Source organism: Duganella fentianensis, from assembly GCF_964031615.1.
GTDB classification, from domain to species: Bacteria; Pseudomonadota; Gammaproteobacteria; order Burkholderiales; family Burkholderiaceae_D; genus Rugamonas; species Rugamonas fentianensis_A.
Genome location: NZ_CAXIQN010000006.1, coordinates 57672 through 114155, shown reverse-complemented (window position 1 = coordinate 114155; position 56484 = coordinate 57672). Strand labels below are relative to the sequence as shown.

Below are 56484 nucleotides of genomic sequence, written 5' to 3'. Positions count from 1 at the left end.
CGCTACAATCCGCGTCTGGGCGGCGATGTGGATGTGGGCGATTTCACCGGCTATATGGACAACCTGCACCTGCCTCATCCCAAGCAGATGGCGGTGGCGGTGCCGGCCAATCTGCGCTGCGGCCAGCCGGAAGGCGCGGCGCCACCCATGGATAATCCGGACTGGGCGCCGCTGACACTGCGCTTTAGCGGGGTGTGGGAAATCGAGCCTATGGCCTTGCTGGAACTGGGTGATCGCGTACAGATCGTCGATGTGCGCGAGCAGGCCGAGTTCATCGATCAGCTAGGCCATTTGCAGGGCGCCAAGCTGGTGCCGCTGTCGCAACTGACGGAGCGGGTGGATGAATTCGAGCGCGAGCGTCCGCTGGTGGTGGTGTGCCGCTCCGGCGTGCGCTCGGCGCAGGCCAGCGTGCTGCTGACCAAGGCCGGCTTCACGCAGGTGGCCAATCTGGCGGGCGGCATGCTGCGCTGGCGCGGCGAAGCGCTGCCGGTGGAGAGCGCCTCAGAATAGTCCCGTCAGGCGACGACGACGCGTGCTGCACCGGCCTGCATCTGGCCGATCACGCTGGCGTGTACGAAGCCTTCGCGCTGGAACAGGGCCAGCACATCGTCTACTCTGGCCGGATCGCACGATACCAGCAGGCCGCCCGAAGTCTGCGGATCCGTCAGCAGCATATGCTGCGCCTGCGTGATGCTGGCCGCCAGCTGCACATCCTTGCCATAGCCTTCCCAGTTGCGCCCCGATGCGCCCGTGAAGTAGCCGTCGTGCGCCAGCTGTTCCACGCCCGGCAGCAGCGGGATATCGGCCATCTTCAGCTGTGCTTCCAGCCCTGCGCCGCGCGCCAGTTCCAGCAGGTGGCCCAGCAGGCCGAAGCCCGTCACGTCCGTCATGGCGTGTACGCCGGCCAGTTCCGACAGCGCCTTGCCCGGCTTATTCAGCTTGGTGGTATTGGCGATCATGGCCTGATAGCCGGCCGCATCGAGCTGGCCTTTCTTCAGTGCGGCCGATAGCACGCCCACGCCCAGCGGTTTGCCCAGAATGAGTACGTCGCCCGCCTTGGCATCGGCATTGCGCTTCACTCGCTTGGGGTGCACCAGACCCATCACCACCAGTCCGTAGATAGGTTCGACCGAATCGATGGTGTGGCCGCCAGCGATAGGGATGCCCGCTTCGGCGCAGATCGATTCGCCGCCTTTGATGATCTGGCCGATGGTCTCGATCGGCAGTTTGTTGATCGGCATGCCTACCAGTGCCAGCGCCATGATGGGCGTGCCGCCCATGGCGTACACGTCGGAGATGGCGTTGGTGGCTGCGATGCGGCCGAAATCATACGGGTCGTCGACGATGGGCATGAAGAAATCGGTGGTGGCGATCAGCGCCTGTTCTTCATTGAGCTGGTAGACCGCTGCATCGTCCGAAGTTTCTATCCCCACCAGCAGTTCTTTCGGGACGGGGAAGCCGGCGGAATTCTTGAGTATCTGGGACAGTACGCCGGGCGCGATCTTGCAGCCGCAGCCGCCGCCGTGCGAGAACGAAGTCAGGCGGATAGGTTCATTGCTCATGGTGGGTTTCCTGATGTCGGATCGATGATGGCAGATTATCGCCCAAGTGTGACATCTGCGCACCTCTGGCATGCAGTACAAAATCGCCCAACAGCGCTACAATCAGGCCATGACGATACTCGCCCCTTCGTTTCGCACCGCCACGCCGCAGCAGCTGGCGCAAGCCCTGCGTCAGGCGCGCAGCAACACGCTGGCGCTGTTCGAGTGCTTTGTGGCGGCCGGTCTGGATCAGGCCAGACAGGTGCCGCAGCTGCGTTACCTGAATCCGCCCGTGTGGGAGGTGGGGCATATCGCCTGGGTGGCCGAGTGGTATGTGCTGCGCAGGGCCAGTTCCAGCGAAGCGCAGGATGCCCACGGCAACTGCCTATTGCGTTGCGGCGATAGCTGGTTCGATGCCAACCGTGTGCCGCATGCGCAGCGCTGGCAGCTTGATTTGCCTGCAGCCGGTGCGCTGAAAACCTACTGCCACGAAGTGCTGGACCGCGTGCTCGATAAGCTGATGCGCGAGCCCGACGACGCGGCCGCGCTATTCCCTTACCAGCTGGTGCTGGCGCATGAAGATCTGCATGGCGAGGCCATGCTAGCTGCCTTGCAGGTACTGGGGCTGGCAGCGCCGAAACCAGCCACGCAGGTGCGCCAGCTGGCCTATGCACCCAGCGAAATCGGCTTCCCTGGCGGCAGCATCGAGATCGGCAGCGCGCGCGGTAGCGGCTACGCGTTCGATAACGAGCAGCCGGCACATAGCTGCCGCGTGGCGCCGTTCAGCATCGACAGCGCGCTGGTCAGCAACGCCCAGTTTGCCGACTTTGTCGACGATGGCGGGTACGATCAGCGCCAGTTCTGGAGCACTGCCGGTGCCGACTGGATGATGCGGCAGGAGCGTTCGGCGCCGCGCTACTGGCAGCGCGATGGGGCGCAGTGGCGCTGCATGCGTTTCGGCCGGCTAGCCACGCTGGCCGGTGCCGAACCGGTACGTCACCTCAATCTGTATGAAGCACAGGCTTACTGTGCGTGGGCGGGGCGCCGCCTGCCGACGGAAATCGAATGGGAATATGCCGCCCGTTCCGGCCATCCGGCGTTCCGCTGGGGCCAGTTGTGCGAGTGGACCGCGTCGCCGTTCGAACCCTATCCGGATTTTCAGCCGGGCCCCGAGCGGCAGTATTCGGCAGACTGCTTTACCAGCCATCAGGTGCTGCGCGGTGCTTCGTTCGCTACGCCACAACGCATGCTGTCGACCCGCATGCGCCATTTCGAACTGCCGGAACGCGATGATCTGTTCACCGGCCTGCGCACCTGTGCCTGGCCGCGCTGATATTGCCGTGGTTTTTTAAACCAGACGTACGCCAATCGGGAAGGGCTCTGCTATGCTTTTCTTTTCCAGTGAAAGGGCGTTCTCCATGAATTTCAAGCATCTCCTGATTTCCGCCGCCATGATCGGCGCCGCCAGCACTGCCGTGCCCACTATTGCTGCAGCCGACCATGGCAAAGTGGTAGTCATCCGCGCCGGCAAACTGGTGGACGTGGTGGCTGGCACGGTACTCAAAGACCAGACCATCGTGGTCGAGGGCGAGCGTATCAGCGCAGTCGGCCCTACGGCCAGCACCAAGGTGCCGAGCGGCGCACAGGTAATCGACCTGTCCGGCCAGACTGTGATGCCGGGCTTTATCGACATGCACACCCATCTGACCAACGACGCCAAACTGGGTGGCTACAATGCGCTGGGTGTCTCCGATACCCGCGCTGCGCTGTATGGCGTGCGCGCAGCGCGCCTGACGCTGGAAGCCGGTTTTACCTCGGTGCGTAATGTGGGCGCAGGCGGTTTTGGCGATGTGGCGCTGCGCGATGCGATCAATGACGGCGATTTCATCGGCCCGCGCATGCGCACTGCCGCCTATGCGATCGGCATACAGGGCGGCCACTGCGATGAAAACATGCTGCCGCCGGATATGAAAGTGACGGGACGCGGTGTGGCCGACGGCCCGTGGGAAGCCCGTGCCCGCGTGCGCGAAATGGTCAAATACGGCGCCGATGTGATCAAGATCTGTGCTTCCGGCGGCGTGCTGTCGAAAGGCGACGAGCCGGGTGCGCAGCAGTACACGCTGGAAGAAATGCAGGCCATCGTGGCGGAAGCCCATAAACTGGGTCGCAAAGTGGCAGCGCACGCACACGGCACCAGCAGCATCCGCGATGCCATCATCGCCGGGGTGGATTCGATCGAACACGCCAGCCTGATTGACGAAGAAGGCATCCGTCTGGCGCGCGAAAAAGGTGTGTATCTGGTGATGGACATCTATAACGACGACTACATCCTGCAGGAGGGCGAGAAGGCCGGCATGCTGCCCGAGTCCATCGCCAAGGAAAAAGTCATCGGCCAGACCCAGCGCGACAACTTCCGTAAAGCCTTCCAAGGCGGCGCCAAAATGGCCTTCGGTTCCGATTCCGGCGTCTACCCGCACGGCGACAACGGCAAGCAGTTCGCCTACATGGTCAAGTACGGCATGACGCCTATGCAGGCAATCCAGTCGGCCACCGTGAATGCGGCTGATCTGATGGGCTGGAAAGACAGCGTGGGTTCGCTTAGCGTCGGCAAGTTTGCCGATATCGTTGCAGTAAAAGGTGATCCGCTTGCCAATGTTGACGAACTGACCAAAATGAGTTTCGTCATGAAGGGCGGCGCGGTGATCCGTCGCTAACACCCGCACGGGTGGCTGTGCGCGCCGCTACTGCGGCCTGCGCGGTCATCCTGCTGGCTCGCAAGGTCATGCTGTTGTGGCGCAGATGGTATAGGGCAGTGTTAGCTTTTCTATATACTTTTTGCTTTCAGTTTGTGCCCTGCGAGCCCGTATGCGTTTTCAAGCTTTTCCCCGCCAGCTAGCCTGCCTGCTGCTGGCGACCTCACTGGGCGCCTGCGGTGGCGGTGCGTCGTCTTCCTCTTCTTCCTCTTCCAGTGCGCAGAATGGTGCCGTCAGCGGCAGTAGCACCGCTACGCCGGATTCGACCGCCAGCATTACGGTGGATAGCCCGAAACTGGTAACGCTGGCCGGCAATGTGGCGCTCAAGGGGCTGGGCGAAGCGCTGGTAGTGGGCGAGCGCATTGTTGTACTCTCTGCTTCGGATGCGGAAATCACGCTGAACAAAAAACAGGTGCACCCGCGCACCCGCCTGAGCGTGCTGGATAAGGATGGTACGCTGCTCTCCAGCACCGATTATGCGTTCACGCTGGCCGATGGCTATGTGGGCGAATGGCTGCTGCTACCGGCGCCCGACGGTTTTGTCATGCTGCAGGCTGGACCCGGCACGCGCATGCTGAAGTTCGATACGCAGGCCAGATTGCAGGGCAGTGCCATCGACCTGTATCCGGCCGTGGCAGCAACCTCGACGACCGAACTGGCGGCCGCTGAAAATGCCGCTGCGGTGGATGGCAACGGCTTCTGGCTGGCCACCACCTTCTCGCTGCTGCCCGTTAATGACAAGACCCAGTATCTGCTCAAGCTATGCAAATACGATTTTGCGGGGCGTCAGCTAACGCCACCGTTCGAGATCGCACTGTCGGCCGTGAAGCCGCACGTGGCCACCTCGAATGGCACGGTGCTGACCACGTGGCTAGATGGCTCGACCGCCATGCTGGCCATGTGGCCGAAAGGTCTCGGGGCTCCGGTGATTCATTCGCTGGGCACGGGCGGTGCGGAACCGCTGCCGCTGGCGCTCGATGGCAACGGCAGAATGGGCGCGATCTGGAATGGCAAAGCCACCTTCACTAGTCCGGGCGGGGTGATGGGTGTGGCACTCGATAAGAATGGCGTGGCAGTACTGCCGACGGGGCGCACGGAGCTGGGGCAGGAAGTGCTGTCCAGCCAGTGGGCCGCAGCAGGACGGGCGCCTTATATCGATACGCGTCTGTACAAGAATAATCTGCTGCTGGCCGATGTGGGCATAGGCAATTATGCCAGCGGCGATGCGCAGGGTGACGTGCTGGTGCTGGCCGATTACGGCATCGGCACGGCCGCACTATCGGAACAGAAGGCCACCATCAAGCGTCTGCGCCTGTATGGCGGCGCGCTGGTGATGGGGAATTATGCGGTGCTGCGCCAGCTGATGTTCAGCGATCATAGCCTGCTGCTGGTGGGTGATGAGTACCATCTGGAAGTGTTCCGCATCACCCGTCCGTAAGCTGGCGCTGGCGCTGGCGCTGGTGCCGTCCGGCGCAGCGGCAGGCGTTACAGCAGATTCTCGGCCAGATCCTTGAGGTCTTCTGCATACACCAGCTCATCGAGCTGCTTGCGTGCCACGCCGCTGCGGAATGCAGCAGCGGCGATTTTCGGCGTAACGCCGGACAGCAGGCGCGGATCGAGCAGACCCGGTACCACGTAGTCCTTGCCGAAACGGCTGTCGCTGCGGGCCATCTCGGCCAGCGCCATCACGCAAGCGCGCTTCATTTCCTGATTGATGGTGGAAGCGCCGCTATCGAGCGCTGCACGGAACAGGTAAGGGAAGCACAGCGCGTTATTGATCTGGTTAGGGTAGTCGGAACGGCCGGTGGCGATGATGGCATCCGGTGCCGCTTCGCGTACCAGTTCCGGCCGCAGTTCAGGTTCCGGATTGGCCAGCGTGAACACGATAGGCTGTTTGCTCATCTGCTCGATATCGCGCGGCGACAGCACACCCGGTCCGGATACGCCGAGGAATACATCGGCACCCACCATCACCTGTGACAGCGTCGTGGCATCGGTGTCCTGTGCCCATGCGGCTTTCTCGCCATCGAGCTGACGGCGCGTGGTCAGCACGCCTTTGCTGTCGCAGACGAAAATGTTCTCGCGCTTGGCGCCCAGATCGAGCAGCAGATCGAGACAGGCCATGGCGGCAGCGCCGGCGCCGGAGCAGACGATTTTCACGTTGCCGATCTCGCGCCCGCTCAGCTGCAGTGCATTGATCATGCCGGCGCCCACCACGATGGCAGTGCCGTGCTGGTCGTCATGGAACACGGGAATGGCCAGCCGCTCGCGCAGCTTGCGTTCGATGTAGAAGCATTCTGGCGCCTTGATATCTTCCAGATTGATGCCGCCGAAAGTAGGGTGCAGGGCCGCGATGATATCCACCAGTTTGTCCGGATCGGTTTCATCGATTTCGATATCGAAGGCATCGATACCGGCGAACTTCTTGAACAGTACGACTTTGCCTTCCATCACAGGCTTGCCGGCCAGTGCGCCGATATTGCCCAGACCTAGCACGGCGCTGCCGTTGGTAATCACGCCGACCAGATTGCCTTTGGCCGTGTATTCGTAGGCGCGTGCCGGCTCGCGCTGGATTTCCACGCAGGGGGCGGCCACGCCGGGCGAATAGGCCAGTGCCAGATCTTCCTGCGTGCCGACGCTCTTGGTCACTTCAATGGCGATTTTGCCGGCGCTGCCCTGACGGTGATAGGCCAGCGCTTTCTGTTCGATGGTGCTCATGTGGTCCCTTGAATTGGTTCTGCAAGCGATGTAAAAAACGCCTGCACGGGCCGAAGCCGGTGCAGGCGCGAACTGCTGGGGATCAGTACATTATGGATACAGACCGCGGACTTCGCGCGCCTGCAGCACGCGGGTGCAGGCGAGGATGAAGGTGGCGGTACGCAGCGTGACTTTCTTCTCCTGTGCGACAGTCCACACCGAGTTGAATGCGTCCTGCATGATGCGGGTCAGGCGTGCGTTGATTTCGTCTTCGGTCCAGAAGAAGCTGGAGAAGTCCTGTACCCACTCGAAGTAGGAAACCGTGACGCCGCCGGCATTGGCCAGCACGTCCGGCACGATCAGCACATCCTTGTCGGTCAGGATGTCGTCGGCTTCCGGCGTGGTCGGGCCGTTGGCGCCTTCCAGAATGATTTTGGTGCGGATCTTCGGCGCATTCGCAGCCGTGATCTGCTGTTCCAGCGCGGCCGGAATCAGGATGTCGGACTCGATGCCCCAGAAGGCGTCGCGGTCGAGGAAGGCTTCGGCGCCGGGGAAGCCGGAGACGCTGCCGCATTCGGCCACGTGCTTGTGCAGACGCGGAATATCCAGACCGCCCTGATGCACCACGGTGCCGGTGTGATCCTGTACCGCGATGATTTTCGAGCCAGCTTCTGCGAACATGGTGGCAGCAACACCGCCCACGTTACCGAAGCCCTGCACTGCAACGCGGGCGCCTTCGATCGCTACGCCGCGCTTGGCAGCAGCTTCGCGGCCCACCACGAACACGCCACGGCCGGTCGCTTCGCGGCGACCCAGCGAGCCACCCAGCGAGATCGGTTTGCCGGTCACTACGCCGGTCGACAGATTACCTTCGATCATGGCATAGGAGTCCATCATCCATGCCATCACCTGTTCGTTGGTGTTGACGTCCGGTGCAGGAATGTCTTTGTTAGGGCCGATGATCAGCGAGATTTCGCTGGTGTAGCGGCGGGTCAGGCGCTGCAGTTCGCCGCGCGAGAGAGTCTTAGGATCGACACGGATACCGCCTTTAGCGCCGCCGTATGGCACGTTCACAGCGGCGTTCTTGACCGTCATCCATGCCGACAACGCCATGACTTCGGAGAGAGTTACGTCCTGGTGGAAGCGCACGCCGCCTTTGCCCGGGCCACGCGACATGTTGTGCTGTACGCGGTAGCCTTCGTAGTGGGCGATGCTGCCGTCATCGCGTTCGATCGGAACGTCAACGGTCAGAATACGCTTCGGGCGTTTCAGGGTTTCGACCCAGCGCGACAGGCTGCCGAGGTGCGGCGTGACGCGATCGATCTGTTGCAGGTAGACGCCCCATGGGCCCAAATCTTCTGGATTCAGGTAGGAAGGCAATGCGTGTGCTGGTGCGGTAGTCATGCTCAGGTCTCCGATAGATTCGAGGCTGAAGCGCACTTGTGGCGCGCTTCAAGTGGGGCGAATCATAGAACCGGAGGCTGCGGGGCGGCCAATGCTGTATGCGCATTCGATTATGCAAAATTTGCATAGTTATGAAATCTGCGCGTTTGATCTGGCGCAGCTATGGTGGCAATTACAGCGTTCCGCACTAGCGTTCGGAAACGGCTACGCGGCGTTTGCGGCTGCTGCTTTTCTGCTGCTGTTCGAGGTAGTCCCACAGCCGTTCGACGATGGCTTTGCCGCGCCGGCTAGCCGACGGGCGTTCGCGATACAGGCGGATTTCCATTTCGATTTCCCACTGCGCGCTGCCATCGTCGGCGCGCGCGAGCTGCTTGGTCTTGAGCTCGCGGGTGACGGCCGATTCGGGCAGGAAGGCCACACCGCGACCTTCCAGTGCCATCATCTTGAGGCCTTCGGCCATATCGGTTTCGTACTGGCGATCCAGATGCAGCGGCGTGCGCGCATCGGTCAGTATCAGTTCCACCATCCGTCCCAGATAGGCATTGTTGGTGTAGGACAGGAAGGGCAGCGGCTCTTTTTTGGTGCCCGGCAGGCTGAATTCCGGCACGCGGTTTTTATCGCAGCGGGCATAGGCGCGTAGCGATTCGCGCCCCAGTACCAGCATGTCGTAGCGGCCCGGATCAAGCTGCACGGGCTGGCGCGGATGGTGGTAGCACAGCAGCAGATCGCAACCGCCTTCCACCAGTTGCATCACGGCGTCGTGCACGTTGAGCGCCATCAGGCGGCTGCTGATGGGCGCGAAATCCTGCTCCAGTGCCGTCAGCCATTTGGGGATGAAAGTGAGCGACAGCGTGTGCGGCACGGCCAGATCGATGCTGGTCTGCGCGGCCGCGCGTTTGGAGCGCAGCATGTCACGTGCGCCGTTAATCTGCGCCAGCATTTCCAGCGCCTGCTCGTAGAACACCACCCCGGCTGGGGTCAGGCTGGTGGGGTAGGAAGTGCGGTCGATCAGGTCGGTGCCCAGCCAGTTTTCCAGCGACTGGATGCGGCGCGAAAAAGCCGGCTGGGTGACGTGGCGCAGTGCGGCCGAACGACTGAAGTTATTAGTCTCGACCAGCGAGATGAAGTCTTCCAGCCATTTGGTTTCCATGCGATGTCCTTTACTGCGCCGGCGCTGCGTCGGGCGTGTTAGCGGTGATGCTGCCGATCGGCGTGAACAGGTAGGCCAGTGCAGCAAACGTGACCAGTATGATGCCACCGCCGACGAACAATTGCGACAGCGAGATTAGTTTCAGCAGCCAGCCGGTAGCGGCAGCAGAGATCGGCGCCAGCCCCATGAAGATGAACATGAAGATGCTCATGGCGCGGCCCATCATCTGCGGCGGCACGCGGCGCTGTATCCACGTGAAGACGTTGATCTGCACATAGCCGCCCAAGGTGCCCAGCAACAGCAGCAGGGCGCCGGCCTGCCAGCCGCTGCGCGCCACGCCCAGACCCGCGACCAGCACGCCGGCCAGTGCATCCATCAGCAATATCATGGCGCCGAAGCTGATGAAGCGCAGGCGTGCGCCGATGGTGGCCGCCGCGCCCATGCCCAGCAGGGTGCCGGCGCCATTCGCGGCCAGCAGCAGGCCCAGTGCAGAGGCACCGTGCAGCAGATCGCTGGCCAGCACGGGTAGCGCCACCTGCATGGAGCCGCCGATGAACAGTGCGACCGTGCCCCAGTAGATGAAGCACAGGCGCAGCGGCACATCGCGCCACACCATCAGCAAACCTGCGCCGATGGAACCCCAGACGGAGAGGGAAAGCTTGCCCGTGCTGGCGCCGTGGCCTGCACCGGTTTGCGTGGTGACGCGGCTCAGCGTCCACGCCGAGACGATGAAGCTCAGGCAGTCCAGTGCGAAGGCGGCCGCCAGTCCGTGCGCATCGTGCATGGCGGCGCTGCTCATGCCCGCTGCAGCGAGGCCAGTGCTGCTGCTCGCGATAGCACTGGCGCTGGTGCTATCCGGGGCGCTGCTGCCTGCGCCGCCGAAGATGGCCAGCAGGCCTGCGGCCAGCACGGGGCCGAGCAGCATGGAGAGCTGGCGCAGCCCCATCAGCACGCCATTGGCGGCCTGCAGATATTCGGCCGGTATCGATTGCGGCATGATGCTGGTGCCGGACGGTACGCCGAACGCCTGTGCGAGCCCGATACCCAGTGCCAGTGCGTAGATCAGCATCAGGGTGATGTGCGGCGTCAGATCCAGACTCAGTTGCAGGCTGCCCAGTGCCAGTGTGACGACGCTCTGCTGGTGCAGCACCAGCAGCGATAGCAGGCCGAGCAGGACGGCATTGGCGTATTTGCTCAGCATGAGCACGCGCTTGGGCGAATACTGATCCACCACGGCGCCGCCGATCAGCATGAAGGCGGCACGCGGGATGCTCATCAGCGCGATGGCCAGTCCCAGCGCCATGGTGTCACCCGTCAGCTTGAGCACCAGCCATGGCAAGGCCACCATGGTGAGCTGATCGCCCAGCATGGAAATCACGCCGCCGCGCAACAGCCATTTGAAGTTAGTGTTGCGCATCAGTTGTGCGCGCGGGGTGGTCGTGGTCTCGGACATGGTAGTCAGGCTCCGCTTCAGCTTGCGCTGCCCAGGCTGATGCTGGGCAGTCCGCTGATGATGGTCATGGCTTCCGTCAGGCTGGCGTATTGCTCGCTGGGGCAGTTGCGCAGCAAGTCCTGACTGCATAGTTCCGCTGCCGGCGTGGCATGCTGTAGCAGTTCGCGTCCGCTGGCAGTAATCGCTGCATAGGCGACGCGCGCATCGCGCGGGTCCTGCTGGCGTTCGATCAGGCCGATTTTTTCCAGCGGTAGCAGGGTGCGGGTGACGCCCGACGCCGTCAGACCCTGACGTTCGGCCAGATCGACGCGGCGCATGCGTCCGCCCGGTGCACGCGCCAGCGAGTTCAGCAGCATAAAGTCGCCAAAGCTGATACCGTGGTAGGCGCCCAGTACCTGATCGAGCCGGCGTACCATGGTGGCCTGTGCGCGCGCAAGGCTAAGCGCCAGTGCCAGCGCAGGGCCCGTGTCGGGCAGGGAAGTGCGGAGTTCGCTCATGGCGTCAGTTCCTATATCGATTTGAATAATGCTGGATGAGTATTAAATAAGTATTCAATTAATACTTGAGTATGCAAGTATATAGGGATTTCCAGCCAGCGCAAGCATTGTTTTGTTTTGGACAAGGTGTGACGTAAAACTACACTCTGGCTAAACACACAGAATATTTACTGATTTACGTCATTTTCTGAGCCAAAGCGCTAGAATTGGCGCGGCCGGCACTTGCAGGCTTTACTTAAACTACAAACTATTTCGGAGACTTTTTCACATGGCGACCACAGAAATTTTCCTGATCGCGATGCTGATCATATTCAGCCTGCCTTATCTGATCTGGCGTGTCGGCCAGACCGACTACTACGCACCGCTGGTGGTGGTGCAGATTATTACCGGCATTCTGCTGGGCCCCGGCATACTGGGACGGGCCTATCCCGAGTACTACCAGTTCGTCTTCAACCCGCAGGTCGTGCAGTCGCTGAACGGCATTGCATGGTGGGCCGTGATGATCTTTGTGATGATTGCCGGTATCGAACTGGATCTGAAAAAAGCCTGGGAACACCGGCGCGAAAGCAGCATTACGGCCGGTCTGGCACTGGGCGTGCCGCTGCTGTTCGGTAGCATTGCCGCGCTGGGCCTGCTGGGCTACGCGGGCTGGATGGGCCCCAAAGCCCAGCACTGGCAGTTCGTGCTGGGCGTCGGCATGGCCTGCGCGGTGACGGCGCTGCCCATCCTGATTCTGCTGATGGAAAAGCTGGAAATTCTGCGCCAGCCTATCGGCCAGCGCATCTTGCGCTACGCCAGTCTGGATGACATCGCCATCTGGGGCGTGCTGGCCGTGATTCTGCTGGACTGGGAGCGCATGGGGCGCCAGTTGGGCTTCCTCGTGCTGTTTGCCGTCGCTACCGTGCTGTTCCGCCGCCTGATGCAGTGGCTGCAGGAGCGTGACCGCTGGTACGTGGCGTTTATCTGGCTGGCCGTATGCGCGTTTGCGGCCGACTGGGCGGGTCTGCACTACATGGTGGGCGCCTTCCTGGCCGGCGCTGTGATGGATGCGGAATGGTTCAATCAGGAACGCATGGACTTTCTGCGTGCCAATGTACTGATGGCCATCATGCCGGTGTTCTTCCTCAGTACGGGCTTGCGGACTAACTGGGCCATGGGCGGCTCGGCGGTATTTCTGGTGGCGGCCATCATGCTGTTCGCTTCTGTGTCGGGCAAGCTGACCGGCATCCATATTGCCGGCAAGATCCTCAAATGGGGCCCCGGCGAAGCGTCGATTATCGGCTGGCTGTTGCAGACCAAGGCGCTGATCATGATCATCTTCGTCAACATCCTGCTGGACAAGCAGATCATCACCAGCGAAACCTTTACCGCGCTGCTGCTGATGGCGATCGGCAGCACCATGCTGACGGTGCCGGTGGTGTATCCGAAACTGCAGCGGGTGGCCCAGCTGATCTTCAAAACCAGCTGACGGGGCTGCAGGCGGGCAGGGAGCTGATGCTATAATCTCGCCATGAACGATACTACTCAACTCCCTCCGCTGCCAGATCGCCTGTCGATCGACCCGCGCAGCAAATTCCATGTTGCCGCTATCTTCGAACACGATATCGGCATCCGTTTCAACGATAAAGAGCGTCTCGATGTGGATGAATACTGCATCAGCGAAGGCTGGATCAAGGTCGCTGCCGGCCGTAGTCTGGACCGTCACGGCCGCCCGATGCTGATCAAGCTGAAAGGCAAAGTCGAGGCTTATTACCGTTAAGCGTCTTGCGGGCGAGCAGCCCGCAATGCAAAAAAGCCACCGCCAGCCTGAGCGTGCTCAGAGCTGCCGGTGGCTTTTTACGCCCCTGCGCAGGGCAGGGTGGCTGGCTAGATGGCCGGCGCCGTGACGGCGGCTGGCGTTTCAGCGCGCAGTTTGTCCAGCATTTCCAGCGTCGCTGGCATCATGTTCATGATGCCGTGGTAGGCGCAGTATTCGCAAAAGGCTTCTTCTGGCGTCATGGCGCTAATGCTGGCATCGGAATGGCCGCGGCGGCGCAGTGCGCGCAGGCAAGCTGCATCCATGGTTCTTGGGTTCATGTGCTAGTCCCTTTCTGTAATAAAAACTGGGTGAGCGGTAGTCGACATGACCCATTATAGTACAAAAAAGATGCCGTGCGGCAACAATGTATTCAATTATTTCATTGTCTTGGACAGAATCTCAAGATTGCCTGGGACGTGCTGCCAGTTGCCCGTGCAGACGCCAGACCAGCGCCATTGCTAGCAAAGCGGAAGCTACAACCACGTAACCGATGCGGTCGAAGTGCAGCAACTGCCCACTGGCACCGGTGGCCACGATATGCCCGGCCAGCACCGATGCCAGTCCGCCGGATAGCTGCTGGATGGAAGCGCTGATGGCATTGAAAGCGCCCCGTTTGGTCTGGGCCGGTACACTGGCCATCATGGCCTGCACGGGAATCATGCGCGAGAAAATACCGATAAACAGCAGGGTATTCACGATAATCAGCAGCGGCAGCGAGGTCTGGCCCAGATTGGTGTAGATCAGCACCATCACGATGGAAAGCACGGTGCCGAACAGGTAGACGGCGAACTTGCCCACGCTGTCGGCCGCTTTACCCACCAGCGGGCCGATGAAAATGGTGCACAGTCCCGTCACCAGATAGATGGTGGGCCGGTGGTCTAGCGAGATGCCCAGATTGTTGACCACGTAGGCGCTGCCGAACGGCATCAGCATGAAGCCGCCCGTGCTCAGTAGCGCCGTGATGGCGAATGCCAGCAGGTGCTCGCGCGCGGTCAGCGTGTGGTATAGGTGCAGCCATGCGCTGTGCTCCTGCGGCTGCTTCAGATGGGCATTCACTGGCTGCATCTGCCACGCCACCAGCAGGCCACCCGCCAGTCCGAAGGCGGCCATGGCAATGAAGGGCACATGCCAGTTCCACTGGTTGGATAGATAGATGCCGGCCGGCAGACCCAGCACCTGACTGGCGGCAAACGCCGTCTGGATCAGGCCCATGACGCGGCCACGCTGTTCCGGTGCGAACAGGTCGGTGGCGATCGCCAGCACCACTGAGCCGATCACGCCGCCGAACAGGCCCGTGACGATGCGTGCCAGCAGCAGCGATTCGAAGCTCTGCGCCATGCCGCACCACAGGGTGCCGAGGATGAATCCCGTGTAGAAGAACAGCAGCAGGCGCTTGCGGTCGTAGCGGTCGGCAAAGCCGGCCGTGAGCAGGCCGGAAATGCCGGCGCTGAAGGCATAGGCCGATACGACCACACCGAACTGGCTGGGGCTGATCTGCAGCGCAGGCATGATCAGCGCGCCCAGCGGCGACATCAGCATGAAATCGAGGATGACGGCAAACTGCAGGAAGGCCAGCAGGCCGACGACGATTTTCTGATAGCCGCTGAACGGTGCGGTAGAACTTTTCTTCATTCGGGTTTTTCTTCAGTCCTTGGGCGGCAGAATATGCCGCGGTCTTTATGGAACTGGGCGCGTTCTTCCGGCGTCATGGCTTGCCAGCGGGCCCAGCGTTCGCGGTGGCTATGGCCGTCGTGATGGTGGCCGTGGCGTCCGCGGAAGCCGCCGAACAGGATGCGGCACAGGATCAGCAGGCCCATGGCGTGCCAGTAGTCTATGCTCTGGGCGCCACTCAAGATGCCGGGCATAACGGCATTCCATAGCCACATGACGACGCCGGACATGGCAGCGATGGCAGCCAAAATTAGGGGGATGAACAGTAGTTTCCATTTCATGATAGTGCTCCTTATTCAGGTTCGTACAGGTACTGCAGGCGTGCGCGCAGGTATTGCACGGCATAGCGCTTGCGCGCCAGCAGGGTATTGATCGGGGTGCCGCTGGCTTCGGCCATTTCCTTGAAGCTCACGCCATCGAGTTCGTGTGCAACGAACACATCACGCTGGGCGGCGGGCAGATCTTCCAGCGCGGCCTGTAATTCCTCCAGCAGCATGGCGCGCGCATAGGCTTCTTCCGGCCCGCCATCGGGCGAGGGCAGCAGCAGGTCGAGGTGGTAGTCGTCATCGTCATCGGTGTGGCCTGCCAGATCGGCCAGCGCCACTTCGCGCTTCTTGCGGAAACGGTCGATGATGCGGTTGCGTGCCACACGGTACAGCCACGCAGTGACCTGTTCTATCGGCTCCGGTAGCCGATAGGCCTGCACGAACTCATGGAACACATCCTGCAGGATGTCGTCGGCATCGGTCGGATCGGCCACGCGCCGGCGGATGAAGTTGCCGAGGCGTGAACGCTCCTTGAGCACGGTGGCAGTAATTGCCTGTTCTGTCATGGTTTGCGCGGAAGTCATGCCCTGAAGACGGGCCAGCAGATGGGATATTGTAGACCCGGATAGAAAAAACGCCACCGGCAGTGGCACTGGCGGTGGCGTTCAGGTGTTACGGGCGATTAACGGTCGCCGTAGCTGCGGCGGGCGCTGCCTTCGCTGCTGCGCGGGTTACTACCTTTGTAGCCGCCTTCCTTGCGCGGTGCGCCCGGCTTGCTGAAGCTGCGCTGGCCCGGCTTGGCACCGTTGCGGTTGTCGCCCGGCTTCCAGCCGCCCGGACGGGAGCTCGAACGCGGCGGGAAGCTGGTTTTCTTCGGCTCGTAGCCTTCGATCACGTTGACGGGAATCAGCTGCTTGGTGAAGCGCTCGATACGCTTCACGTTCATGCCTTCGGCGTGGTTGACCAGAGAGATGGCCAGACCGTTACGACCAGCACGGCCGGTACGACCGATACGGTGGACGTAGTCTTCCGGGAACTTCGGCAGGTCGTAGTTGAACACGTGGGTGATGCTCGGCACGTCGATACCGCGGGCGGCAACGTCGGTGGCGATCAGGATCTTCACGTGGCCGCGGCGCAGGCTTTCCAGCGTGCGGTTACGGGCGCCCTGATGCATGTCGCCATGCAGTGCGGCAGCCGAGAAACCGGCGATGTTCAGACGGTCGGCGATGGTGTCGGCGTCACGCTTGGTGGCGGTGAACACCACGGCCTGATCCAGCGCTTCGTCGCGCAGCAGGTGGTCCAGCAGGCGGTTCTTGTGCGACAGGTCGTCGACGAAGTGCACGCGCTGGGTGATGTTTTCGTGCTTGTTGGCAGCCGTCATGATCTGGATGATCTGCGGATCTTTGGTGATGCGGCGTGCCATATTGCCCACCACGCCGTCCAGCGTGGCCGAGAACAGCATGGTCTGGCGGCTGGCCGGCGTCGCTTCGACGATTTTTTCGATGTCGTCGATGAAGCCCATGTCCAGCATGCGGTCAGCTTCGTCCAGCACCAGAATTTCCAGTTGCGAGAAGTCGATCTTGCCCGATTCCATGTGGTCGATCAGACGGCCAGGGGTCGCTACCAGAATCTCGGGATTCTTGGCCAGCAGTTGCATCTGTTTCGGGTAAGGCATGCCGCCCAGGATAGACACGGCCTTCAGGCGGCGCAGGTTGACGCTGTATTTATCGGTATTGGTGGTGACCTGCAGGGCCAGTTCGCGGGTCGGGGTCAGTACCAGCATTTTTGGCTGGGCTGGCTTGAAACGTGGGCGCTCGCCGCGTGCGCGGGCAGCTTGCATTTCCTGATTGTGCGTTTTGCCGCCGACGGCAGGGTCGATGGCGGACAGACGGTGCAGCGATGGCAGCATGAATGCTGCCGTTTTGCCGGAACCGGTTTGCGAGGAAACCAACAAGTCCTTGCCAGCAATCGCGGCAGGTACCGCTTGCTCTTGCACCGGCGTAGGCTTGGTGTAGCCAGCGTCGGTGAGGGCTTTGATAATGGACGTGTTGAGACCAAGTGCTTCAAATGTCATGCTGTTCTTTCGTAAAAAACCGGCGTTCGGAATCAAAACCCGAACGCGAAATAGCAACGCCTGCCAAAACGAAATGACTCAATCAAAATCGAATGAAATTTCGGCACAAAAGCTTTGCGCCGGGACGGTGTCAGGTGCGACACCAGAGGCGGGAGGGCTTTATAAACGTCATCAGGAGGATGCGTTAAAGGCTAAAAGGCTAGCGATGCTGCTCAATGCTAATGATGCTATTACTAACAACATTATCTAGCTTAACAAGCGGCGCTGTTTTATGTTGCAGCGCACGCATTGCAGCGTACGGGCGGTACTATACAGCAGATTGGCTCCGCTGTATAGGAAATCCTGCAGTGCGGCGCTGGCCGCCGTAACGGCCAGCGTGAGGGGGATTTATGCGTAGTCTTCGGCATTCAGACCCATGACGTGCGAGAAGCCGCCGTCGACATAGGTGATTTCGCCGGTGATGCCGGAGGCCAGATCGGACAGCAGGAAGGCGGCGGTGTTACCCACTTCTTCGATGGTCACGTTGCGGCGCAGCGGTGCGTGCGACGAAGCGAAGCCCAGCAGTTTGCCGAAGTCCTTGATGCCGGAAGCGGCCAGGGTCTTGATCGGACCAGCGGAAATACCGTTGGAACGGATGCCATGCTTGCCCAGATTCTCGGCCAGATAGCGTACCGACGCTTCCAGCGATGCCTTGGCCAGACCCATGGTGTTGTAGTAAGGGATGGCGCGGATGGCGCCCAGATACGACAGGGTCAGCAGCGAGGAACCTTCTTTCAGCAGCGGCAGGGCGGCTTTGGCCAGTGCCGGGAAGCTGTAGGCGGAAATGTCATGGGCAATGCGGAAGTTCTCGCGGGTCAGGCCGTCGAGGAACTCGCCGGCAATCGCTTCGCGCGGGGCGAAACCGATGGCATGCACCAGACCGTCGAGCTGAGTCCAGCTCTGGCCCAGATCGCTAAACAGGGCAGCGATCTGCTCGTCGCTGGTGACGTCGCAGTCGAATACCAGCTTGCTGTCGAATTCGGCAGCGAACTCGGTGATGCGGTCTTTGAAACGTTCGCCTACATAGGTAAACGCCAGTTCGGCGCCTTCGCGGTGGCAAGCTTTAGCGATACCGTAAGCGATGGAACGGTTCGACAGCAAACCAGTGATGAGGATTTTTTTGCCTTGCAGGAACGCCATATTGACTCCGATTGCGACTGCGTGCCCAGCTGGCCGAGTAGGCGGGCTGGCAACGTCAGTTTGGTTGTTGAGTTGGCCGGAGGCCGGACAAGACCGAGATTGTAGGGCGAGTGAGACGCTACTGCAACCCGGTCAGCAGGCCGGTTTGCGTGAAAACCGGCCCGGAAGCACTTAAAACGCGCAGATAAACGGGATGAAAGCGGGGCAAAAACGACAGTTTTGCCCTTGAGACAGCATCAGTCGTCGTTTTTGTGGCGTTTCTTGTGTTTGCTGCTTTTTTCGCTGCTGGCCGCCTGTTTGTAGCTGCTTTTGCTGCTCTTGGCGGATTTGCTGCTACGTTCGCGTTCAGCTTCGAAGACGACTGCGGCGTTGCGTTCCACTTCGGCTGGAATATCGATGCTGGCGCTGGTGGACAGTTTCGGTACCAGAATGGTGGAGCCGGCCTTGAGTGCCGTCTTCTGCGGAATATTGTTGGCCTGACGGATCACATCGGGCGTGGTGTGGAAGCGCGAGGCCAGCGAACCGATGCTTTCGCGGGCGCTGGTAATCTTGTGGGTAGTCCAGGTGGACAGGTTCTTACCCCACTGTGCCAGATTCAGGTGGAATTTGTCGGCGTTTTCCTTAGGCAACAGAATCTTGGTCTGTTCGTCGCCCGTGATCACGGGACGTTTGAACTGGGGATTCAGCGCCTTGAATTCGTCTACCGACAGTTCGGCCAGATGGGCCGCAATGGTCAGGTCGATATCGCTGGTCTTGTCCACGGCCGTGAAGTACGGCGTGTTGTCGATGGCAGGCAAGTTCAGGCCGTACTGGGCCGGATTGGCCACGATATTCTTCACGGCCTGCAGTTTCGGCACATAGTTGCGCGTCTCGGCCGGCATCAGTTCGGCCAGACTTTCAAAGTCGGTCGGCTTGCCGGCCGCCTGATTGCGCTTGATGGCTTTCTGTACCGAGCCTTCGCCCCAGTTGTAGGCGGCCAGTGCCAGTTGCCAGTCGCCGAACATATCGTACAGGCGCTGCAGATAGGTCAGAGCGGCATCGGTGGAAGCCAGAATGCCGCGCCGTTCATCCTTGAAAGCATCCTGCTTGAGGTTGAAGTCGCGTCCCGTGCCCGGCACGAACTGCCACATGCCGGCCGCATTGGCGCTGGACAGGGCTTGCGGGTTGAAGGCCGATTCGATGAACGGCAGCAGGGCCAGTTCGGTCGGCATGCCGCGTTTTTCCAGTTCCGTCACCACGTGGAATAGATAGCGCGAAGCGCGCGTGGTGGTGCGGGCGATGTAATCGGGGCGGGTGGCATACCAGTTAACATGCTTGCCCACCAGTTCATTGCTGATATCGGGAATGGCATAGCCACTGCGAATGCGGCCCCACACGTCTCTTTCACGGAAAGCATCATCCTCGGCACCTTTGGCGGCCGGTTTGGCGGTTTTCGGGGAGCTCAGATCGGAGATGGGGAAGCGGGGGGCGCTGCTGTTGATACCGTTGTTGCTATTGTTGGTGCTATTGAGGGCACTGGTGGCGGTGGCGGAGCCGACCGGCGCAAGACCAGTGTTCTCATCATGCGCTCGGGCCGGCGCTAGCAGCACTAGCAGGGTGGCTAGTAGTGCGGTGTGGGAAATTCGTGCTTGCATAGTATCCTAATATTGTCGACTGGAAACATCGATCGGACTATGAATAAACTTCGAGTGTACGGAGACCCTGCCAGCACGTCAAGAACTATGTCAGGCGTATGACAGGGCTTTTTGAGGAAACTTTCCATTCAGATAGCTGGCAGATGGCGGCAAAATGGGGGAAGTAGGCAGTCGGCGCCAGAGTGCGTACAATCCTGCTTTTGCGCAGTCCGAAAAGGAAGAAACCATGAGCCGTCCCGTCCCTGATCACGATACCGTTATAGCCGCTACCGCCCACTGGGTGGACAAGGCCGTGATCGGTCTGAATCTGTGCCCGTTCGCCAAGGCGGTACAGGTGAAAAAGCAGATCCGCTACGTGGTATCGGATGCGACGACGCCGGAACAGCTGCTCGAGCAACTGGTAGCGGAACTGGAAGTGCTGGCCGAAGCCAATCCGGAAAAAATCGACACCACCTTGCTGATCCACCCGCAAGTGCTGACGGATTTCGAAGATTACAACGAGTTCCTTGATGTGGCCGACGCTGCGCTGGAAGAACTGCAACTCGATGGCGAACTGCAGATCGCCAGCTTCCATCCCGATTACCAGTTTGCCGATACCGACAAGAACGATATCGACAACTACACCAACCGTTCGCCTTACCCGACTCTGCACCTGATCCGCGAGGACAGCATCGATCGCGCGGTGGAAGCCTTCCCCGAAGCGGAACAGATTTTCGAGAAAAACATTGCCACCATGCGCGCACTGGGTCACGATGGCTGGGACAAACTGATGCAGGGTAAAGATGAGTGATCTGCCGATCCGGCCCGATACGCCTTGTGTGGCCGTGTGCTCGACCACTTTCGATGAAATCTGTCGGGGCTGCGGCCGCAGCGTGACGGAGGTGGCGCACTGGGTGTCGATGAGCGCCGAAGCCAAGGAACTGGTGTGGCAGCGCATCCTCGCGCAGGGCTATCCGCGCCGCAACACCTGAATACCGGCCGGTGGCAGGCCACCGGCGCAGTGTTTGCTGCTTAGTGTTTGCAGCTTAGTAATTACCGATAAAGTCTTTCTTACCGATTTCGATGCCGTTGTGACGCAGGATGTCGTAGGCGGTGGTGGCGTGGAAGTAGAAGTGCGGCAGGGCGTAGTGGAACAGGTACACGGCACCCATGAAGTGCTTGGTCTTTTCGCCGCTGCCGGTGGTGATGGCACGGCCTTCGCTGCCTTCGATCGCGCTGCGCGGCACGCTTTCGATGAAGTGCAGGGTTTTTTCGATGCGCGCCTTGAGTTCGGCGAAGCTGGTTTCGTTGTCTTCGTAGGAAGGCACGTCCTGACCACCGAGACGGGCTGCCGCGCCTTTGGCGAAGTCGCAGGCGATCTGGATCTGGCGGGTGAAATTCAGCATGTCGGGATAGAGACGGTATTGCAGCAATGCTTGCGGATCAATTTTCTTTTCTGCAACATGGGCTTCCGCCTTTTCCAGCAACGCCAGCTGGGCGCCCAGTATCTGTTTGAAGACAGGGATGGATGCGGTGTACATCGAGAACGTAGACATGGTGGGCCCTCATAGAAATGTGAGTGGCGATCATAGCGCGCCATGGAGTTTTTTGCTTGCCAGGGAACTTTTATTCCGGAATCCGTGCATAATTCTGTTCAGTAATGTTATTTTTCCGCTATCTTGAGCCGCCGTCGATGATGCTGTGTCAACTCTGTTATCTGTCCCCGCATGCTTAGCCGCCTGTTTGTGAGCCTGCGCGCGCGGGCGGGAATGCTATATGGGCGCTCCATCTATGGCGCGCTGCTGCTCGTGGTGCTGGGCGGTCTGGGCGTTCCCGCCATGATAGGCAGTTATGTGCTGGTGGGCGTGCGCGAGCAGGAAGCTGCCCGCGTGGCGCTGCAGGAAGCGCTGCAGCGCAATGCCGACATCCTGGCGCTGGGCATGCAGGAATCGCTGTGGAATATGAATACCGAATCGGCCCATTCGCTGGTCGATTCCGTCATGCGCGATCCGGCCGTGCTGCAGGTGCAGGTAGTGGGGCAGGCCGACATCCAGTTCATGAAAGTGCAGTCGCAGCGCAAGCAGACCGGCCATGTGCTGCGTGCCGAGCGCGAAGTGGTCATGCGCGGCGAGCGGATAGGCCATATCACGCTGGAAATGGATGATGCGCGCAGCCAGCAGGAGCTGGCCGAAAAACGCACCTCGTATATTCTGGTGCTGGCGGGGCAGGTGCTGATTTCCGCCCTGCTGATCGTACTGTTCCTGAATGCCCGCCTGATGAAGCCGCTGCGCAAGCTGATGCGCTTCTCTAACCGCCTGTCGCATGGCGATTTCAATACCCGTCTGGACCTGAGCGGCAGCGACGAACTGGGCCTGCTGGCTAGCCAGCTGGATCAGATGCGGGTGGCGATTCGCCGTCTGTTCGATGACATCGGCCAGCGCGAGGAGCGCTTCCGTACCATCGTCACCCAGGTGCCCGGTGCCGTGTTCCGCTGCCGGCCCGATGGCGCCATTGATTTTGTCTCGGAAGCCATCGAAGAAATCTCCGGTTATCCGGCAGCCCAGTTCATGCGCGCCACCACTCATGAGTGGACCAATCTGATCGTGCCGGAAGACCGCCGGCGCCAGCGCCGTGCTGTCACCGATGCGATCGAATCGCGCCAGCCCTACGAAGTGGAATACCGGATTACCGATGCGCGTGGTGTGGAGCGCTGGGTGCTGGAAAATGGCCAGCCGCAGGCACATGAAGATGATCCTATGCCTTGGGTAGACGGCATCATTTCCGATGTCAGTCAGCGTAAATCCAACGAGATGCGGATTGCCGCCCTGCTGGCCGAACAGAGTGCAATTCTGGATAACGTGATGTTCGGCGTGATGTTCGTGCGCCAGCGCCAGATCGTTTCCGTCAACCGCCGCTGCGAACAGCTGTTCGGCTACGAGCCCGGTGTGCTGACGGGCGCCTCGACAGCCGTACTGTTTGCCGACAGCTTCGATTACGAAGCCAGCGGCATACGCCAGTATCGCGCGCTGTCGCAGGGCGAGTACTTCAGCGAAGAACGCCACTACCGGCGCAAGGATGGCAGCCTGCTGTGGTGTCTGGTGAGCGGTTGCGCACTGGATAAGCAGAACGCCGATCAGGGCAGCATCTGGGTGTTTGCCGATATCAGCGAACGCAAGGAATCGGAAGAAAAGCTGCGCCTGTCAGCCACCGTGATCGAACACATTGCCGACGGCGTGGTGGTGCTCGACGCCAAGGGACTGATCGTGGCAGTGAACCCTGCCTTCACCCAGATTACCGGCTACAGCGAGGCCGAGGCGCTGGGCAAAGACCATACACTGACCCGCTCGGGGCGGCATGAAGCGGCCTTCTACGAAAGCATGTGGCAGGAGCAGGTAACGCAGGGCTACTGGCGCGGCGAAATCTGGAACCGGCGCAAGAGTGGCGAACTGTATCTGGAACAGCTGACGGTGAATGCGGTGCGCGACAGTGACGGCGTAACCACCCATTATGTGGGTGTGTTCAGCGACATCACCAAGGCCAAGGAGTCGCAGGAAAAACTCGACCATCTGGCCCACCACGATCCGCTCACGGCGCTGCCTAACCGCCTGCTATTCCACGACCGTCTGCAGCACGCGCTGCAGCGTGCTACCCGTGACAAGGAACAGCTAGCGCTGCTGTTCATCGATCTGGACCGCTTCAAATACGTCAACGATACGCTGGGCCACCACATCGGCGACGAGCTGCTCAAGCAGGTTTCCAAGGCGCTGCAGGCGCGCCTGCGTGAAGGCGATACGCTGGCCCGTCTGGGCGGCGATGAATTCATCGTGCTGCTGGAAGATATCGATAGCCAGTACGGCGCCAGTCAGGTGGCGGAAAAGCTGGTGCAGATGTTCGAGCAGCCATTCGTGGTGGCCGGGCATGAGCTGTTCGTCACCTGCAGCGTGGGCATCAGCCTGTTCCCGGATGATGCCACCGACCTGAATATGCTGATCCGCAATGCCGATGTGGCCATGTATCAGGCCAAGGCGCGCGGCCGCAACGGCTACAGCTTCTACACGCCGTCGATGACGGGCGAAGGGGTCGAGCGCCTGCGGCTGGAGACATTCCTGCGCCGCTCGATCGAGAAGGAAGAAATCTTCCTCAACTATCAGCCGCAGGTGGATATCGTCACGGGCGACCTGGTGGGGGTGGAAGCGCTGGTGCGCTGGAACCATCCGGAACTGGGGCTGGTGCCGCCTATCCGTTTCATCCCGCTGGCCGAAGACACGGGCTTCATCAACCAGTTGGGCCAGTGGGTGCTGCGCGAAGCCTGCCGCCAGATGGTGCGCTGGCAGGAGGCCGGACTGGTGGTGCCGAAAATCGCCGTCAACCTGTCGGTCAAGCAGTTCGAACGGGGTAGCATCGTCAACATGGTGGCCGACACGCTGCAGGAAACCGGGCTGGAAGCGGCCCGTCTGCAACTGGAAGTGACGGAATCGGTGATCATGAATACCGACGATGCCATGGTCTTCATCAACGATCTGCATGCCATCGGCGTGGGGCTGGCGATCGACGATTTCGGCACCGGCTATTCCTCGCTGGCCTACCTCAAGCAGCTGCCGGTGCAGACCCTGAAGATCGACCGTTCCTTCATCAAGGACATCTCCACCGATGCCAATGATGAAGCGATTGCCATCGCGATTATCCAGCTGGGTAAGAGCATGAATCTGTCCGTGATTGCGGAAGGTGTGGAAACGACGCAGCAGGCCGAGTTCCTGGTACGCCACGGCTGCCATCTGGCGCAGGGCTACCTGTACAGCAAACCGCTGGCCGCTGATGTTATGCTGACGAACTGGCATAAATAAGAAAAATCGGGAGACTCCCTCATGCAGCACGATCAACAGCCGCCGCAGGCCGCCAAGCCTGCGCGTCGGCGCTTCATATTTGGCGGTGTGGCAGCACTGGGCGCACTGGTGGTGGGCTGGGGCGTAATGCCGCCTCGCCAGCGCCTGAACGGTAGCCATCCTTTGCCGCTCACTGGTGACGCGGTGGCGCTGAATGGCTGGATCGCGCTGGCGAGCGATGGCGCGGTCACGCTGGCCATGCCGCGCAGCGAAATGGGGCAGGGCATCCATACGGCACTACCCATGCTGGTGGCGGAAGAACTTGATGTCCCACTGGATGCGATCCGGCTGGTGCAGGCACCGATCGATAAAATCTACGGCAATATTGCCATGCTCAAGGATGGCCTGCCGTTCCACCCTGACGACAATGGCCGCTTGAAAGCCAGCGTGAGCTGGATGGTGGGCAAGGTGGCGCGCGAGCTGGGGCTGATCATCACGGGCGGTTCGTCCAGCATCAAGGATGGCTGGCAGCCGATGCGCGAGGCCGGTGCCACGGCACGCGCCATGCTGCTGGCCGCAGCAGCCAAGCAATGGCAGGCGCGGGTGGCCGATTGCCGCACCGAGCAGGGCTTCGTCATCCATGCCGATGGACGGCGGCTGGCCTATGGCGCGCTGGCGCAGGCCGCCGTAACGGCCAAGCCAGATGCCGTGATACTGAAAACCCCGCAGGAATTCAAGCTGATAGGACGCGCCCAGCCACGCCGCGATACGGCGGCCAAGGTGAACGGCAGCGCCACTTTCGGTATCGATGTGCGGCCAGAGGGTATGGTGTATGCGGCCGTGCGCATGGCGCCCGTGATCGGCGCCAGTGTGGCCAAGGTGGATAGCGCCGCTGCGCTGAAGATGGCGGGTGTGCTGCAGGTGGTGGATTTTTCTGCGGCGCTGCCGGAACGTACTGGCGCGGGCGCCGGTGTGGCGGTGCTGGCGCGCAGCTACTGGCAGGCGAAACAGGCCGCGCTGGCGCTGAACATACAGTGGAACGAAGGCAGCGGAGCTAATCTGAATACTGCGGCCATCTATGCCGATATGGCCGCGCGGCTCGACATCGAGGCTGGTCATGATTATTACGTACTAGGTGATGCCGATGCAGCCCTGCAGCAGGCTGGCACGGCTGGCGGCGTGAAGACGCTAAAGGCGGAGTACCGTGCGCCCTTCCTCGCCCATGCGGCGATGGAGCCGATCAACTGTACTGCGCAGGTAAAGGATGGCAAGGTCAGACTGTGGGTGCCCACCCAGTCGCCCGGCTTTGCCGTGCAGGCGGCAGCCAAAGCGGCCGGTGTGGCGGAGGATCAGGTGGAACTGGTGGTGACCATGCTCGGTGGCGGCTTCGGTCGCCGGCTGGAAGTGGATATGGTGTCGCAGGCGGTGGCCGTGGCCAGGCGGGCCGGCGGTGTGCCGGTGCAGATGATCTGGAGCCGTGAAGACGATACCAGCCACGATGTCTACCGTCCGGCTGCGCTGTCGCGCTTCCATGCGGCGCTGGACGGGCAGGGGCAGGTGCTCGGCTATGTCTGCAAATCGGCCAGCGGTTCGGTGTCGCACCAGTTCTTCCAGCGTAATCTGGGTTTGCCAGCCGGTGGGCCAGACAAGACCACGGCCGAAGGCGAGTTCGACATGCAGTATGAATTCCCCCATCAGCGCATCAGCCATGTGATCGTCGATAGCGCGGTACCGCTGGGTTACTGGCGCTCGGTCGGACATTCGCATAATGCCTTCTTCAAGGAGAGCTTTATTGACGAACTGGCCCACGCAGCCGGGCAGGATGGCGTGGCTTTCCGCCGTGCCCTGCTCAAGCGCCATCCGCGCCATCTGGCGGTGCTCGATGCGGCGGTGGCACGCGCCGGCGTGGCGCCTGCAGGGCGTGCTCATGGCGTAGCGCTGCACCAGTCGTTCGGCACCATCGTGGCGCAGGTGGCCGAAGTGGCGATCGAAGATGGCCAGATCCGGGTGCACAAAGTGGTGTGTGCGATCGATTGCGGCATTGCCGTCAATCCCAACATCATCGCCCAGCAGGCTGAATCGGCCGTGTTGTTTGGCCTATCCGCTGCGTTGTATGGCGCGATTACCATCAAGGATGGCAAGGTCGAACAGAGCAATTTCCATGATTATCCGGTGCTGCGCATGCCGCAGGCGCCCGAGGTGGAAACCGTGATCATGCCGAGTGCCGAGCATCCGGAAGGAATGGGTGAGCCGGCGACGCCGCCGATTGCGCCGGCGGTGGCGAATGCCGTGTTTAAACTGACCGGCAAGCGCCTGCGCAGTCTGCCGCTGACGCTGTAATCTGCTGCGTTTTAGTCGGCCAGCAGCGTACGCAGATTGCAGTCGTTCTGCCAGTCGCGCCGCTCGCTGCTGCTGGCTGCCTGCATGGCCAGTTCCGCAGCGCCCAGCGCGGCCTGTGCCGTGATCAGGCGGTGCGCCACGCCGGCATCGGGCAGGGTGGTGCCGAAGAATGCCACGGTGTCGGCATGCTGGATCAGCAGGGTAGGGAAGTTTTCTACATCAAGGTCGCCCACCACGTCGGCATGGTCTTCGATGTCTATCCAGACAAACTGTTTGTCCGGATGGCGGCTTGCCAGTTCTTCGAACGTGGCGCGGTAGCTGCCACAGGTGCCGCACCACGCGGCGCACAGGCAGGCCACGATCCAGCCTTCGCCTGCGACGGCGGCGACCAGTTCCTTGCGGTTATCGGCGGTGAGGGTTAATACAGGCATGGCCAGAGTCAGGGTTTCGTCAGATACGGGGTCAGGCTGGGGCGGCAAGCCGCCTAAGGGGCGTATTTTACATGGCCGGGCGGGGTCGCGCCTGTTAGCGCGGCAGGTTAAAATAGGGGATGCCTACTATTCTTGCCATTGAAACTTCGTCCGAACTGGCTTCCTGCGCGTTGCTGCGCGGCGAGTCGGTGCTGAGCCGTGTCTCGTCCGGAGTCCGTACCCATTCCCAGTCGGTTCTGCCGATGATACAGGAGCTGCTGGCCGAAGCCGGTATCGCGCTGCGTGATTGCGATGCTATCGCCTTCGGTTCCGGTCCCGGTTCCTTCACGGGTGTGCGCACCGCCTGCGGCGTGGCACAGGGGCTGGCGTTCGGCGTCGGTCTGCCGGTGGTGCCGGTGGTGACGTTGGATGCCATGGCGCTGGCCTGTCATCAGGAGCATGGTGCACAGGAAGTGCTGACTGTGCTCGACGCACGCATGGGCGAAGTGTACTGGGCACAGTACCGCTTCGGTGACTATGCTGGCCCGCAGACGCTGCTGGCTCCCGTGCTGTCGGCACCGGCGGAAGTGCAGCCGCAAGGAGCGCCTCTCGCCTGCGGTAATGGCCTGTCCGCTTATGCGGAGATCTATGCGGCGTCGCCGCTGGCTGGTCTGGTGGCGCAAGGACATGCCGACATCATGCCGCATGCGGAGCAGATCGCCCGTCTGGCGGCGCTGGCCTTTGCCGCAGGGCAGACGGTGGCGGCGGCCGATGCCCAGCCACTCTACCTGCGCAACAAGATCGCCTACACGCAGGCCGAACGGGCCGCCATGGCGGCCGCCAAGGCAGCGGAGGGCGGCGCGTGAAGCCGGTGTGGGATCTGGCACGCTTGCAGTACGAGCCGATGCAGCCAGCGGACCTGCTGGAAGTGGCCGCGCTCGAAGCGAGCGTCTATCCCCATCCGTGGAGTCTGGCCAATTTTGAAGACTCCTTGCGTAGCCAGTATCAGGCATGGGTGCTGCGCGACCAGAGCGGCAGTCTGCTCGGGTATTTTCTCGTCATGGCGGTGGTCGATGAAGCCCATCTGCTGAATGTCGCCGTGGCGGCCGACCAGCAGGGCAAGGGGCTGGGGCGCTTCCTGCTCAATCAGGCCGTGGCCTGCGCGCGCGGTCTGGGCATGGAATCCATGCTGCTGGAAGTGCGGCCCTCGAATACGCGGGCGCTGGAAATCTACGAGCGTTATGGTTTCAAACACATAGGCCGGCGCAAGGGCTATTATCCGGCCGCTAACGGACAACGCGAGGACGCACTGGTGATGCGTTTCCTGCTATGAGCGATATGGACAAACGTTCGGCCATCTTCCTCGATGAAATGGGCATAGGCGTGCAATGGCAGTTGCGGCAGCGTCCGGCCGCGCCCGAGGCGATGCCTGAGCTTGTGCCTGAGGTGATGGCGCAAGCGATGCCTGAGTCTGAGCCGGAAGTGGTTGTGGCGGCGCCAGTGCCTGCCCCTGCGCCAGTAGTAGCCGAAGCGGCTCCCGCTGCCGCCGCACACGTTGCCCCTGCCGCTCCTGCTCCTGCTCCTGCTCCTGCTCCTGCTCCTGCGGCGCCCGCTCCGGTGGCCGCATCTGGCAAAGCGGCCGACGGGGAAGATATGTCGTGGTTTGATGATGTGCCGGCACCGATGGTGGCGCCAACTCTGAAGGGTGCACAGCCAGCACCGGCAGCGGCTCCTGTTGCCGCCGCTGGGGTGCCACTGTCCGACGAAGCCATTGCCACGCTGGACTGGTCCGCACTGCAGAGCGCCATCAGCCACTGCAGCCGTTGCACGCTGTGCCAAAGCCGCCAGTGGCCAGTAGCGGGGCGCGGCAACCAGAGCGCGGGCACCATTGCACTGGTGGCCGCAGCCTCGGCGCAGGACGAGATGGAAGGCGAACTGGTCGCCGGTGATGCTGGCCAGTTACTGGGCAATATGCTGGGCGCCATCGAACTGGATATGGCGGAAGATGTGTACCTGACGGCGCTGGTGAAATGCCTGCCCGTGAATGAGCAGGGGCAGGAGCGCGCGCCGAACGCGCAAGAGCTGCAAGCCTGCCGGCCCTATCTGGAGCGCGAACTGGCGCTGATCGGCGCCACGCTGGCCATCACGTTCGGCCAGCACGCGGCACGGGGGCTGATGCTGGGCGCTGCCGCGCGCGGTGCCGTGATGTCGTACGGCGCTAGCGGCCTGCCCGTGGTCGCCACCTATCACCCCGACGATTTGCTGCAACGCCCGCAGGACAAGGCCAAGGCTTGGGCCGACCTGTGCCTCGCAAGGTCGGTGCGTGACTGAGCCGGAAGCCGCGGCCGGCCATGGCGGCGACGCCTATCAGGCTGGCTTTGCGCAGCGCTGGGGCCATCTGCACCATCCTCATGTGCGGGCACTGGCATGGTTGCTCGATGCGCCCGATCTGCTTGATCCTGCCGCAGCCCAGTGGCAGGGGCAGGTTGCCACGCTAGGCCCTGTCAGCGCGGGCGTAGCCGACTGGCTGGCGGCACTCGATCAGCAGCCGGCGGCGCTGGAAGCGGCGCTGGGCATCCATCAGCAGACCCGCCTCGGTAAATACGCCGAACAGCTGATGGCTTTTTACTTCGCCGCGCAGGGCCAGCTGCATGCCCACGGCCTGCAGGTGCGCGCCAGCCGTAACGACACCGTGGGCGAATTCGATTTCCTGCTGAATGCCGACGGCGGCCTGTGCCACCTCGAATTTGCCACCAAGTTCTATCTGCTCGATGCGTCCGTCAGCAACGATTTCAGCGGTCTGATCGGGCCGAATCTGGCCGATACGCTGGGTGCGAAAATGCGCAAGATCTTCCAGCAGCAACTGGCGCTGTCGGCCCATCCGGCCGCACAGGCACTGCTGCCCGCTGCCGTGACCCGTGCCCAGGCACTCGTCAAAGGCTGGCTCTTCTACCCGCCGCAATTGCCGTCCCGCATGGGCGGGATCTCGGCTGCCCACTGCCATGGTTACTGGATGATCCGCAGCGCAGCGGATCAGCTGCAAGGCGATGCCTTCGTACTACTGCCCCGATTGCAATGGCTGGCGCCTGTCAGTGTGCCGCTGACCGGTGCAGACGCTGCGCAAGTGCTGGGCAAGGCCGAACTCCTGCTGGCGCTGGACGACCATCAGGAACAGGCCCGTACGCCCGTGATGGTGGCCCATCTGGCGCAACGTGGCGATAGTCTGGTGGAAGTGCGGCGCGGCTTTGTGGTGCCGGATGCGTGGCCGGAGCAGGCGACGCTGCGTCGGCTGAGCGGGGCCTTGCCGGTCTAATACGGCGGGCGGTATGCCGCTGAAGCGCGGCAGCCGGGCTGCCGCGTCGGGAATGGCTTAGTGTTTGGCTTCGCCGATCAGGGCGACCGAATCGAACTCGCGCTGGTTGGCCTGATGTTTGCGCAGAATGAACAGCATGGTGCCAGCGAGGAACAGACCGAACAGCACAATGATCACATCCAGATTCAGGTGGGCGCGCAGCATCAGCGAGTACACGGCCAGCATGGTCAGGATGGACAGGTTTTCGTTAAAGTTCTGCACGGCGATCGAGTGGCCGGCGCTCATCAGCACGTGACCGCGATGCTGCAGCAGGGCGTTCATCGGCACGAGGAAGAAGCCGCCCAGCAGGCCGACCAGTATCAGCAGCGGGTAAGCTACTTTGACGGAGGTGACCAGCGTCATGCTCATCACGATCACGCCCATGGCTATGCCCATAGGAATCACCGCCAGCGATTTGCGCAGGGCAATAAAGCGCGCCGACAGCACGGCGCCCAGCGCCACGCCGATGGCCACCACGCCTACCAGACTGGTGGATTGTTCATAGCTCAGGTGCAGGGTGCGGTTGGCCCATTCCAGCACGATGAATTGCAGAGTCTGGGCGGCGCCCCAGAACAGGGTGGTGACGGCCAGCGAAATCTGGCCCAGCTTGTCTTTCCACAGCAGGGCCACGCAGTTGGAGAATTCGCCGATCAGCTTGATCGGGTTGCGTTCCTGATGGCCGTACACGCAGCCCGTGTCGGGAATACGGGTGTTGAACAGGGCCGCCAGCGCATAGATGGCTACCACCACGCACAGTGCCGCTTCGGGCGCCGTGTCGATGCCGGTATCGATCAAGGGGAAATCGAAGCCCAGCAGGAAACCGGAGACTTGTGCCCCCACCAGTTTGCCGCCCAGCACGGTGCCGAAAATAATCGACAGCACGGTCAGGCCTTCCACCCAGCCATTGGCGGCAACAAGTTTCTCTGCAGGAAGTAATTCAGTCAGGATGCCGTATTTGGCGGGCGAGTAGACGGCGGCGCCGAAGCCGACCAGCGCATAGGCCAGCAGCGGGTGAACGTCGGCAAAGATCAATAGACAGCCGGCAACCTTGATCAGGTTGGAGATGAACATGACCTTGCCCTTGGGCATGGAATCCGCGAAAGCGCCGACAAAGGCGGCTAACAGCACATAAAACAGCGTGAACGAGAGTTTCAGCAGGGGAGTGATCCATGCTGGCGACTTCATGGTAACCAGCAAGTCTATCGCAACGAACAGCAGTGCATTATCCGCCAGAGAGGAGAAGAACTGCGCTGCCATGATGGTGTAGAAACCACGCTTCATACTGGATGCCTGAAAACTTATCTGGCTTGCTTTATACCATGCTTTGTTCGTATCCCCAAGAATTGCGCCGCGCGCTAGAGGCGGCACACGGTAAAATACGGACTTCTCCGATTTTGCGTTCTCTGATTATGCCTAGGCCGATACTCGCTACCATTCATGTTGATTCCCTGAAACATAACCTTGCGCTGGCCAAGGCGCAATCGCCCGGCGCGCGCGCCTGGGGCGTGCTCAAGGCCAATGGCTATGGTCACGGGCTGGAACGGGCCATGCGCGGCTTTGCCGAGGCCGATGGGCTGGCGCTGGTGGAAGTCGATTATGCCGTGCGGCTGCGCGAACTGGGCTGGACCAAGCCTATCCTGCTGCTGGAAGGTTTCTTTGATCCGCAAGATATCGACACCATGGCCGAGCATGGTCTGCAGGCCGCCGTACACTGCAACGAGCAGCTGGCATGGCTGGAAGCGGCGCAGGAGCGCCTGAGCGCGCGCGGCGTGCGATTTGATCTGCATCTGAAAATGAACAGCGGCATGAACCGGCTGGGTTTCATGCCGCAAGCCTATGCGGCCGCCCATGCCCGCCTGAGCGCCATTTCCTGCGTGGCCAGCATCACCATGATCACCCACTTTGCCAATGCCGACGATACCGAGCACCCGCTGCTGCCTATCGCCGAACAGGTGCGCCGCTTCGAAGCGGGCACGGCGGGTCTGGCCGGTGCGCGCAGCCTGTCCAATTCGGCGGGCGTGCTGCTGCACCAGAAAACCCTGCGCAATGACTGGATACGCCCCGGCATCATGCTGTATGGCGGCACCCCCGGTGGCGCCACGGCCGAGCAGTTTGGTCTGCAGCCGGGCATGACGCTGAGTAGCGAGATTATCGGCGTGCAGGAAATTGCCGATGGTGAGCTGGTCGGCTACGGCAGCCGTTTTCAGGCGCAAGGCAAGATGCGCATCGGCGTGGTGGCTTGCGGTTACGCGGACGGCTACCCGCGTCACGCACCGCTGGGCACGCCCGTGCTGGTGGATGGTGTGCGCACCCGTCTGGTTGGCCGCGTGTCGATGGACATGCTGACGGTGGACCTGACGGATCTGCCGCAGGCCAAAGTGGGCAGCAAAGTAGTGCTGTGGGGCCGTGGCAATCCTATTGACGAGGTGGCGACGGCGGCCGGCACTATCGGCTATGAGCTGATGTGCGCACTGGCGCCGCGCGTGCCGGTGGTAGAGGGCTGACCATGGCCAAGGCAAAGACCCAGTACACCTGCAGTGAATGCGGTGCCATTGCGAACAAGTGGACGGGGCAGTGCAGTTCATGCCAGCAGTGGAACAGCATGGTGGAAACGCTGGTGGAAACGGGCGGTAATAACCGCTATTCCCAGCCCCAGCATCAGTCACTGGCGCAGACGGCACCCGTGCTGTCGCTGGCCGATATCGAAGCCATCGACGTGCCCCGTTTCGGCACGGGCATCGAAGAGTTTGACCGGGTGCTGGGCGGTGGGCTGGTGGCGGGCGGAGTGGTGCTGATCGGCGGCGATCCCGGTATCGGCAAATCCACATTGTTGCTGCAGGCGCTGGCCAATGTGTCGCACCTGAAGAAAGTGCTGTATGTGAGTGGCGAGGAGTCGGGTGCGCAGATCGCCTTGCGCGCCAAGCGGCTGGCCATCGATGCGCGCGAACTCAAGCTGCAGGCCGAGATCCAACTGGAAAAGATCCTCGCCACGCTGGCCGATCTGAAGCCTGAAGTGGCCGTGATCGATTCGATCCAGACACTGTATTCGGATGCCCTGAGCTCCGCCCCCGGTTCGGTGGCGCAGGTGCGCGAGTGCGCGGCCCAGCTGACCCGCGTGGCTAAACAGACCGGCATCACCATCATACTGGTCGGTCACGTGACGAAAGAGGGCGCGTTGGCCGGCCCGCGCGTGCTTGAGCACATCGTCGATACCGTGCTGTATTTCGAAGGTGATAGCCATTCCAGCTTCCGGCTGGTGCGTGCCATTAAGAATCGTTTTGGTGCCGTCAATGAACTGGGCGTGTTCGCGATGACGGAAAAAGGCCTGAAAGGTGTTTCCAATCCGTCCGCGCTATTCCTGTCCCAGCATGATAATCAGGTGCCCGGCTCGTGCGTGATGGTGACGCAGGAAGGCACCCGTCCACTGCTGGTGGAAATTCAGGCACTGGTCGATGCCAGCCATCAGCCTAATGCGCGCCGCCTGTCGGTGGGGCTGGAGCAGAACCGGCTGGCCATGCTGCTGGCTGTGCTGCACCGTCACGCCGGCATTGCTGCCTTCGATCAGGATGTGTTCATCAATGCCGTGGGCGGGGTGAAGATTACCGAACCGGCGGCCGATCTGGCGGTGCTGCTGGCGATTAATTCTTCCATGCGCAACAAGCCGCTGCCGCGTGGTTTTGTGGTGTTCGGCGAGGTGGGGCTGGCCGGTGAAATCCGTCCGGCGCCGCGCGGGCAGGAACGCTTGCGCGAAGCGGCCAAGCTGGGCTTCTCGATCGCCATGATCCCCAGCTCGAACGCGCCCAAGCAGGCCATCGAGGGCATGACTATCCTGGCAGTCGACCGCATCGATGATGCCTTCACCAAGCTGCGCGAAATCCAGTAAACCTGTATTGTTATGGTTTGCCCGCTACGGGCTATCAATACTGGGAAAAAGAGTGAATTGCAGCAGAAAACGCTGCAAAAAGTTAGTACAAAGGATAGGAAATTGTTAGCCGATCAACGAGCTGTGCCGCGTAAGATACTGAGAGCAAAAGTGATGGTGGCGATGGACGGTATGCCGCCACTTCAGGGACGTACCATCGATATCTGCCCGCAAGGGCTGTCGCTGCATTTTGACCACAAACTCAATCCCGGCCAGATGGGCCAGATGATGTACGAGATTTTTCTCGACGGTAAAGCGCAGGTGCTGACCTGTCGCTGCAAAGTCAATCACTGCATCTTCAGTGGTGATCAGTTCAAGATCGGTTTCCAGTTCATCAATCCGGATGCGGCTGTCACGGCGGCGATTGCCAAATACATGCGCTAGGCCGCTGTGACTGGCCTGAGCGTGGCCAGTCACCCGAGCAGAGCGGCGAACGCCGTTCTGCTTGCAGCTTTAAAAAATCCATCATGTTGCATACTATGTAAGTAATACTGATCGGATCTCACCATGGCCACCTCCACCATCAATACCGCCACTACCAGTAGCGGGACTTCGCTGTCTACCGACGTCTATAATCGCGTCCAGAAAACCATGTCGGCCCAGAACGGGGTGGCGACCAAGCTGAACACGGCACTCAAGGCTGACCAGACCAAGCTGTCCGGACTGGGGCAATTGAAAAGTGCACTATCCGCGTTCCAGACGCTGGCGGCCAGCCTCAGTGGCGGCGGTCTGAGTACCAGTGCCAATGTTTCGGCCAAGTCGGTGCTGACGGCCAGTAGCAGCGGTGCCGCCAAGGCCGGAACGTATGCACTCGATATCAAGCAACTGGCACAGGGCCAGTTCCTCACCAGCGACGCTTTTTCGGCCTCGGATAGCAAGCTGGGCAGCGGCGCCGTGACGACGGTAAAAATCGATTTCGGTACGGCCGGAGCCAAAGGCTTTACCGTGAATGGCAGCACGGCCAGCAAAGCCATTACCATCGATAGCAGCAACAACACGCTGGACGGGATAGCCGCTGCACTCAAGGCGGCCGGGGTCGATGCCAAGGTGGTCAAGGATGAAGATGGTAAATATGCGCTGGCGCTGACAGGCGCCAGTGGTGCCGCCAACAGCATGCGTATCAGCGTGTCGGGCGATGCTGCGCTGAAAAGCCTGCTGAGCTTCGATCCGGATGGTACACAGAAACTCAAGCAGGGCGCTGCCGCCAGCGATGCCGTGCTGACGGTAGGGGACAAGCAGATTACCAATGCCAGCAATACGCTGGACAAGGCAATTGCCGGCCTGACATTGAAACTGACGGGCACCGGCAAGACCGATGTGACGGTGACGCAGGACGCCAGCCAGATCGGCAATAACCTGAAATCTTTTGTCTCGGCCTATAACGAACTGAACAAGAAGCTGCAGGCCTTGCAGAAAGGCGATCTGAAAAACGATACGGCGCTCAATCAGGCCATCAGCCAGTTCAACACGCTGCTCAAATCGGGGGGCGGGGTGTCGCAGTCGGCCCTGACGGCGGCCGGGCTGGGTCAGGATGCCAGCGGTAATCTGGTGCTCGACGATAAGAAACTGCAGGCGGCTCTGAAAACCGATGCGGCGGCCGTCACCAAGCTATTTACCAACGAAGGCCGCGGTCTGGCCGATCTGCTGGCCAGTCAGGCCGGTAGTCTGTCGGGCGATAGCAGCGCGCTGAAGCGGGAAACCACGCTGGTCAGCAAGGAAATCACCAGCATCAATGCCAAACGGGCCAGCCTGAGCAAGGCGCTGACGGCGCAGGCCACGGCGCTGGCAGCGCTCTACACAGCGCAGGCGCAGACGGGCTCCGGCTCGGCCGTCAACGGCAGTGCCGGCAGCGCCGGTACGCTGTTCGACATGCTGGGCTGAGCCAGCGAGGGCCGCCTGGCTGGCCCGCTGCCTCCCTATTTAGGCGCTTTTTTCTACAGAACTCCTTGCATCCCCGCCAGCTATGCCCGATCATTCGGGCTAGTGATCGATTCCTATTTTGGAGGTGTTATGGCAGGGAAGTTCGTTGGCGGTCTGATGCTGGCAGCCGGTCTGATGGCAGGTGCAGCGCAGGCGCAAGAGGAAAAAGTCCTCAATATCTACAACTGGTCGGACTATATTGCCGACGATACCGTGAAAAACTTTGAAAAAGAGACCGGTATCAAAGTCCGTTATGACCTGTTTGATAACAACGAGATTCTGAATTCCAAGCTGACGGCGGGCAAGTCGGGCTACGATATCGTGGTGCCGACCGCGCAATGGGCCCGTCTGCAGATCGATGCCAAGCTGCTGCGCAAGCTGGACAAGAGCAAGCTGCCTAACCTGAAGAACATGGATCCCGCGATTCAGGCCAAGCTGGCCAGCATTGATCCGAACAACGAATACCTGATCGACTGGCTGTGGGGCTATACCACGGTTGGTATCAATGTGAACAAGGTCAAGGCGGCGCTGGGTGGCATGCCGATGCCGGATAATGCCTGGGATCTGATTTTCAACCCGAAATATGCGGCCAAGCTGAAGTCGTGCGGGGTGTCCTTCCTCGATTCGCCGTCCGAAGTGCTGCCGGCCGCGCTGATCTATCTGGGCAAACCGGCCTACTCGAAGAACGCGGCCGACTACACGGAAGCGGGCAAGTTGCTGCAGTCCATCCGTCCTTACGTGACGCTGTTCAGTTCTTCCGGCTATATCAATGACATGGCCAATGGCGCGGTCTGCGTGGCGCTGGGCTGGTCCGGTGACATCAATATCGCCCGTCAGCGCGCCATCGACGCCAAGAACGGCAATGTGATCGAAGTGCTGGTGCCTAAGACCTCGGCCGCGCTGGTGTTCGACACCATGGCGATACCGGCTGATGCGCCCCATCCGAACAATGCCCACCTGTGGATGAACTACATCATGCGTCCGGAAGTGCATGCCAGCCTGACCAACAAGGTGTTCTATGCCAACCCGAACTCGGCCAGCGTGAAATTCGTGCGCAAGGATATTGCCAGCAACCATACGGTGTTCCTGACCGATGCCGACAAGCAGCGCATGGCCGCGCCGGAAGCTGTTCCGGCCGATATCCGCCGCAGCATTACCCGCATCTACACCAAGTTCAAGACCGGCATGTAATTAGCCCCAGCGGAGCCGCGTTCTGCGGTTCCGCGCAAAACAAAGGCGCCGGCAGTGGTAAGCTGCGGGCGCCCGTCAGGCTCTAGGCCGGTGTGGCTATTCGTGATAGCGGTCTGTCAGTTTGTGTTTGCTGCCGCGCATTTCGACAATAATCTCATACACGACTAGGGCGATCATTCCGCCGAAGATCCCCATGGTGAGCAAGGTGAACATGCGATCCTCCCTCCGGTTGATACGCTTTCACTCTAGCAGCCAATTGCCGTTTTACAAGGTTAATTGTTTGCGTTAGCTCAGCCTGTCTTCATTTCATCACGAGGTCGGCGGCCATCACGGCTTTCAGGTACAGGCTGGCCGGATCGCCGGCATCGTGCTGGCAGAACCACCATGCGCTGGCCTTGCGCATTTCCCAATCCATATCCTCGCCCGTCATGAGCAGGGCCGCCACCTGTCCCAGCGTGGGCTGATGGCCCACTACCAGCACGGAATCCTTGTTGGCCGGCCAGTTGGCCGCTTTCAGGATGTCGGTGGCATCGGCGCCGGGGGCCAGATCGTTGTGGATGCGGTATTTACGCCCCAGCGCTTCGGCCGTCTGCAGCGTGCGGATGGCGGGGCTGACCAGTACCTTGCAGCTATCGGGCAGTTGCGAGCCCAGCCACTGCCCCATGCGGCGTGCCTGTTTCTGGCCTTTGCCCGTCAGCGCACGTTCCAGATCGGACATGCCCGGCTCAGGGTCTTCCGCTTCCGCGTGGCGCCACAGGATCAGATCCATCTCAGTCCTCCAGTTGCGGGCTAGGTGTGCCCAGCGTTGCCATCAGGTGCTGCTGCGCGCTCAGGGCGGCCTGTTTGGCGCGCGGCTTGCGGCGCTGGTAGTGCCCGTTAGGTTCCAGTTCCCAGGCGTTAGTGTTGTCCTTGAGGTAAGGATTTAACCCTTCCGCCAGCACCCGCCGTTTGAGTTGCTTATCCAGTACGGGGAAAGCCACTTCGATACGGCGGAACAGATTACGGCTCATCCAGTCGGCACTGGCCAGCAGGATGTCGTGCGCCAGATCGTTGCGGAAATAGTAGATCCGGCTGTGCTCGAGGAAGCGGCCTATGATGGAACGTACGCGGATGTTTTCCGACAGCCCCGGCACGCCGGGCTTGAGGGTACAGGCGCCACGCACGATCAGATCGATCTTTACGCCATCCTTGGACGCAGCATATAGCGCGCGGATCACCGATTCGTCGACCAGTGCATTAATCTTCACTATAATCCGCGCCGGCCGTCCCGCGCGCGCGATACGTGCTTCGTTGCGGATCGCCTTGATGATTTCGTTCTGCAGCGCGAATGGTGCCAGCCACAGATGCGATAAACGGTGCGGTTTGGTCAGGCTGGTCAGGTGGATGAACACTTCGTTGACTTCGCGTGCAATGCCGTCGTGGCAGGTGAGCAGGCCGAAGTCGGTATAGAACTTGGTGGTGCTGGGGTGGTAGTTGCCCGTGCCGAGGTGGGCGTAGTAGCGCAGTTTGTGGCCTTCGCGGCGGATCACCAGTGCGACCTTGGCGTGGGTTTTCAGCCCCACCACACCGTACACCACCTGTGCGCCGGCCTGTTCCAGCTTGTCGGCCCAGTTAATATTGGCTTCTTCGTCGAAGCGGGCTTTGAGTTCGACGATGACGGTGACTTCTTTACCCTGCTGGGCCGCCAGTATCAGCGATTCCATCAGGTCCGAGTTCATGCCGGTGCGGTAGATGGTCTGCTTGATGGCCACCACATGGGGATCGGTCGCCGCGCTGCGGATGAAATCGATAACGGTCTGGAAAGTCTGGTAAGGGTGGTGCAGCAGAATATCGTGCTGGCGCAGTTCGGCAAAAATATCGAGGTTGGCATTTTTGCGTGCATTGCCCGGGATGAAGGGCGGGAAACGCAGCGCCGGTTTGTTGACGTGCTCGGTAATTTCCGTCAGTCGCACCAGATTCACGGGGCCATTCACCGCATACAGGCGGCTCTGGTCGAGACCGAACTGGTTGAGCAGGAACTGCGACAGTTCGGGCGGGCAGTTCATGGCTACTTCCAGCCGTACCGATTTGCCGAACTGGCGGCCTTGCAGCTCGCCCTTCAAGGCCTGACGCAGGTTCTTGACTTCATCTTCATCCACCCACAGATCACTGTCGCGGGTGACGCGGAACTGCGAGTAGGCCAGTACCTCGCGGCCGGCAAACAGGTCGGAGATGTGAGCGTGGATCACCGAGGACAGCAGGCAGAACGAGATGCCGCCATTGTCCGACAGGTGATCGGGCAGACGGATAATCCGCGGCAGCACGCGTGGCGCTTTGACGATGGCAATCGCCGTGCCGCGGCCGAAAGCATCTTTGCCGGACAGCGAGACGATGAAATTCAGACTCTTGTTGACCACCTGCGGGAACGGGTGGGCCGGATCGAGCCCGATCGGCGTCAGCAGGGGGCGCACCTCATTATCGAAATATTCCTTGACCCAGGCGCGCTGGGCTTCGTTGCGTTCGTTGTGGCGCACCAGATGCACGCCCGCTTCGGCCAGCTGGGGCAGTACTTCCTGATTGAGGATTTCATACTGGTGTTCTACCAGTGCATGGCATTCGTCGCTGATGCGGTTCAGTGTGGCGACCAGAGCAGGGTGGTTGGACAGGGTGCCGTCGATGGTGCCGGCGGCCAGCAGGCTGGCCACCCGTACTTCGAAGAATTCATCCAGATTGCTGCTGGCGATGCACAGATAGCGCAGCCGCTCCAGCAGGGGAATCGAGCGGTCTTCCGCCTGCGCCAGCACGCGCCGGTTGAACATCAGTTGCGAAATTTCCCGGTCGAGGAAGGCGGAGGTCTTGCTTACATCTGCGGACAGGTCTGGCTTCATGACTTTTTGTTCACTTTGCAATTATTGCATTTTACGCCGAGTGACGTAAATGTTGTCAGTGTAAGCATCAAATATGACAAGTCCGTGACATAGCCTGTCATAAAAGTCTGTCATAAACCATGAAATATGACAGCGCTGACTGTCATATTAGTCCCCTTGCGGCGAACTTTTCATAGTGGGCACCGTCTATTTCGCTAGAGCCGGAGGAAAAATCAGGTTTTTTTGTTGATGTCATAAAGCTGTCACAAACGCTGGTTAGACTGCGCAGCATCCTAACCCGTCATAACAAAGGACTTGATATGCGACTGAAACATCTGTTTTCCTCTCTGGTAGTTGGCGCGGCTGCTGTAATGGCATTCTCGTCCGCTGCACACGCCGCCGATATGACCGGCGCCGGCGCAACCTTCCCATACCCTATCTATGCGAAATGGGCGGAAGCGTACAAGGCCAGCACCGGTAACGGTCTGAACTACCAGTCGGTCGGCTCGGGCGCCGGCATCAAACAGATCAAAGCTAAAACCGTGGACTTCGGTGCTTCCGACATGCCGCTGAAAGTCGAAGACCTGGATGCCGAAGGCCTGATGCAGTTCCCTGCCATCATGGGTGGCGTGGTGACCGTGGTGAATCTGGACGGCGTAACCCCTGGCCAGCTGAAACTGACCGGCCCTGTGGTGGCTGACATATATCTGGGCAAGATCACCAACTGGAACGCACCGGAAATCGCTGCCCTGAATCCAGGCGTGAAGATTCCTGCTGGCGAAATCACCGTGGTACACCGCGCTGACGGCTCCGGTACTTCCTTCCTGTTCACCGACTACCTGTCGAAAACCAGCCCAGCCTTCAAGACCCAGATCGGTGCTGGCACCGCTGTGAAGTGGGTGGTAGGTGTAGGCGGTAAAGGTAACGAAGGCGTTGCTGCCAACGTTCAGCGTATCAAGGGTTCGATCGGCTACGTCGAGTGGGCTTACGCCAAGAAGAACAAAATGTCGCACACCCAGCTGAAAAACAAGGATGGCAACTTCCTGCAGCCGGATGATGACTTCTTCAAAGCCGCTGCTGCCAATGCAGAATGGACCAAGACCCCGGGCTTCGGCGTCGTTCTGACCGATCAGGCCGGCAAGAACTCGTGGCCTATCACCGGCGTGTCCTTCATCCTGATGCACAAAGCACAGGCCGATGCAGCCAAAGGCAAGGAAGTCATCAAGTTCTTCGACTGGGCCTTCAAAAATGGCGGCACCGCAGCTACCGAACTGGACTATGTACCACTGCCAGCAGCTGTTGTGAAACAAGTACAGGACGCATGGAAAGCCAACCTGAAAGACGCTTCGGGTAAAGCAATCTACTAATCCTTGGTCCCCTTCGCTGCTCTGGCGGCGAGGGGGTTAGCCTGCGCTACCCGACCGGGTGGCGCAGGCTAGCTTCCATCGACGAGATCACAACATGAGTGCTGATATCACTTCCACGCCCTTGAATAACAACGAGCCTGCACAGATGGCCACAGCCCAAACTACTCTCACTAGCGATGCCGAACAGGCCGCCCAGCGTGCCATGCACCGCACCATGCGCAACCAGCGCATTCAGGATTTCTTCTTCCACAAAACCACCATGCTGTTCGCGCTGTCCGTGCTGGCGGTGCTGCTGGGGATTATCGCCTCGCTGATGGTGGGCGCATGGCCGGCCTTCAAAGAATTTGGCCCCCGCTTCATCACCACGGTGGAATGGGACCCCGTCAATGACCAGTACGGCGCGGCAATCGCCATCGTCGGCACGCTGGCCACTTCCGGCATCGCACTGCTGATCGCTTTCCCTGTCAGCTTCGGCATTGCCCTGTTCCTGACCGAAATCTGCCCGACCCCGCTGCGCCGCCCGCTGGGTACGGCAGTGGAACTGCTGGCCGGTATTCCTTCCATCATCTACGGCATGTGGGGGCTGTTCGTGTTTGCCCCGCTGTTCGGCGACTATGTGCAGCCACTGATGAAAAGCGTACTGGGCCCGCTGCCCATCATCGGCCAGTTCTTTACCGGCCCTACCATGGGCATCGGTATCCTGACGGCGGCGCTGATTCTGGCCGTGATGATTATCCCTTTCATTTCTTCGGTGATGCGCGATGTGTTCGAAATCGTGCCCGCCGTGCTGAAGGAGTCGGCATACGGTCTGGGTTGCACGCGCTGGGAAGTGGTGCGCAAGATTGTGCTGCCATACACCAAGACCGGTGTGGTGGGCGGTGTGATGCTGGGTCTGGGCCGCGCGCTGGGTGAAACCATGGCCGTGACCTTCGTGATCGGTAACGCCAACAAGCTGTCGTGGTCGCTGTTCGCGGCCGGTAACTCGATCGCATCCACGCTGGCCAACGAGTTCGCCGAATCGGATACGCCACTGCACACGTCCTCGTTGTTCGCACTGGCGCTGATCCTGTTCGTGATTACCTTTATCGTTCTGTCCGCCGCCAAGCTGATGCTGGCTGGCATGTCTCGCAAGGAAGGCGTCAAATGAAGCAAGTTATGAATCCGGTGTACCGCAAGCGTCTGCGCATGCACCGCATCGGCATCGCGCTGTCGGTGGGCGCCATGTCTATCGGCCTGCTGGTGCTGGCGTGGATATTGATCACGCTGGCCATCAAAGGTTTCGGTGCACTGAGTATTAATATGTTCACCCAGACCACGCCGGCCCCCGGTAGCGAAGGCGGCGGCCTCATGAATGCTATCTTCGGCACGGTGATGATCGTCAGCCTGTCGACCCTGATCAGCACGCCGATCGGTATTCTGGCCGGCATCTATCTGGCCGAGTACGGCGAAGAAAACAAGGTGGCCAATCTGACCCGCTTTGTGACCGACATCATGCTGTCGGCGCCGTCCATCGTGATCGGTATGTTCGTCTGGGCCATGTACGTGGCGACGGCCAAGCACTACTCGGGCTACGCTGGTTCCATCGCACTGGCGCTGATCGCCGTGCCGGTGGTGGTGCGTACTACCGACAATATGCTGCGACTGGTGCCGAACAGCCTGCTGGAAGCCGCCTTCGCACTGGGCGCGCCACGCTGGAAAGTAGCGCTGATGGTGCGTCTGCGTGCCGTGAAAGCCGGTGTCATCACCGGTGTGCTGCTGGCGGTTGCCCGTATCTCGGGCGAGACGGCACCGCTGCTGTTCACCGCGCTGAACAACCAGTTCTTCAGCGCCGACATGAACGGCCCGATGGCCAACCTGCCGGTAGTGATCTACGGCTTCGCCATGAGCCCTTACGATAACTGGCGTGACCTGGCGTGGGGCGGTGCCCTGCTGGTGACGTTCAGCGTGCTGGCGCTGAACATCCTGTCGCGTACTGTGTTTAGCCAGAAACAACCGAATTAATCTGATAGAGCGAAACCTACATGAATACCCAATTGAGCGCAGAAAACGTGGTAGCTAGCCAGAATAGTGTGGCCGTGAACGGCAAACCGAAAATCATCGAAATCAAAGGTCTGAATTTCTTCTACGGTAAGAGCCAGAGCCTGCACAACGTCAACCTCGACATCCATGAGAAGCAGGTGACGGCCTTCATCGGCCCGTCCGGTTGCGGCAAATCGACCCTGCTGCGCACCCTGAACCGCATGTATGACCTGTATCCGGGACAGCGTGCCGAAGGCCAGATTCTGTATCGCGGCCATAACATTCTGGAAGGCACGCAGGACGTCAACATGCTGCGCGCCAAGGTCGGCATGGTGTTCCAGAAGCCGACCCCGTTCCCGATGTCGATCTACGACAATATCGCCTTCGGTGTGCGTCTGTATGAAGATCTGTCGAAAGGCGAGATGGACGAGCGGGTGGAATGGGCGCTGAAAAAGGCTGCGCTGTGGACTGAAGTAAAGGACAAGCTGGGCAAGAGCGGTCTGTCGCTGTCCGGCGGCCAGCAACAGCGTCTGTGCATTGCCCGCGGTGTGGCCGTAAAACCGGACGTGCTGCTGCTGGACGAACCGACCTCGGCACTGGACCCGATCTCGACCTCGAAAGTGGAAGAACTGATCAGCGAACTGAAAGGTGATTACACCATCGCCATCGTCACCCACAATATGCAGCAGGCTGCCCGTTGCTCGGACTACACGGCTTATATGTATCTGGGTGAGCTGGTGGAATTCGGCGAGACTGACCAGATCTTCATGAATCCTGCCCGTAAGGAAACCCAGGATTACATCACCGGCCGTTTCGGCTGATCAACCTTATAATACCCATACGATTACGGAGAGCAGCATGATCGGTGAGCATTCATCCAAACAGTACGACAACGAATTAGAATCCATCCGCTCCAAGGTATTGCTGATGGGCGGCATCGTCGAGAACCAGTTCCTTGACGCCATGACCTGCTTCCGCATTGGCAACCCTGAGCGGGCCGATCGCGTGATGCGCGAAGACGACGCCGTCAACCAGCTGGAAGTGTCGCTGGATGACGCCTGCAGCCACCTGATCGTGCGCCGTCAGCCTGCTGCCAACGATCTGCGCACCATCATGGCCACCATCAAGGTGATCACCGATCTGGAACGCATAGGCGATGAAGCCACCAAGATCGCCCGTATCGCCAAGGCGCTGCATGCGCGCGGCGCGGTCACGGTGAGCCACTATGAAATGGTGCGTGGCATCGCCACCAACGCCAGCGATATGCTGCACGATGCGCTCGACGCGTTTGCCCGCAACGACGGCAAGCGCGCCTTGCAGCTGATTGCACAGGATGCCGTGATCGATCACGAATTCCGTTCCATCATGCGTAACCTGATTACCTTTATGATGGAAGATCCCCGTACCATTTCGGCAGCGCTCGATACGCTGTGGGTGGCCAAGGCGATCGAACGGATCGGCGATCACGCCAAGAATATTGCGGAATATGTGATCTACGTGGTCGATGGCAAGGATATCCGCCACACCAAAACTGCGCAGATCGAAAACAGCGCCCCGGAGCAGGCGGAATAAACTGCCGCCACGGACAGCGCAATAACTATAAAATAAAGAGCTATGGCATCTGATAAAACTACCATTCTGATCGTCGAGGATGAGCCGGCGATTGTCGAACTGGTGACCTTCTCCCTGCGCGAAGCAGGCTGGAACTGTGTTGCGGTACAAAGCTGCGGCGAAGCGTGGGACTTTCTGCAGACCCGCACGCCGCAACTGATACTGCTGGACTGGATGCTGCCCGACCAGACCGGCCTGCGTTTGCTGACGCGTATCCGCGCCGACCGCCACTTCAACGAGATCCCCGTCATCATGCTGACGGCGAAGAGTATGGAAGAGGACAAGCTGGCCGGCCTGAATAACGGCGCCGACGATTACATCACCAAACCGTTCTCGCCACGCGAACTGCTGGCCCGTGCCAAGGCGCTGTTGCGGCGCAAGGCGCCCGAGCATGCCCAGGCCACCATGCGCGCGGCCAACGTGGTGCTCGATCCCGTCAGCTGCACGGTGATGATGGACCAGCAGAAGATCGACATCGGCCATGCCGAATACAAGCTGCTGAAGTTCCTGCTGGCCCACCCCGAACGAGTCTTCTCGCGTAGCCAGTTGCTCGATAAGGTCTGGGGCGACCATGTGGTGATCGAGGAGCGCACGGTGGATGTGCATGTGCTGCGTCTGCGTAAGGCGCTCAAGGAAGCCGAGCATTTGATCAAGACGGTGCGTAGCGTCGGCTACATGCTGTCGGAAAAATAGAAAGCGAGACGGATGAATCCCAAGTTGCTGTTCTGGGTGCCGGCGGCGCTGCGCAGCGCCATCATACTGGGCGGGTGCGCCACGCTGGGCTGGCTGTTTGGCTGGATAGAGGGACTGGTGCTGGCGCTGGGCGCCATGATCGTGATGGTGTTTGTCCAGCTATCCTATCTTTACCAGTTGAGTAACTGGCTGGACGATCCGCAGAGTGCCAAGCTGCCCGATGGCTGGGGCGCGTGGACCAGCATCTTCTCGCGGCTGTACAAGATGCGGCGCGAAGACGAGAAGAATCAGGCCGAACTGACGGAATGGCTGGCGCGCTTCCGTCAGGCCATGCACCTGCTGCCCGATGGCGTGGTGATCATGGACGATGTGCTGTTCCTCGAATGGTGCAATCCCGCCGCCGAAAAGCATCTGGGACTGACCCATGAGCGCGACAAGGGGATGCGCGTGACCAATCTGGTGCGCAATCCCGATTTCATGGATTACATCATTCTCGGCCGCTACGATCAGCCGCTGACCATCAGTTTCCGCGACCGCAAGCTGATCGTGCAAATCATCCCGTTCGAAAACCGCCGCCAGATTCTGGTCACGCACGATGTGACGGAGAGCGAGCGGATCGAAGAAATGCGGCGCGACTTTATCGCCAATGCATCGCACGAACTGCGTACGCCGCTGACCGTGATTGTGGGCTTCCTCGAAATCGCTGCCTCGGAAGGGCTGGATGCTGCGACGCGCAGCGCCCATCTGAAGCTGATGACGGAGCAGGGCCACCGCATGCAGCATCTGATCGAAGACATGCTGACGCTGTCACGGCTGGAGTCGGTGGATTATCCGCTGCGCGCCGAGCGGGTGGATGTGAAGCGGCTGGTGGAGCAGGTGCAGCGCGATGCTGAAGCGCTGTCTGCTGGCCGGCACGAGATCAGCATCACTATCGACGGCCCCGATGTCACCGGCAGCTACGAAGAATTGCATAGCGCTTTTGGTAATCTGGCCTCGAACGCGGTGCGCTACACGCCGGCAGGCGGCAAGATTCATCTGCTCTGGAAAGGCACGGAGAACGGTGCCAAGTTCATGGTGGAAGATACCGGCATCGGCATCAGCACCGAACACATCTCTCGCCTGACCGAGCGTTTCTACCGCGTCGACAAGAGCCGTTCGCGCGAGACGCAGGGTACGGGGCTGGGACTGGCCATCGTCAAGCACGTGCTGCTGCGCCATAGCAGCACGCTGCAGATCAAATCGGAAGCGGGCAAGGGCAGTACCTTCATCGTCTGCATGCCCAAGACGGCGCTCGTGCTGCCGCAGATCGAACTGCAACTGCACTAGGCTGCATCGGATTCAGGCCGGATTAGCCAGCCAGCGCGGGGTAGGTGAAGCCGATGAAGTGGACGGTGTTCACCAGCAGGTGCGTGGCAATTGCCGCTTCGATGCGCCCCGTGGCATGGTAGGCGTAAGCGTAGCCCACGCCAGCCAGTGCCGCCAGCGCGGCATAGGCGGCACCGCCGCCCAGATGGGCGGCGCCGAACAGCAGGGCGGATACCAGCACTGCCAGCAGACCGCACCAGCGTGCCTGTGGCCAGCATTGCTCCAGCCAGCGCGTCAGCTGGCCCTGTATCAGACCACGGAAGAAGGTCTCTTCCGCAATCACTGTAAAGAACAGATTCACCAAGATGAACTGCAGCGTATAGGCGGGCAGTTTGACATCGATGTGCACGAAGCCGCTAGCCAGCGCCGCTGCCATGACGGCCAGCACGGTGGCCGGAGCGATCACGGCGACCGAGCGCAGGGCAGTGCGTAACTGCGCCATGCTGCTCACGCGCTGGCTCACCAGTGCCAGCAGCACTAGTCCCACGCAGGCTTTGTCCAGATTGGCGTACTGGGTAAATGGCATCGCGTCCGGTGTAATCAGCACCCCTTTGAGCAGTACGGGATTCACGAAGCCCGGTACCTTGTGCATGGCTAGCGCCAGTGCCAGTAGCAGCGTGAGTAGGCCACCCGCGATACGCACAGCGCGCTGCGGTGCATCGGCGTAGGCCCGGGCCGATAGCAGCAGCGCCACCAAGGCCAGCCAGCCGGCGGCATGCAGTGCGCCCGCTATGCTGGCCCAGCCCAGTGCTAGCACGGCCATGACCAGCCAGCGCGGTATCTGTCGTCGGGGGGAGAGGGTAATCGCAGGCGCCCAGATGGTGCCGATGGCAGACATCAGGATCAGGGAATACGGGGCAGCGGTGATCAGAGCGAGCATAAACGGGAGCAGCACAGGCTGCAGGGTGTACGGCTCCCGATCATAACATTATGGCATCGCTTTTAGAACGAGTAGATCAGCCCCGTCATGATGATGGGCGCAGTGCGTCGTTTGGTCAGTGGGCTGTCGGCGGCATCGCCCGTCAAGGTCTTGACGCCGGCCACCGTATGCACCGACCACTGCTTGTCGATCACGTGGTTCCAGTTGACGGCCGCGCCCACGCTGGTGAAACCGGCCTTGGTCAGATAGGTGCTATAACCGGAGTACAGGGTCTGTCGTGGCGTCACGCCATAGTAGGTCTGCACATGTTTGTGGTCGCCGTATTCGGCCGAGATACCCAGTCCCACCTGATCGCTGGCGGTGGTCAGCAACTGCAGGCTGCTGCCCAGCGTGTAGGTATTGCCGTGGCCGCGCTGGCTCAGGTTCTGGGTCGTGGCCAGACTGACGCTGATGGCATCGAAGCGGTAGCTGGCATTGAGTACGGCCTGCACCGCACCTTTGATGTCGCCCATGCCCTTGAGGTCGTCCGAGCCGGAGAAGATCGTGCGTTTCTGATCGTCGCGTGCGCCGCCGTAACTGATGGCCGCACTTAGCTGCAGATTGTCCTGTGTGGTCTGGAAGCCGATGCCGCGCGTGCTGCTGATGAAGGCACCGTTGCTGAAGCTGCGCTCGAAGATAGGCAGCGGTACCAGACGGCTCTTTTTAGCGCCCGAGTATTCGGGCAGATAGGCCATTCCTGCGCCGAGGCGCATGGTGTCGCCACTGGTGCCGGCAACGGCAGGGCGTTCGTCCGTGCTGGTGCTGGCGAGCGGATCGGCGTGGCAGGGCATACTCAGCGCGCTGATGGCGCACAGGCTGGCGAAGGTGATGGCGACTGGCTTCATGGTTTCCTCGTTGGTGGGGAGTGGCTTTGCCCCGCCGGCGCGTTTTTGAATGGCCCGGCGCTGGAGCGAACGCAGTATTGCCGTTTTTATCAGACGCCACCAGCGCTCAGTCTGAAGTATCATGTGCCGCATATTCCGGTATCACGCGGTGATGCCTCACCTTCGGAGCTTTCCATGTCGCTCACGCTGTATTACCACCCGCTAGCCTCGTTCTGCCACAAGGTGCTGATCGCGCTGTATGAAAACCAGACGGCGTTCGAGCGCCGCATCATCAATCTCGGTGAACCGGCCGATCGCGCCGAGCTAGAAGCCATCTGGCCGCTGTGCCGCTTTCCTGTGCTGCGCGACCATGCGCGCAAGGTGGATGTGCCGGAAACCAGCATTATCATCGAATATCTGGACCGGCACTATCCGGGCGCGCGGCCATTGCTGCCGACCGATCTGGATGTGGCGCTCGATGTACGGCTATGGGATCGCTTCTTCGATCATTATGTGCAGGAGCCCATGCAGTCCATCGTGCTGGCGCGTCTGAACGATATCCAGTGCGACCTGACCAGCGACCGCACTAAGCTCAAGACCGCCTACAAGATGATAGAGAAGCGCATGGAAGCGCGCGAGTGGATGTGTGGCGCCAGCTTTTCACTAGCCGATTGCGCTGCTGCACCCGCGCTGTTCTATGCCGCTACCGTGCTGCCTTTCCCCGAGGAGTACGACGCGCTGACGACCTATTTCGACCGGCTCATGGCGCGGCCATCGGTGCGACGGGTACTGGAAGAGGCCAAGCCCTACTTCCATATGTACCCGTTCTATGACGACATTCCCGAGCGTTTCCTGTAGCAGCGGCTATTTGCCGGCGAAGTGGGCTTCGATTTCTTCCAGCGTCTTGCCGCGCGTTTCAGGCAGCAGCAGGGCGGCCGTGAGGAAGTACAGCAGCGAGCAGCCGGCGCCGTAGAAGAACAGGGTGGCGTAGCCGTACTGTCCCACCGTTGGCAGGAATACGGCGGCAATCGAAGTCGAGACAAACTGGTTGATCAGCAGGGCAATGCTCATGCCGTTCGAGCGTATGCGGTTGGGCATCAGTTCGGACAGTGCCAGCCACACGCACACCCCGGGACCGACGGCAAAGCTGGCCACGAACAGGCACATGGCCAGTGCCACCTGCCAGCCATGGCTGGTCGATGGCAGCGGTGACAGGTGGGCTTGTTCTATCCGCAGCGGCGCACTGGCGGCATCGGCCGGATCGGCAAACGGATTCAGATGCAGGCGGCGGAAGAAGGCGCCGATCACGCTGTCTGCCTGCACGGTCTCGGCACGGCTCAGACGCAGCACGGGTAGCGCCGGATCGTCGCTGCGCAGGCTTTGCACATTGGTGAACGGGCCATAGGAATAGGCCAGCGTCAGTTGCTGGACTGGCGCGGCAGCAACGGTGCCGGTTGCCGCAGCGTTGCCAGCATGGGTGTCAGTTTGAGCATCGGCACCCAGCGCCTGCAGCGTAGCGCTATCCAGTTGTATGCTCAGGCTATCGCCCTGCACGCGCGCCTGCAGCACACTGGCCACATCGCGCTGATTACCTTCGGCACTGCGGAACAGCAGACCGGCCGACAGCAGCGCCAGCACGATACCGCCCGTGCCCAGCATCAGCAGGAATTTGCGGCCCTTGCGATCCACCAGCGCGACGGCGACGACCGTCATCACGGCGTTCAGTACCTTCAGTCCCACATCGGCCATATTGGCCGTAGCGCCGGGCAGGCCGGCCTGATTCAGAATCGTGACGACGTAGGCCAGTATCGAATTGATGCCGGTGGCCTGCGTCAGCGCCAGTACCAGACAGGCCAGCAGGAAGGGCAATACATAGCGGCGGCTCAGTAGCGGTTCGCTGGCATGCTGGCTATCGGCAGTTTCCGGCGCCAGTGCCTGCTCGATGTCGCGCAGTTCGGCCTGTGCTTCGGCCGCTGGGCGAGTGCGCAGCAGGGCCTGATGTGCCTGTGCCAGATCGCCACGGCGTGCCAGCCAGCGCGGCGATTCGGCCAGCAGCAGGCTGCCTAGCGTGAAGATCAGACCCGGCGTCAGGCAGAACCAGAAGATGCTGCGCCATGCGTGATCGCGGGCGGCAAACAGGGCCTCGGCCCGGGCTTCGGGCGCCAGTGCCTGTGCTGCCGTGCTGACGGCTTCCACGCTCTGCGCCTGATACAGTCCGATCAGCGCGGCAGCGACCAGACCGATGGTAAGCAACAGCTGGAACAGCGCAGCGCCACGGCCACGCTGGCGCGCATGCAGGCACTCGGCCAGATACAGCGGCACCACCACACCGATCAGACCACCGCTGATGCCTTGCAGCAGACGGCCCAGCAGCAGCGGAGTGTAGCCATCGGCCAGCGCAATCAGCGGAATACTCAGCGTGAACAGGGCGCCGGCCAGTACCATGGCCCAGCGCCGTCCGATCAGATCGGCCAGCGCACCGGCGAACAGCGAAGACAGCACGGAGCCCAGTAGCACGGCGGCCACGATGAAGCTCAGTTGCTGCGCGCTCAAATGCCATGCTACCGACGCCGTGGCTTCCAGATACGGCAGCGCGCCAGCAATGATGCCGACGTCGATGCCGTATAGCAGACCGCCCATACCGGCGATGAATAGCAGATAGCGCATGGCGCGCGCAGTGGATTTCAACTCGGTGGGCGTTACTGCGCTAGGCTCGGTGACGTGCATCGGTGCTCCGGTTCGGGTTGGGGGGGGACGTGTTGAGTTCAGTTGGTCTTCAGGTCGATGGCTTCGCCTTCGACGTAGACGGCTACTGGCTGCAGGTCGGCATCGAGCACCACCAGATCAGCCCATGCGCCAGTCTGCAAACGGCCTCGCTCGGTTTCACCCAGATAGTCGGCGGGATACAGCGAAAGACGATTGGAAGCGTCGGCCAGTGCCAGTCCCATGCCGACAAAATTACGCAGCGCCTGATCCATGGTGAGGACAGAACCGGCCAGCGATCCTGTCGCGAGCCGCACGCAGCCCATACATTTGTAGACGCGCTGGCTACCGAGGCCGTATTCGCCATCGGGCATGCCGGTGGCGGCGGTGGCATCTGTTACGCCGTACAGGCGCGGAATCGCACGCAGGGCGGCACGGATGGCGCCTTCGTGTACGTGCTGCAGATCGGGAATCACTTCGGCATACTCGGCATGGGCCAGCGCCGCACCGACGATGCCGGGCTGGCGGTGCTGTAGCGCCGTCATGCCGTTGAACAGGTGCGTAAAACCGGCGGCGCCGGCCTGCAGAGCAGCCACACCGTCTTCATAACTGCCGTTGCTATGGCCAAGCTGGACGCGGATGCCCAGGTCTTTTAACTGGGGGATTAATTGCAGGTGCTGGGCCACTTCGGTGGCCAGCGTCATGGCGCGGATAGGCGCGATGGCGTGATAGCTGCGTACCAGCTCAAGGCTGCCTTCCACCACTGCGTCGGCCGGCTGGGCGCCTAGCCGGTGGATGCTGAGGAAGGGGCCTTCCAGATGCACACCCAGCATGCGCGCGGCACCGGCCGGACGCTGGGCGATGGATGGCGCCAGACCATTGAGGGCGCGGCGGATCGAATTGTCGGTGGCCGTCATGGTGGTGCCCAGCATGGCCGTGGTGCCATGGCGCGCATGGGCGCGCGCGACGGTGACGCCGGCATCGCCGCCCTGCATGATGTCGACACCCGCAGCGCCGTGCACATGGAGGTCGATAAAACCGGGCAGGATGGTCAGTTCGCCGCCAGCGCTGGCGGCTGCGTCGTCAGCTGCAGCGCTATCGGCTTCGATGGCCCCGATGCGCTGGCCGAACGTCAGGCTGCCTTTGATCCAGCCCTGAGGGGTGAGAATATTACCGCTTACTTTACCGCTAGGTTTATCGGAAAACACGTGCTTAGTCCGCAATCAGAAGTTCGATACCGGCTGCCAGCAGGCCTTCGCGATATTCGTCGCTGATGCTGGCATCCGTAATGACAGTGTCGACCCGATCCAGCTGCACGATGCGGTGCAGGCTGACGCGGCCGAATTTGGAGGCATCCGTGAGGACGATGATTTTCTTGGCGCGTTCCACCATCTTGTGATTCAGGCTCGCTTCAGCTTCGTGGTGGGTGGTGACGCCAAACTGCAGATCGAAACCATCCACGCCGAGGAATAGTTTGTCGAAGCTATAGGCCTGCAGGCAGGCTTCGGCCTGACTGCCCTGTACCGACAGCGACTGCTTGCGCAGCAGGCCGCCCGTCAGGATCAGATCCACGCCCGGCGCCTGCGCCAGTTCCCATGCAATGTTGAGGCCATTGGTCAGTACCGTGACGTTTTCCGCGTCGTGCAGGTGGCGCGCCAGCGAGATGGTGGTGGTGCCGGAATCGATGATGATGTTATCGCCGGCCTGCACCATGCGCGCCGCGCAGGCGCCGATGCGCTCTTTCTGTTCGTGGTTGAGCGCATCCTTCTGCGGTATGGTCTGTTCCGGTGGTGGCGTGCGGCTCAGGCGCGCGCCGCCATGGCTGCGCCGTGCCAGTCCCTGAGATTCCAGAGCACTGAGGTCGCTGCGGATGGTAACGGCAGAGACGCCCAGTTGCTCGACCAGTTCATTGACCTGCACGTTACCGTGTTCGGTCAGAGCTTGCAGGATGGCGGCGCGGCGTTGGCTGGTTTGTCGCATGATGTCGTGGCTAGTGCAGAAAAGGGTCGAGCTTAACAGATTGCGAGGTTGTGGTTGCAGGCGCGTGCATACGGCGCCAGCGACAGACCGATAGCGTGTTCCAGCAGCGCCTCGTAGCGGTTGACCAGCAGGCCATCGCGCACGGCTTCATACTGCTGCGGCAGGAACTGGGCGATCAGCATCAGCGGAATCTGCAGACCATCGAGATTGCGCTGCAACTGGCTGACGGCCGCCTGTACGCTGGCCTCGCCCCAGTAATAGCGGCAGCGGTCACTCAGGCCGTAACGGCGTAGCACGCGCTGTTCGCTGGCCGTACCCGGATAGTGCTTGAGCCACTGCTTGGGCGCTGCCAGCATGGCCTCGTCCAGCACCTGCATTAACTGCGAGCAGGCATCGGCAGGCAGTAGTTCGGCTTCGATCGCGCATAGTGCCTGCAGCGCGCCGCGCAGGGCAAAGGTGGCCGCCGGGCCTACTTTGAGAATCGCAAAGTGATCGCGCACCATGCGGTGCAGTGCCGTCTCGCGCTGGTAGTCGGTGGAGTGGGCTTCGAATACCAGGCCGGGCTGGCCGGCGATGAATTCGGACAGCGATTGCGCCGCCTCGGCATGATAGTGCTGGATCTGGCTGTGGTCGAAGTCCACGCCGGGCTGCACCACCATGGCGATCACGCGGCGCCATGCGCTGTGCAGATCGCGTTCGAAGAAGGCGACACGGTGTACGTCCAGCGTACGCGCGGCAGCCTTGGGCGCGGTGACTGCACCGGCCTGTGCCAGATTGGCTTCGCCGCCCGGTATCGGTACTTCGGTGCCGATCACATACACGGGCGGCGGCAGGCCGGCCTGCGCGGCGGCCGCTTCGGCTACCGCGCACAGACGTGCCGAGCGCGCGGCAATGATGTCGTCACTGAGGATGGCCGGATCATCGGCGCAGCGCATGCTGCAATCGAGGTGGATCTTGTGGAAGCCGGCCGCAGCATAGGCTGCGATCAGGGTTTCTGCGTGGTTCATGGCAGTGACCGCATCCAGCGTCTGCCACGCGTTTGGCCCCAGATGGTCGCCACCCAGTACCAGCCGCTCGAGCGGGAACTGCTGCGTGCTGGCCAGTTGCTGCACATAGTCGCGGAACACGGCGGGCGTCATGCCGGTATAGCCGCCGAACTGGTCGACCTGATTCGAAGTAGCTTCGACCAGCAGGATGGTGTCGTAATGCAGTGCCACCTGCATGGCTGCGCGCAGCACGGCAGGGTGGCTACAGCACACGCTGTAGATGCCGGCGGCTTCGCCACGGCGGTGGGCGGCGATGATTTGCTGGACAGGGGAGAGTGGAGCGTTCATTTTCTTCACGGTTACTATCGGGGGTAAAGCTGATCAGGGATAAAGCTGGCGTGCCAGTAAGGCCGCACCGCGCGCGCCACCAGCATCACCGAAGGCGGGCGGCAGGATGGGCGGTACGATCACGCCGGTAAATAAGTGGCGCTTCACGGCAGCCGGTAATTGCTGATACAGATGGCTCATTTGCGATAGTCCGCCGCCCAGCACGATGGCGTGCGGGTCCAGCGTGATCACCAGCGTGGCCAGTGCATGCGCCAGCAGATCGAGATGCAGTGCCAAGGTCTGCTGCGCCAGCGCCGAACCGGCGGCAGCCTGCGCGGCGATGGCATGGGGCGGGGCGCCGTCGCCGCCCAGATGGCGGTGCAACTGGCTCATGCCGGGACCGGACACATAACGTTCCATGCAGCCGCTGCGGCCACAGGCGCAAGGCAGCACGGGAAGCTGGTAATGCTGCAGCAGGGCGGCTGGCAGTGGCCAGTGGCCCCATTCGCCGGCGATGCCGTTGGCACCGCGTAGCAATCGGCCGTTGACGCAATAACCGCCACCGGCGCCCGTGCCGATAATCGCGCCGAACATGCTCGGCAGCGCGTGCGCGGCGCCGCCATCGGCTTCGGACAGGGCGAAGCACTGACAGTCGTTGCCGATGACCAGCGGGCGTTGCAGGGCTTCCTGCAGTGCACTGGCGACTACGCGGCCATTCAGCGCGGGCACATTGGAACTGAGCTGGCGCCCGCTCAGCGTATCGACCACGCCGGGCAGGCCGATGCCGACG

The 56484-nt window shown here is 61.2% G+C and carries 52 protein-coding genes and 1 pseudogene (2 of these 53 running past the window's edge); 28 read left to right on the top strand and 25 right to left on the bottom strand.

Annotated elements, in window-relative coordinates:
• On the top strand, nucleotides 1-510 hold the 3' end of the coding sequence (locus ABNT42_RS03900) for a rhodanese-like domain-containing protein (protein WP_348694444.1). It extends 561 nt beyond the left edge of the window; the window shows 510 of its 1071 coding nt (coding positions 562-1071); its start codon lies beyond the left edge, outside the window; it ends in the stop codon at nucleotides 508-510.
• Nucleotides 511-515: 5 nt separating this feature from the next.
• Here the strand turns inward: ABNT42_RS03900 and selD are convergent, their stop codons facing one another.
• Complete coding sequence (gene selD / locus ABNT42_RS03895) at nucleotides 516-1562, bottom strand: selenide, water dikinase SelD (protein ID WP_348694270.1); 1047 nt, start codon at nucleotides 1560-1562, stop codon at nucleotides 516-518.
• 70 nt (nucleotides 1563-1632) lie between these two features.
• On the opposite strand from selD, the gene senA reads away from it, so the two are divergent.
• The 3 genes from senA to ABNT42_RS03880 all read left to right on the top strand — a co-directional run bounded on the left by senA (nucleotide 1633) and on the right by ABNT42_RS03880 (nucleotide 5732).
• Complete coding sequence (senA, locus tag ABNT42_RS03890; RefSeq protein WP_348694267.1) at nucleotides 1633-2874, top strand: selenoneine synthase SenA; 1242 nt, start codon at nucleotides 1633-1635, stop codon at nucleotides 2872-2874.
• Between the two features lie 85 nt (nucleotides 2875-2959).
• Complete coding sequence (locus ABNT42_RS03885) at nucleotides 2960-4255, top strand: amidohydrolase family protein (protein WP_348694265.1); 1296 nt, start codon at nucleotides 2960-2962, stop codon at nucleotides 4253-4255.
• 151 nt (nucleotides 4256-4406) lie between these two features.
• Complete coding sequence (locus tag ABNT42_RS03880; protein WP_348694262.1) at nucleotides 4407-5732, top strand: hypothetical protein; 1326 nt, start codon at nucleotides 4407-4409, stop codon at nucleotides 5730-5732.
• A 71-nt stretch (nucleotides 5733-5803) separates the two neighbouring features.
• Here the strand turns inward: ABNT42_RS03880 and ABNT42_RS03875 are convergent.
• From ABNT42_RS03875 to ABNT42_RS03855, 5 genes and pseudogenes are all read right to left on the bottom strand, one after another.
• A pseudogene (locus tag ABNT42_RS03875) lies at nucleotides 5804-7012 on the bottom strand (malic enzyme-like NAD(P)-binding protein); the annotation flags it as partial.
• A gap of 90 nt (nucleotides 7013-7102) precedes the next feature.
• Nucleotides 7103-8395, bottom strand: coding sequence for a Glu/Leu/Phe/Val dehydrogenase (locus ABNT42_RS03870; protein WP_155433619.1), 1293 nt, complete (start codon nucleotides 8393-8395; stop codon nucleotides 7103-7105).
• A 187-nt stretch (nucleotides 8396-8582) separates the two neighbouring features.
• Nucleotides 8583-9545 carry a LysR substrate-binding domain-containing protein gene (locus ABNT42_RS03865; RefSeq protein ID WP_348694259.1) on the bottom strand — a complete coding sequence of 321 codons (963 nt, stop codon included), beginning with the start codon at nucleotides 9543-9545 and terminating at the stop codon, nucleotides 8583-8585.
• A 10-nt stretch (nucleotides 9546-9555) separates the two neighbouring features.
• Nucleotides 9556-10998: an MFS transporter gene (locus ABNT42_RS03860; RefSeq protein WP_348694256.1), complete on the bottom strand. Its 1443-nt coding sequence runs from the start codon at nucleotides 10996-10998 to the stop codon at nucleotides 9556-9558.
• A 17-nt stretch (nucleotides 10999-11015) separates the two neighbouring features.
• Nucleotides 11016-11495, bottom strand: coding sequence for a MarR family transcriptional regulator (locus tag ABNT42_RS03855; RefSeq protein ID WP_348694254.1), 480 nt, complete (start codon nucleotides 11493-11495; stop codon nucleotides 11016-11018).
• Nucleotides 11496-11763: 268 nt separating this feature from the next.
• On the opposite strand from ABNT42_RS03855, the gene ABNT42_RS03850 reads away from it, so the two are divergent.
• Together ABNT42_RS03850 and ABNT42_RS03845 are read left to right on the top strand one after the other, a co-directional pair.
• On the top strand, nucleotides 11764-12963 hold the full coding sequence (locus ABNT42_RS03850) for a cation:proton antiporter (protein WP_348694251.1): 1200 nt from the start codon (nucleotides 11764-11766) through the stop codon (nucleotides 12961-12963).
• Between the two features lie 42 nt (nucleotides 12964-13005).
• Nucleotides 13006-13254, top strand: coding sequence for a DUF3297 family protein (locus ABNT42_RS03845; RefSeq protein ID WP_155433624.1), 249 nt, complete (start codon nucleotides 13006-13008; stop codon nucleotides 13252-13254).
• A 107-nt stretch (nucleotides 13255-13361) separates the two neighbouring features.
• Here ABNT42_RS03845 and ABNT42_RS03840 read toward each other — a convergent pair whose 3' ends face one another.
• The 5 genes from ABNT42_RS03840 to ABNT42_RS03820 form a co-directional block, all read right to left on the bottom strand.
• Complete coding sequence (locus ABNT42_RS03840) at nucleotides 13362-13571, bottom strand: hypothetical protein (protein WP_348694248.1); 210 nt, start codon at nucleotides 13569-13571, stop codon at nucleotides 13362-13364.
• Between the two features lie 121 nt (nucleotides 13572-13692).
• Nucleotides 13693-14925 (bottom strand): MFS transporter, encoded by a 1233-nt coding sequence (locus ABNT42_RS03835; RefSeq protein ID WP_348694245.1) that lies wholly within the window; start codon nucleotides 14923-14925, stop codon nucleotides 13693-13695.
• The gene (locus ABNT42_RS03830) at nucleotides 14922-15245 is read right to left on the bottom strand and encodes a hypothetical protein (protein WP_348694242.1); all 324 of its coding nucleotides are present in this window, start codon (nucleotides 15243-15245) and stop codon (nucleotides 14922-14924) included. Before ABNT42_RS03830 ends, ABNT42_RS03835 begins: the two co-directional genes overlap by 4 nt.
• An 11-nt stretch (nucleotides 15246-15256) precedes the next feature.
• Nucleotides 15257-15796 carry a sigma-70 family RNA polymerase sigma factor gene (locus tag ABNT42_RS03825; RefSeq protein ID WP_348694240.1) on the bottom strand — a complete coding sequence of 180 codons (540 nt, stop codon included), beginning with the start codon at nucleotides 15794-15796 and terminating at the stop codon, nucleotides 15257-15259.
• 116 nt (nucleotides 15797-15912) lie between these two features.
• Nucleotides 15913-17304 (bottom strand): DEAD/DEAH box helicase, encoded by a 1392-nt coding sequence (locus ABNT42_RS03820; RefSeq protein WP_348694237.1) that lies wholly within the window; start codon nucleotides 17302-17304, stop codon nucleotides 15913-15915.
• On the opposite strand from ABNT42_RS03820, the gene ABNT42_RS03815 reads away from it, so the two are divergent.
• Complete coding sequence (locus ABNT42_RS03815) at nucleotides 17303-17554, top strand: hypothetical protein (protein ID WP_348694234.1); 252 nt, start codon at nucleotides 17303-17305, stop codon at nucleotides 17552-17554. The genes ABNT42_RS03820 and ABNT42_RS03815 overlap by 2 nt on opposite strands.
• 137 nt (nucleotides 17555-17691) lie before the next feature.
• Here ABNT42_RS03815 and fabI read toward each other — a convergent pair whose 3' ends face one another.
• Complete coding sequence (gene fabI / locus ABNT42_RS03810; protein WP_348694231.1) at nucleotides 17692-18483, bottom strand: enoyl-ACP reductase FabI; 792 nt, start codon at nucleotides 18481-18483, stop codon at nucleotides 17692-17694.
• A gap of 236 nt (nucleotides 18484-18719) precedes the next feature.
• On the bottom strand, nucleotides 18720-20117 hold the full coding sequence (locus tag ABNT42_RS03805) for a transglycosylase SLT domain-containing protein (RefSeq protein ID WP_348694228.1): 1398 nt from the start codon (nucleotides 20115-20117) through the stop codon (nucleotides 18720-18722).
• 226 nt (nucleotides 20118-20343) lie between these two features.
• Here ABNT42_RS03805 and ABNT42_RS03800 point away from each other — a divergent pair, with 226 nt between their 5' ends.
• Both ABNT42_RS03800 and ABNT42_RS03795 read left to right on the top strand, forming a co-directional pair.
• On the top strand, nucleotides 20344-20907 hold the full coding sequence (locus ABNT42_RS03800; protein ID WP_348694225.1) for a DUF1415 domain-containing protein: 564 nt from the start codon (nucleotides 20344-20346) through the stop codon (nucleotides 20905-20907).
• Nucleotides 20900-21088: a DUF1289 domain-containing protein gene (locus tag ABNT42_RS03795; protein ID WP_348694222.1), complete on the top strand. Its 189-nt coding sequence runs from the start codon at nucleotides 20900-20902 to the stop codon at nucleotides 21086-21088. Before ABNT42_RS03800 ends, ABNT42_RS03795 begins: the two co-directional genes overlap by 8 nt.
• A gap of 54 nt (nucleotides 21089-21142) precedes the next feature.
• Here ABNT42_RS03795 and ABNT42_RS03790 read toward each other — a convergent pair whose 3' ends face one another.
• On the bottom strand, nucleotides 21143-21652 hold the full coding sequence (locus ABNT42_RS03790; RefSeq protein ID WP_348694219.1) for a DUF1993 domain-containing protein: 510 nt from the start codon (nucleotides 21650-21652) through the stop codon (nucleotides 21143-21145).
• A gap of 171 nt (nucleotides 21653-21823) precedes the next feature.
• Here ABNT42_RS03790 and ABNT42_RS03785 point away from each other — a divergent pair, with 171 nt between their 5' ends.
• The gene (locus ABNT42_RS03785) at nucleotides 21824-24940 is read left to right on the top strand and encodes an EAL domain-containing protein (RefSeq protein ID WP_348694217.1); all 3117 of its coding nucleotides are present in this window, start codon (nucleotides 21824-21826) and stop codon (nucleotides 24938-24940) included.
• 21 nt (nucleotides 24941-24961) lie between these two features.
• Nucleotides 24962-27259 (top strand): xanthine dehydrogenase family protein molybdopterin-binding subunit, encoded by a 2298-nt coding sequence (locus ABNT42_RS03780; RefSeq protein ID WP_348694215.1) that lies wholly within the window; start codon nucleotides 24962-24964, stop codon nucleotides 27257-27259.
• Nucleotides 27260-27270: 11 nt separating this feature from the next.
• Here ABNT42_RS03780 and ABNT42_RS03775 read toward each other — a convergent pair whose 3' ends face one another.
• Nucleotides 27271-27690 carry a thioredoxin family protein gene (locus ABNT42_RS03775; RefSeq protein ID WP_348694212.1) on the bottom strand — a complete coding sequence of 140 codons (420 nt, stop codon included), beginning with the start codon at nucleotides 27688-27690 and terminating at the stop codon, nucleotides 27271-27273.
• Between the two features lie 119 nt (nucleotides 27691-27809).
• Here ABNT42_RS03775 and tsaB point away from each other — a divergent pair, with 119 nt between their 5' ends.
• The 4 genes from tsaB to ABNT42_RS03755 are packed head-to-tail and all read left to right on the top strand — an operon-like array spanning nucleotide 27810 to nucleotide 30982.
• A complete protein-coding gene (tsaB, locus tag ABNT42_RS03770; protein WP_348694210.1) occupies nucleotides 27810-28535 on the top strand; it encodes a tRNA (adenosine(37)-N6)-threonylcarbamoyltransferase complex dimerization subunit type 1 TsaB in 726 nt (241 codons plus the stop codon).
• Nucleotides 28532-29002: a ribosomal protein S18-alanine N-acetyltransferase gene (gene rimI, locus ABNT42_RS03765; RefSeq protein WP_348694207.1), complete on the top strand. Its 471-nt coding sequence runs from the start codon at nucleotides 28532-28534 to the stop codon at nucleotides 29000-29002. The genes tsaB and rimI overlap by 4 nt, the downstream gene beginning before the upstream one ends.
• A 5-nt stretch (nucleotides 29003-29007) precedes the next feature.
• Nucleotides 29008-30000, top strand: coding sequence for a uracil-DNA glycosylase (locus ABNT42_RS03760; protein WP_348694204.1), 993 nt, complete (start codon nucleotides 29008-29010; stop codon nucleotides 29998-30000).
• Entirely contained in the window at nucleotides 29993-30982 is a 990-nt protein-coding gene (locus ABNT42_RS03755) for a DUF1853 family protein (RefSeq protein WP_348694202.1), read from the top strand. Before ABNT42_RS03760 ends, ABNT42_RS03755 begins: the two co-directional genes overlap by 8 nt.
• A 57-nt stretch (nucleotides 30983-31039) precedes the next feature.
• Here ABNT42_RS03755 and lplT read toward each other — a convergent pair whose 3' ends face one another.
• Complete coding sequence (gene lplT, locus ABNT42_RS03750; RefSeq protein ID WP_348694200.1) at nucleotides 31040-32302, bottom strand: lysophospholipid transporter LplT; 1263 nt, start codon at nucleotides 32300-32302, stop codon at nucleotides 31040-31042.
• 128 nt (nucleotides 32303-32430) lie between these two features.
• Between lplT and alr the strand changes: the two genes are divergently transcribed.
• From alr to ABNT42_RS03725, 5 genes are all read left to right on the top strand, one after another.
• A complete protein-coding gene (alr, locus tag ABNT42_RS03745; RefSeq protein ID WP_348694197.1) occupies nucleotides 32431-33525 on the top strand; it encodes an alanine racemase in 1095 nt (364 codons plus the stop codon).
• Between the two features lie 2 nt (nucleotides 33526-33527).
• The gene (gene radA / locus ABNT42_RS03740; protein ID WP_348694195.1) at nucleotides 33528-34904 is read left to right on the top strand and encodes a DNA repair protein RadA; all 1377 of its coding nucleotides are present in this window, start codon (nucleotides 33528-33530) and stop codon (nucleotides 34902-34904) included.
• Nucleotides 34905-35006: 102 nt separating this feature from the next.
• Nucleotides 35007-35327 carry a PilZ domain-containing protein gene (locus ABNT42_RS03735; protein WP_348694192.1) on the top strand — a complete coding sequence of 107 codons (321 nt, stop codon included), beginning with the start codon at nucleotides 35007-35009 and terminating at the stop codon, nucleotides 35325-35327.
• 123 nt (nucleotides 35328-35450) lie between these two features.
• Nucleotides 35451-36824 carry a flagellar filament capping protein FliD gene (gene fliD / locus ABNT42_RS03730; protein ID WP_348694189.1) on the top strand — a complete coding sequence of 458 codons (1374 nt, stop codon included), beginning with the start codon at nucleotides 35451-35453 and terminating at the stop codon, nucleotides 36822-36824.
• A 129-nt stretch (nucleotides 36825-36953) separates the two neighbouring features.
• A complete protein-coding gene (locus ABNT42_RS03725) occupies nucleotides 36954-38054 on the top strand; it encodes a polyamine ABC transporter substrate-binding protein (RefSeq protein ID WP_348694187.1) in 1101 nt (366 codons plus the stop codon).
• Nucleotides 38055-38355: 301 nt separating this feature from the next.
• On the opposite strand, the gene sixA is transcribed toward ABNT42_RS03725, so the two are convergent.
• Nucleotides 38356-38823: a phosphohistidine phosphatase SixA gene (gene sixA / locus ABNT42_RS03720; RefSeq protein WP_348694184.1), complete on the bottom strand. Its 468-nt coding sequence runs from the start codon at nucleotides 38821-38823 to the stop codon at nucleotides 38356-38358.
• Between the two features lies 1 nt (nucleotide 38824).
• Nucleotides 38825-40921 carry a polyphosphate kinase 1 gene (gene ppk1 / locus ABNT42_RS03715; protein WP_348694181.1) on the bottom strand — a complete coding sequence of 699 codons (2097 nt, stop codon included), beginning with the start codon at nucleotides 40919-40921 and terminating at the stop codon, nucleotides 38825-38827.
• A 299-nt stretch (nucleotides 40922-41220) separates the two neighbouring features.
• Here ppk1 and pstS point away from each other — a divergent pair, with 299 nt between their 5' ends.
• The 7 genes from pstS to phoR all read left to right on the top strand — a co-directional run bounded on the left by pstS (nucleotide 41221) and on the right by phoR (nucleotide 47916).
• Nucleotides 41221-42267, top strand: a complete 1047-nt coding sequence (gene pstS / locus ABNT42_RS03710) for a phosphate ABC transporter substrate-binding protein PstS (protein ID WP_348694179.1) — start codon at nucleotides 41221-41223, stop codon at nucleotides 42265-42267.
• Nucleotides 42268-42412: 145 nt separating this feature from the next.
• The gene (gene pstC / locus ABNT42_RS03705) at nucleotides 42413-43414 is read left to right on the top strand and encodes a phosphate ABC transporter permease subunit PstC (protein WP_348694441.1); all 1002 of its coding nucleotides are present in this window, start codon (nucleotides 42413-42415) and stop codon (nucleotides 43412-43414) included.
• Nucleotides 43411-44268: a phosphate ABC transporter permease PstA gene (gene pstA / locus ABNT42_RS03700; RefSeq protein ID WP_348694176.1), complete on the top strand. Its 858-nt coding sequence runs from the start codon at nucleotides 43411-43413 to the stop codon at nucleotides 44266-44268. The genes pstC and pstA overlap by 4 nt, the downstream gene beginning before the upstream one ends.
• A gap of 20 nt (nucleotides 44269-44288) precedes the next feature.
• A complete protein-coding gene (pstB, locus tag ABNT42_RS03695; protein WP_348694173.1) occupies nucleotides 44289-45107 on the top strand; it encodes a phosphate ABC transporter ATP-binding protein PstB in 819 nt (272 codons plus the stop codon).
• 37 nt (nucleotides 45108-45144) lie between these two features.
• Nucleotides 45145-45858, top strand: a complete 714-nt coding sequence (phoU, locus tag ABNT42_RS03690) for a phosphate signaling complex protein PhoU (RefSeq protein WP_348694171.1) — start codon at nucleotides 45145-45147, stop codon at nucleotides 45856-45858.
• Nucleotides 45859-45900: 42 nt separating this feature from the next.
• A complete protein-coding gene (locus ABNT42_RS03685; RefSeq protein WP_155433651.1) occupies nucleotides 45901-46590 on the top strand; it encodes a response regulator in 690 nt (229 codons plus the stop codon).
• Nucleotides 46591-46602: 12 nt separating this feature from the next.
• The gene (gene phoR / locus ABNT42_RS03680) at nucleotides 46603-47916 is read left to right on the top strand and encodes a phosphate regulon sensor histidine kinase PhoR (protein ID WP_348694169.1); all 1314 of its coding nucleotides are present in this window, start codon (nucleotides 46603-46605) and stop codon (nucleotides 47914-47916) included.
• Nucleotides 47917-47938: 22 nt separating this feature from the next.
• Here phoR and ABNT42_RS03675 read toward each other — a convergent pair whose 3' ends face one another.
• Nucleotides 47939-48835, bottom strand: coding sequence for a CPBP family glutamic-type intramembrane protease (locus ABNT42_RS03675; protein ID WP_348694166.1), 897 nt, complete (start codon nucleotides 48833-48835; stop codon nucleotides 47939-47941).
• A 62-nt stretch (nucleotides 48836-48897) separates the two neighbouring features.
• Complete coding sequence (locus tag ABNT42_RS03670; protein WP_348694162.1) at nucleotides 48898-49719, bottom strand: MipA/OmpV family protein; 822 nt, start codon at nucleotides 49717-49719, stop codon at nucleotides 48898-48900.
• 174 nt (nucleotides 49720-49893) lie between these two features.
• Here ABNT42_RS03670 and ABNT42_RS03665 point away from each other — a divergent pair, with 174 nt between their 5' ends.
• Nucleotides 49894-50556 carry a glutathione S-transferase family protein gene (locus ABNT42_RS03665; protein WP_348694159.1) on the top strand — a complete coding sequence of 221 codons (663 nt, stop codon included), beginning with the start codon at nucleotides 49894-49896 and terminating at the stop codon, nucleotides 50554-50556.
• A 6-nt stretch (nucleotides 50557-50562) separates the two neighbouring features.
• On the opposite strand, the gene ABNT42_RS03660 is transcribed toward ABNT42_RS03665, so the two are convergent.
• The 5 genes in view from ABNT42_RS03660 to ABNT42_RS03640 are tightly spaced (at most 38 nt apart) and all read right to left on the bottom strand, a layout consistent with a single transcriptional unit that may run on beyond the window.
• Nucleotides 50563-52425, bottom strand: a complete 1863-nt coding sequence (locus ABNT42_RS03660; protein ID WP_348694157.1) for an MFS transporter — start codon at nucleotides 52423-52425, stop codon at nucleotides 50563-50565.
• Nucleotides 52426-52463: 38 nt separating this feature from the next.
• Entirely contained in the window at nucleotides 52464-53609 is a 1146-nt protein-coding gene (gene nagA / locus ABNT42_RS03655) for an N-acetylglucosamine-6-phosphate deacetylase (protein WP_348694155.1), read from the bottom strand.
• 4 nt (nucleotides 53610-53613) lie between these two features.
• Complete coding sequence (locus tag ABNT42_RS03650) at nucleotides 53614-54381, bottom strand: DeoR family transcriptional regulator (protein ID WP_348694152.1); 768 nt, start codon at nucleotides 54379-54381, stop codon at nucleotides 53614-53616.
• A gap of 32 nt (nucleotides 54382-54413) precedes the next feature.
• A complete protein-coding gene (locus ABNT42_RS03645; protein WP_348694149.1) occupies nucleotides 54414-55715 on the bottom strand; it encodes a D-tagatose-bisphosphate aldolase, class II, non-catalytic subunit in 1302 nt (433 codons plus the stop codon).
• Between the two features lie 33 nt (nucleotides 55716-55748).
• On the bottom strand, nucleotides 55749-56484 hold the 3' portion of the coding sequence (locus ABNT42_RS03640) for an ROK family protein (RefSeq protein WP_348694145.1). Its footprint extends 206 nt past the window's final position; the window shows 736 of its 942 coding nt (coding positions 207-942); its start codon lies off the right edge, out of view — the gene reads right to left on this strand; it ends in the stop codon at nucleotides 55749-55751.

Bases quoted from the DNA above. Each gene is read 5' to 3' on its own strand.
- ABNT42_RS03865 (WP_348694259.1), bottom strand. From the start codon at position 9,545: ATGGAAACCAAATGGCTGGAAGACTTCATCTCGCTGGTCGAGACTAAT.
- ABNT42_RS03805 (WP_348694228.1), bottom strand. From the start codon at position 20,117: ATGCAAGCACGAATTTCCCACACCGCACTACTAGCCACCCTGCTAGTG.
- ABNT42_RS03845 (WP_155433624.1), top strand. From the start codon at position 13,006: ATGAACGATACTACTCAACTCCCTCCGCTGCCAGATCGCCTGTCGATC.
- pstS (WP_348694179.1), top strand. From the start codon at position 41,221: ATGCGACTGAAACATCTGTTTTCCTCTCTGGTAGTTGGCGCGGCTGCT.
- ABNT42_RS03880 (WP_348694262.1), top strand. From the start codon at position 4,407: ATGCGTTTTCAAGCTTTTCCCCGCCAGCTAGCCTGCCTGCTGCTGGCG.
- ABNT42_RS03830 (WP_348694242.1), bottom strand. From the start codon at position 15,245: ATGAAATGGAAACTACTGTTCATCCCCCTAATTTTGGCTGCCATCGCT.
- ABNT42_RS03675 (WP_348694166.1), bottom strand. From the start codon at position 48,835: ATGCTCGCTCTGATCACCGCTGCCCCGTATTCCCTGATCCTGATGTCT.
- ABNT42_RS03855 (WP_348694254.1), bottom strand. From the start codon at position 11,495: ATGAGCGAACTCCGCACTTCCCTGCCCGACACGGGCCCTGCGCTGGCA.
- ABNT42_RS03760 (WP_348694204.1), top strand. From the start codon at position 29,008: ATGGACAAACGTTCGGCCATCTTCCTCGATGAAATGGGCATAGGCGTG.
- ABNT42_RS03785 (WP_348694217.1), top strand. From the start codon at position 21,824: ATGCTTAGCCGCCTGTTTGTGAGCCTGCGCGCGCGGGCGGGAATGCTA.
- sixA (WP_348694184.1), bottom strand. From the start codon at position 38,823: ATGGATCTGATCCTGTGGCGCCACGCGGAAGCGGAAGACCCTGAGCCG.
- ppk1 (WP_348694181.1), bottom strand. From the start codon at position 40,921: ATGAAGCCAGACCTGTCCGCAGATGTAAGCAAGACCTCCGCCTTCCTC.
- tsaB (WP_348694210.1), top strand. From the start codon at position 27,810: ATGCCTACTATTCTTGCCATTGAAACTTCGTCCGAACTGGCTTCCTGC.
- ABNT42_RS03820 (WP_348694237.1), bottom strand. From the start codon at position 17,304: ATGACATTTGAAGCACTTGGTCTCAACACGTCCATTATCAAAGCCCTC.
- ABNT42_RS03645 (WP_348694149.1), bottom strand. From the start codon at position 55,715: ATGAACGCTCCACTCTCCCCTGTCCAGCAAATCATCGCCGCCCACCGC.
- ABNT42_RS03795 (WP_348694222.1), top strand. From the start codon at position 20,900: ATGAGTGATCTGCCGATCCGGCCCGATACGCCTTGTGTGGCCGTGTGC.
- ABNT42_RS03780 (WP_348694215.1), top strand. From the start codon at position 24,962: ATGCAGCACGATCAACAGCCGCCGCAGGCCGCCAAGCCTGCGCGTCGG.
- ABNT42_RS03800 (WP_348694225.1), top strand. From the start codon at position 20,344: ATGAGCCGTCCCGTCCCTGATCACGATACCGTTATAGCCGCTACCGCC.
- pstB (WP_348694173.1), top strand. From the start codon at position 44,289: ATGAATACCCAATTGAGCGCAGAAAACGTGGTAGCTAGCCAGAATAGT.
- alr (WP_348694197.1), top strand. From the start codon at position 32,431: ATGCCTAGGCCGATACTCGCTACCATTCATGTTGATTCCCTGAAACAT.
- fliD (WP_348694189.1), top strand. From the start codon at position 35,451: ATGGCCACCTCCACCATCAATACCGCCACTACCAGTAGCGGGACTTCG.
- ABNT42_RS03840 (WP_348694248.1), bottom strand. From the start codon at position 13,571: ATGAACCCAAGAACCATGGATGCAGCTTGCCTGCGCGCACTGCGCCGC.
- ABNT42_RS03860 (WP_348694256.1), bottom strand. From the start codon at position 10,998: ATGTCCGAGACCACGACCACCCCGCGCGCACAACTGATGCGCAACACT.
- phoU (WP_348694171.1), top strand. From the start codon at position 45,145: ATGATCGGTGAGCATTCATCCAAACAGTACGACAACGAATTAGAATCC.
- ABNT42_RS03835 (WP_348694245.1), bottom strand. From the start codon at position 14,925: ATGAAGAAAAGTTCTACCGCACCGTTCAGCGGCTATCAGAAAATCGTC.
- ABNT42_RS03775 (WP_348694212.1), bottom strand. From the start codon at position 27,690: ATGCCTGTATTAACCCTCACCGCCGATAACCGCAAGGAACTGGTCGCC.
- ABNT42_RS03670 (WP_348694162.1), bottom strand. From the start codon at position 49,719: ATGAAGCCAGTCGCCATCACCTTCGCCAGCCTGTGCGCCATCAGCGCG.
- senA (WP_348694267.1), top strand. From the start codon at position 1,633: ATGCAGTACAAAATCGCCCAACAGCGCTACAATCAGGCCATGACGATA.
- ABNT42_RS03885 (WP_348694265.1), top strand. From the start codon at position 2,960: ATGAATTTCAAGCATCTCCTGATTTCCGCCGCCATGATCGGCGCCGCC.
- selD (WP_348694270.1), bottom strand. From the start codon at position 1,562: ATGAGCAATGAACCTATCCGCCTGACTTCGTTCTCGCACGGCGGCGGC.
- ABNT42_RS03850 (WP_348694251.1), top strand. From the start codon at position 11,764: ATGGCGACCACAGAAATTTTCCTGATCGCGATGCTGATCATATTCAGC.
- ABNT42_RS03790 (WP_348694219.1), bottom strand. From the start codon at position 21,652: ATGTCTACGTTCTCGATGTACACCGCATCCATCCCTGTCTTCAAACAG.
- ABNT42_RS03650 (WP_348694152.1), bottom strand. From the start codon at position 54,381: ATGCGACAAACCAGCCAACGCCGCGCCGCCATCCTGCAAGCTCTGACC.
- pstC (WP_348694441.1), top strand. From the start codon at position 42,413: ATGGCCACAGCCCAAACTACTCTCACTAGCGATGCCGAACAGGCCGCC.
- pstA (WP_348694176.1), top strand. From the start codon at position 43,411: ATGAAGCAAGTTATGAATCCGGTGTACCGCAAGCGTCTGCGCATGCAC.
- lplT (WP_348694200.1), bottom strand. From the start codon at position 32,302: ATGAAGCGTGGTTTCTACACCATCATGGCAGCGCAGTTCTTCTCCTCT.
- phoR (WP_348694169.1), top strand. From the start codon at position 46,603: ATGAATCCCAAGTTGCTGTTCTGGGTGCCGGCGGCGCTGCGCAGCGCC.
- ABNT42_RS03815 (WP_348694234.1), top strand. From the start codon at position 17,303: ATGCTGTTCTTTCGTAAAAAACCGGCGTTCGGAATCAAAACCCGAACG.
- radA (WP_348694195.1), top strand. From the start codon at position 33,528: ATGGCCAAGGCAAAGACCCAGTACACCTGCAGTGAATGCGGTGCCATT.
- ABNT42_RS03825 (WP_348694240.1), bottom strand. From the start codon at position 15,796: ATGACAGAACAGGCAATTACTGCCACCGTGCTCAAGGAGCGTTCACGC.
- ABNT42_RS03660 (WP_348694157.1), bottom strand. From the start codon at position 52,425: ATGCACGTCACCGAGCCTAGCGCAGTAACGCCCACCGAGTTGAAATCC.
- ABNT42_RS03665 (WP_348694159.1), top strand. From the start codon at position 49,894: ATGTCGCTCACGCTGTATTACCACCCGCTAGCCTCGTTCTGCCACAAG.
- fabI (WP_348694231.1), bottom strand. From the start codon at position 18,483: ATGGCGTTCCTGCAAGGCAAAAAAATCCTCATCACTGGTTTGCTGTCG.
- ABNT42_RS03685 (WP_155433651.1), top strand. From the start codon at position 45,901: ATGGCATCTGATAAAACTACCATTCTGATCGTCGAGGATGAGCCGGCG.
- ABNT42_RS03725 (WP_348694187.1), top strand. From the start codon at position 36,954: ATGGCAGGGAAGTTCGTTGGCGGTCTGATGCTGGCAGCCGGTCTGATG.
- ABNT42_RS03870 (WP_155433619.1), bottom strand. From the start codon at position 8,395: ATGACTACCGCACCAGCACACGCATTGCCTTCCTACCTGAATCCAGAA.